Source organism: Campylobacter concisus, from assembly GCF_002913715.1.
GTDB classification, from domain to species: domain Bacteria; phylum Campylobacterota; class Campylobacteria; order Campylobacterales; family Campylobacteraceae; genus Campylobacter_A; species Campylobacter_A concisus_AG.
The window spans coordinates 57672-114681 of record NZ_PPCE01000010.1; the positions used below are offsets into that span (position 1 = coordinate 57672).

The following is a 57010-nucleotide window of genomic DNA, read 5'->3' on the forward strand; positions in this document are numbered from 1 at the left end:
AGCGTACTAAAAATTTGCAAGAGTGAGCCCATAAATTTAGGTGGCAAGCTAAATTTGAAACAAACGATCACCCTATCAAAGCACTCAAGCCTTTTTATCGGTGTTGATACAGCTATCATGCACATTGCTGCAGCAAATGACGTGCCTGTGATCGCTTTTTTTGGTCCAAGCAATGCTTTTGAGTGGGGGCCTTGGGATAACTCACTCATGGAAAATGGCTACACAGCGCAAAATGGCATTCAAAGCATGGGCAAACATACTGTTTATCAAAAAGACTGGGACTTTGTGCCTTGCGATAAAGAGGGCATAGCAAAGCATGGCATAGAAAAGACCTTGATGGATTTTAGCGACGAAATGCCAAAGATAAAAGCCAAAATAAAAGAAATTTTAGGATAGGCAGATGAATATTCTTCACACACAGACACTTTTTAACTGGGGTGGCGAGCAAAATAAGACGCTAAATGAGATGCGTTTTATGCGTGAGATGGGTCACAATGTCATACTTTTTTGTAACCCAAACTCTCAGATAGAAAGCATTGCAAAAAAAGAAGGCTTTAGTGTTATAGCACAAGAGATGAATAAGAAAAATTTTCATAAAAGCGTGCCAGCACTTTGCAAAGCGATAAGCTCAAACAAGATAGATATCGTAATCACACATGGCTCGACTGATAGCTGGGTTGGGGCAATTGCTGGGCTATTTTACAGAAGCAAAGGCGTTAAATTTTACAAGGAAAGGCATAATCTTTTTCCTATAAAAGGCTTCGTTTCAAAACTAATGCACAAAAGACTATTTAATAAAATTTTATACATCTCAGATAGTGTCAAAGAGTACCTGCTAAGCATCGGCGTTAGCAAAGATAGGCTCTTTTTTATGCCAAGCACGGTTGATGTTGAAAAGATTGATAGTATAAAAAGCACTTTTAGAGATGAGTTTCATGTCACAAAAGATGAGCTAGTCATCGGTACTTTCACCTCTCTTTACCGCAAAAAAGGAGTCTTTGACTTTGCAAATGCCGCAAAAGAAATTTTAAAGACAAAGGATGCGACTATTGTATTTTCTGGCAACATTAGCGACGGCACAAAAGAGCAGATCGCCTCTATGTTTGATGAAAAAGACAAGATCATCTTCACTGGTTTTAGAAATGATGCGGCAAATGTTATAAAAAGCTTTGATATCTACGTATTTGCCTCGCACTCTGAGGGGCTTGGTACGGTATTGCTTGAAGCAATGAGCTCAAAAGTACCTATCGTTGTCTATGACAACGCGCCGATGAACGTGCTAGTTAAAGATAAAGAGCGTGGACTTTGTGCTAAAAATTTAGATGAAATTTCGCTAAAAGAGGGCATTTTGGAGCTGATAAATGAGCCTGAAAAAGCCAAAATTTACTCACAAAACGCCTTTAAATTTGTGGATGAGAACTTTAGCCATAAGGCGCTAAAAGAAGCTATTAAAAATTTACTGGAGCAAAAATGAACTACCCAGTTTGTGTGCTAACGATGCACCACTGCAACAACAATGAAAACGACTTTGCCATAAGGCCTGAGCTATTTAAAAAAGCGCTTCTCATGGCGCTTGATGAGGGCTATAAATTTATAAATTATGCCCAGTTTAAAGATATCGTTGCTGGTAGGTCAAAAGCTCTCAAAAAGAGCATTTTGCTAACTTTTGATGATGGATATTTTGACAATTATAAATTTGCATTTCCTATCTTAAAAGAGCTAAATATCCCAGCCGTTTGCTTTTTGATAACAGATAAGATCAAGGATTTTAAAAGGCAGGATTATGATTTTTCGTTTAAAAAACACAAAGAGATTGACTACGACAAAGATGCGGAGTATTTTTTAAATTTAGACGAGATCAGGCAGATGCAAGAGAGTGGCCTTTTTGAGTTTGATAGCCATACAGCGAGCCACTTTTCTTGCAAAAGTAACGATGAAGAAAAATTAAGAGAGGAATTTTCTAGCTCGCTGGCTAAGATAAAAGAGCTATTTCCTGAAAAACAAGAATTTGGCTTTTGCTTTCCAAAAGGGCACTTTAACGAGCTTTCACTAAAAGTTGTGAGAGAGTATTATGACTTTGCTTTTAGTGTGATAGATGGCGGATTTTGCGTAGGAGATGATAAATTTAAGATAAGACGTATTGATATCTCAAACAATGCAAAGAGCGAGAGTGATTACATTTTTAGAGTCAAAAAGAAGCTTTTTATCTATTCTACACCAGTGCTAGGAAATTTATATTCAAATTTTAGAAATAGAGGCTATAAATAATGCTTGAAGCATTAAACGAGGCTTGCAAAGAAATTTTAAAAGATAAAAAACGAGCCTTAATCGCTCTTACTGGGCTTCACGGCAGTGGCAAAAGCACACTTGGCAAAGAACTAAGGCGGAAAAGGTTTTGGAGACTTTAAACCGCATCAGATCGCTGTCATAGACGATGGCGTAATGAGCGTAAACCTCTTTCTTATGCGCACGAGAGTAAAAATAAAGAGCGATCAAAAAGATGAGCTAAGACCATTTTAAATTTATCATGCCATTTGTAAAGGTTGTGATCTACGCAAGTGCCAACCCTCTTGCACGCATCAGCAAATGCGATATACTTTGTGTTTTAAATGCTGATGAAGAAGCTCGAATAGCCGGAATTTATAAGAGAAACTCCGGTGAAGATCCAGACAACACTCAAAAGCATATATACACAAATGAGCTTGATCTAGCAGGTCTTGAGTATAAATTTAAATTAGAGTTAAAATCGCCAATAAAGCGAAATATTTATAAAATCACTGGAGTAAAAAGTGAACTATCCTATCTATGTTATATCACTAAAAAGAGATGAAGAGCGTAGGCAAAATTTACAAAAACAATTTAACAGATATGATGAATTTAAAATAATAGACGCAGTTGATGCTAAAAATTTTAGCGTCAATGAGTACTACAAAGCCATGATAGATTGCCTACTAAAATCATGCGACGAAAAGTATAAATTTAAAATACCACCATTAGTAGCAACTCCGGGTGAGCTAGCCTGCACAATGTCACATATAAAAGCCTATGAGGATTTTTTACAAAGCGACGCGGAATTTACTTTAATATTAGAGGATGATGTTATTGGAAATGACGAACTAATAAATGAAGCCTTTTTGCTATGCAAAGATATAGGTAGGTATAGTATTTTGATATGCGGTGTGCAAGATGGTTTAAATAGTAGGTTTCGTGCTTTTGGTAAAAAAATAAAAGAAAATTTATATCTTATCTCACCATACTCATATAGTAGTATTTATAGGACAGCAGCCTATATCTTAACAAGAAAAAGTGCAAAATCTCTACTTGATTTTTATAAAGATGGTCTTTATGGGGCCGATAAATGGGAGGCTATTTTAAGAAATACTGAACTTAAAATGTACTTTAGCAATATCTTTTCTCATCCAGACGAGCTTAACAACTCTACTTTAGAGATGCAAAGAAAGCAAAAAGAGAAGATAAATTCTCTTTTTAAAAAATATAATAAAAATTTTTCATACAAGGTTTCAAGATTCTACGAGAAGCATATAGCCAAAAATGAGAAAATTTTTACCAAATGATTTAAACCACTAAGACCTTATAGCCGCGTAGATCGAGCCTAAAATATCATTTTGATATATAAACATAGTCTTTTTTAGCCACTTTTCATCACGTTTTGTAACAATGCGCTTTATCTCTTCAAGATTGCCATCAGCTTTATTAATGCCACGTTTTGTAGTGAAAAACGCGTTGTAACCGTGCTTTTTAGCAGTGCTTAGATACTCTTCGTTATATTTGCCACGCGGCCAGCAAAGTGCGTCGTCATCAAAGCCAAAATTTTTCTTCATAAATTCACGGCAAAGGCCAAATTCCTCGTCCAGACTAAGCTGCCCAAAGTAGCCATCAAAATGTCCATGCGTATGCGAGTGAAAATAAAAGCATTCCCTCATCTTCTCGATCTGCTCTAAATTTAATATCACATCTTGCGGCCTACTTGGAGCAAGCCTCTTGCACTCGTTGTGATCGACATTTAAAAAGCTAGCAGGCCTCATCTCGTGTGCCTTTTGTGCCGCTTCTATCCAGCCAGTAATTATAAAAATATTTGCCTTTAGCCCAAATTCCTTCACAATAGGATAGGCATAAATGTAGTTATCCATCCAACCATCATCAAATGTTATACAAACGCTCTTTTTTGGCACCTCGAGCTCGCCTTTTTTATAAGCGATAAACTCATTTATACTTAGCGTTTTATAGCCATTTTCAGCCAGAAATTTCATATGCGATCTAAACTCATCCACGCTACTAGCGATAAAGCCGCTCTTTTCAAGCACGTGGTGATACATCAAAACCGTTACGCTCATTTTACAAGTTCCATATATAAATTTTGTGTGTTTTCTATCATTTTTTCGATGCTAAATGTCTCTTTTACATACTCTCTGCCAAACTCGCCCATCTGTTTTCTTAAATTTTCATCCAAAATGAGCCTTTCAAGTACCTTTTTTAGCCCCTCTTTATCGCCATTTTGAAATAAAAATCCACTCTTTCCGTCGCTTACTGCCTCGCCAAGACCACCCACGTCGCTTCCGATTGTAGCTAGCTTACACGAAGACGCCTCAAGCAGCGCCCCACCGATCGCCTCCATGTCTGAAGGTAGCACACAGATATCAAGTGAGCCCAAAAAATCACTCACATCGGTTCTATTGCCGAGCATAAAGATATTTTTTTTATCTTTTATATACTCTTTTAGATTCTCATTTTGAGGACCGTCACCTACGATAAAGAGAGCTGACTTTTCTAAATTTAGCTCATCAAATGCATCGATTAAGAGCTTATGATTTTTAGCTGCCCTTAGCACTGCCACGATACAAACACCCACTACATCGTCACTTAGGCCAAATTCTTTTTTCATATTTATCTTAAATTCTGGTGTGTACTTTTGCGTATCAATGCCAGTGTAAATTTTTAGCACCTTCTCTTTTTTCACGCCTCTTTTGATAAGATCAGCGCAAACTGAGTCACACACGCCGACTACTTTTGTACTTAGATTATAAGGCAAAGGCGATGTTATGGGCAGCTGCAAATGCCTAGTGCGAACCACGCTAACGCCACAAATTTTGCCCACTATAGCGCCTATTGTGCCGTCTTTGCCCGAGTGAGTTGAGATGATTTTTATATTATTTTGCTTTACAAATTTGCAAATTTTTAAAATTTCAAAGATATTGAAAGACTTTTTGAGATTAAACTCAACGAATTCACACTCTATTTGCTTCTCAAAGCTTTTTGAGCCAGGATTTAGCCCATAAAAAACCTTAAATTTGCTCTTATCTAGTCCATTTATCACACGCTGTGTGCGGTGTTCCTGTCCACCAAATCCAAGAGAGCTTTCAAGCTCAAGTATATTTATCATCTTCTACTCTTTAAATTCTTTCATTTTTTTATTTGACAAAAAGCCATTTATTGTATTAAAGATTTTTAAAATTTTTGATACATTTTCGTATGATTTTACATTTTTTAGCACTTTAAGCAAAATTCTCTGTTTTAGTCTAAGTTTTGAAAAACCAACTGAGTTTATAATGCTATCAATATCTTCATAAAAAAGATCAAGTGCCTTTACATAGCTACTATTGTTTAGATTTGGTCTCGCCGAAATAGCTGGCATATAGACGCTTTTTATCTTTCTAAATTCTAGATCAGGCACCATTTCAAGAGCTAAATTTTTGTTTTTTAAAATTGAGATTATATCGTCATAAACAAATTTATGATCCATCACAGCTTTTAGCTTTTCAAAACCAGCAGTGTTGTTATCTCCGATCTTATAATAATAAAATGCCTTATTTAGCTTTACAAGAGTTTTTGAAGCGATAACATTTCTCACTACAGTGTGAAAATCTTCAGCTTGCGTGATCCCAACTGGAAATAAATTTTCTTTTAAAATTTTAGTCCTAATCGCCTTGTTTGCCGCATTATGCAAGACTTTGTTATGCCTTGAGGCTAAAAGCCTTTTTAGATACTCGTTTTTATTGATTACGCCATCCTCTTTTGTCTCAAAATCCTTAAAAAGGAGCTTTTTATGACCATAGACCTTACACATATCTGTTATCACTATGTCGGCATCAAATTTTTCTGAGATATCATAAACGCATGAAGCATAATCTTTTTCCACATAGTCATCAGCATCTACGCAGATAGTATATTTGCCACTAGCTAGCAATATACCGTCATTTCTAGCAGCGCTAACACCGGCATTGCTCTTTGTTTTTAATATTATTTTATCTTTATATTCTTCTAATATTTCTAGCGTATTATCAGTACTTCCATCATTAATAACTATAATCTCAATACCATCCATGTCTTGAGATATAAGCGAATTTAAACAATCCCTAATGTGCTCTTTTTTGTTAAAAACAGGCACTACAAAGCTTATTTTCACATCAGGCACGATACTTCCTTTTAATTTTTGTTTAATTGTATATTATTTTTAGTTCAGCAATGATAAAATGTCCACTTAAAATTTAAAGGATCTGCATGAAAAACGACATTGCCTCTAAGCTCTACAATCTCTTTTTAGTTATTGTCTTATTTACACTGCCGGTAACTGAGGGTTTAAAACAAATTTCACTCACACTTTTCGTCTTGGCTGGAATTTATATTTGCGTCAAAGAAAAAAGGCAATTTAAATTTGATCTCATAAATATCTCGCTTTTTATCTTTGTTTTGGCTACTTTTGTAAGCTGCTTGGTAAATGGAGTTTCTGCATCAAGAGCACTTGATCCGCTAAGGTGTATGCTATTTTTCTTTGTAGCCAGAAGTGTTGGCATAGAAAAAATAAATTTTAAATTTTTATTTTTTGCCTTATTTGCTGGTTTGATTGCTGCATTTATCCCTGCTTGTATAGAAAAATTCACTTCAAATGATCCTTTAGCACTTTTTGAGCTTAAATCAATAGGACACGTAAATCATAGTGCTATTTTTATGCTACTAGTTTTTTGTGTAGCATTAGTTTCGATAAATAGCAAAGAAATTTTTGAAAAGTATATAGGCATAAGTGTTGCCGGAATTTGCGTCCTTGGTATAATGATAGCTGGCTCTAGAGCTGCAATGTATCTTTTGCCAATCATTATTTTTACTTACTTGCTTTTTGAAATTTTAAATAAACAGATAAAAATAAAATTTTTACTAGGCTTGATAATTTTATTTGGTGTAATAGCTATTTCTTATATGTATATATCAACAAATATCACTCAAGATGATAGATTGTATAGTCAACTAACAAAGGGGGTTACTGGATCAGAGACTAGATATCCGATCTTTGCTAGCGCATTTTATACGTGGTTAGAACACCCTTTATTTGGGATAGGTTCTGGAGAGTTTAAGATCATTGATATAACAAAATATTTTCCAGGCAATGTTGAAGTTCATGTTAGTCACGCACACAATACCTTTTTAACATTTTTAACAGAAAAGGGCATCGTTGCCTTGCTTGCATATTTGGTATTTCAACTATTACTCTTTATAAAATTCATTAAAAATTTTAGACAAAATAGCATAGTTTTTCTTGCACTTTTAATGCTCATGGCTAATAATATAATTTCACTTGCAAATACAACATTTCACCATGAAAATGCACTTTTAATGCTACTATTTTGGGCCCTAGCTTTAAGTGCGATAGATGAAAAATCGACCTTAAAAATTAGCTAACGCTCCAACACGCCTCAACCGTTTTAAATTGTATAAAGAAACGGTTAAAGCAAATTTTTTATTTTTTCTTCATCTCCTCAAGCTCTTGTGCTAGAAATTCACCTGTATAGCTGCCAGTTTTTTTGTAGTTTTTGGCTACATCTTTTACATTACCGCACGTTATCACTTTACCACCCTTTGCACCACCTTCTGGGCCCATATCTACGATATAGTCGCAGTTTTTGATCACATCCATATTGTGCTCGATCACAAAGACTGAATTTCCAAGATCAACTAAGTGATTTAGCACCTTTACCAGCCTATCGACATCGGCAAAATGAAGCCCCGTCGTTGGCTCATCAAGGATATAAAGCGTATTTCCAGTATCGCTTCTACTAAGCTCTTTTGCTAGCTTCACACGTTGCGCCTCACCGCCACTAAGTGTGACTGCATTTTGCCCAAGTGTGATGTAGCCAAGCCCTACGTCTTGCAGCGTGGTGAGCTTTGAAGCGATCTTTGGCACAGCCTTGAAAAACTCAACCGCCTCATCAATGCTCATATTTAGCACCTCGGCAATGTTTTTGCCCTTGTATAAAATTTCTAAGGTTTGAGCATTGTATCTAGCGCCATTACAAACGTCACAAACTACGTTAATATCAGGCAAAAAGTGCATCTCAATCGTGATCTCACCCTCGCCTTGGCACTTCTCGCAGCGTCCACCTTTGACGTTGAAGCTAAAGCGCCCTATTTTATAGCCCCTAAGTTTAGCTTCTTTGGTCTGTGCAAATAAATTTCTTATCTCATCCATCACGCCAGTATATGTCGCTGGATTTGAGCGTGGGGTGCGGCCGATCGGGCTTTGATCTAGGTATATGACCTTGTCTAAATTCTCAAGTCCACTTAAATTTACCCCAGCTATCTTTTTTACCTTTTTTGCTCTATTTAGCTGTTCCTGCGCCTCTGGAAGCAAGGTCTGAAGTATTAGCGAGCTCTTGCCAGATCCTGAAACGCCAGTGATACCTACAAGGTTTCTAAGCGGAAATTTCGCGGTTAAATTTGAGATATTATTGATATTTACATTTGAAATTTCGAGCCACTTCTCAGCTTTTCTATTTTTTTGATAGTCGATCTTTTTCTTACCATTTATATATAGGGCGGTCTGAGTGTCTGAGTTTAAAAGCTCTTTTGAGCTACCAGCAAAGACCACATTACCGCCAAATTTACCAGCTCCAGGGCCGATATCTACGATAAAATCAGCCTCCTCTATCGTCTTTTTGTCATGCTCAACGACGATTACGGAGTTGCCTTTGGCTTGCAAATTTCTAAGTGTTTTTATGAGCTTTAGCGTATCGCGCTCGTGCAGACCGATACTTGGCTCATCAAGCACGTACATGACGCCACTTAGCCCACTTCCTATCTGGCTGGCGATCCTGATGCGCTGTGCCTCGCCACCGCTGATCGTCCTAGCATCTCGCCCAAGCGACAAATAGCCAAGCCCCACGTCATATAAAAAGAAAAGCCTCTCGTTGATCTCTTTTAAGATAGGCTTTGCGATCGCCTTGTCATAGTCGCCAAGATAGGCGAAATTTTTCTCATTCGAGAAAAAAGCGGTGCAGTTTTCTATGCTCATATCTAAAATTTCACCAAGTCCAAGGCCAGCGACCTTGACCGCTAGACTTTGAGGCTTTAGCCTGTGACCGTTGCAAGCATCACAAATTTTCTCACTCATGTATTCATCAAAGTCCTTATAATCCTTCAAAAGCCCATGTGAAATTTTAACCACTCCATCAAATTTTCTAAGTAGTTTATTTCGCTTCCAAAAAAACTCAACTTCTTTGACATTTCCATATAAAACGAGTCTTTTTTCATCTTCGCTAAGCTCATAATAGGGCTTTTTGATATCTATGCCGTTTTGCTCACAAAAAGCAAGCAAAAATTTATAGTAATAGCTCATGTTATAGCCATAAAGTAGCTTGATAGCACCGTTTTCTATCGACTTTTCTTCATCGATGATCTTGCTCATATCTAGGCTATATCTTATGCCAAGTCCGTCGCAGTGCTCGCAAGCACCCTTTGGTGAGTTAAAGCTAAAACTAAGTGGCTCAAGCGGCGTAAATGAAATTTTACAATCAAAACAAGCCATGTGCTCGCTGTAATGTATAAAACTCTCTTTAAGCCCTAGTTCATCAGCATTTGCAATCTCTATCTCGACCTCGCCAAAGCTCTCATTTAGCGCCTTTTCCACGTCGCTTGCAAGGCGTTCGTGATTTTGTTCATCGATAGCGATCCTATCAACGATAACCTTTATCGTGTGTTTTTTCGTTTTAGCTAGCTCGATCTCCTCATCAAGCCTCACTACCACGCCATCTATCTGCGCCCTTACAAAGCCTTTTTGACGTAAATTTTCGATCAAATCCGCCCATGTGCCCTTTTTCTCACGCACTAGCGGCGCATAGATGATCACTTTTGCGCCAAGTGGGAGCTTTGAGATTTCGTTTATGATATCGCTTGCACTCATTTTTGAGATAGGTTTGCCACATTTATGGCAGTGCTGAACGCCGACTCTTGCGTACAAAAGCCTTAGATAATCATAAATTTCTGTAATCGTACCGACCGTTGAGCGAGGGTTTTTAGAAGTCGTCTTTTGATCGATCGCAATAGCAGGCGTTAAACCCTCGATCTTATCAACATCAGGCTTGCCAACGCGATCTAAAAACTGCCTAGCATAGCTGCTGAGGCTCTCCATGTACCTTCTTTGTCCCTCGGCATAAAGCGTATCAAAGGCTAGCGTGCTCTTGCCGCTTCCGCTAAGACCGGTAAAAACTACTAATTTATTTTTTGGAATTTTAAGATTTATATTTTTTAAGTTATGTTCTCTTGCACCAGTTATTTCAATAATATCGTTCATTAAATTTATACAACCTTTTTTAAATTTTAATCTGTAAATTTAGTCTAAAAGTGATAAAAGATTTATAAAGTAGTTTTTATAAAATTTAAGATCGTAGTTAAATTTAAGGGCTTATTTATATCATTTTCAGCTTTTTTTGATATTCTACGCCAAATTTTAATCTAAGGAGAAAAAATGTCTGTAAAAATAACTGATATATGCATAAGCTGTGGTTCATGTATTGATGAATGCCCAGTTTCAGCTATCGTTGATGATAGCGACAACCCAACTGGAGCAGATACATACTATGTTTATTCAAATAAATGCGTTGAGTGCGTAGGCTACAACGATGAGCCAGCCTGTGCATCCGCCTGTCCAACTGATGGTTGTATTGTATGGGACGCTGTTGTAGCGGGACAACCTTCACGCAATCAGATCGGTGCTGATGCACGCAATGGTTCTATTCCAGTTATTCAATAAATTGATAAATTTTGGGCTCAATTTGAGCCTATTTTATTTTTAAGCTTTATTTGATATAATTGCCAACTTCAATTTAAATAACCTAGATTTGAGGAAAAATTTATGCAAAGAACACTTTCTATTATTAAGCCTGATGCTGTTAAGAAAAATGTTGTTGGAAAGATTATAGATAGATTCGAAAGTAATGGCTTAAGGATCGCAGCTGCAAAGAAAATCCAACTTAGCAAATGCGATGCAAAAGCATTTTACGCTGTTCATAAAGATAGACCATTTTTTAATGATTTGGTTGAATTTATGATTAGTGGACCAGTTGTGGTTATGGTACTTGAAGGTGAAAATGCTGTTGCTAAAAACCGTGAGCTTATGGGTGCTACCAACCCAAAAGAAGCAGCTCCTGGCACTATAAGGGCTGACTTTGCCGATAGCATTGATGCAAATGCAGTTCACGGAAGTGATAGTCTAGAAAATGCTGTGAATGAAATAAATTTCTTTTTTGCTTCAAGAGAAATTTGCTAATTTTAGGTCAAGAAAATTGATTATATCTTTTTCTAAAATAGCAAACAAAGATATAAGCTTTGAGCTAGTAGGAAATGATAATTTAGTTTTTATTGGAATTTTAAAAAGAAAAGACCCTTTTTTGGTAAAATGTCAAGGTAAAATAAAAGGGAATATAAATTATGTTTGCGATCGATGCGGTGAAGCATTTATATTGCCTATCGATCAAGATGTAGAGCTAAATTTAAGTGATGGTATCTATAAAGATAGCGAAAATGAGCTTAGCAATACGATGGAATTTTTCGATGGCAATATTAATTTAAAAGAAGTCTTTGAGAGCGAGTTAGAAGCTTTTAAAAGTGATTATTTCTATTGTGAAAAATGTAAAAATTTATAAAGGAGAGTAAAAATGGCAGTACCAAAGCGAAGAGTGAGTCATTCTCGTGCAGCAAAACGTAGAACACATTATAAAGTTACACTTCCAGTACCTGTAAAAGACAAAGATGGTTCTTGGAAAATGCCTCACCGTATAAACAAAACTACGGGTGAATATTAAAATATGATTCGCATTGCTATCGATGCTATGGGTGGTGATTTTGGTGCAGATCCTATAATATCTGGTGTTATTGATGCACTAAAAGAGACAGAATTTAAAGCTGTATTAGTTGGCGATAGCAATGTCATCAAACCACTCATTCCACAATCTTATTTAAAAAATATCGAATTTTTAGAAGCTAGCGAAGTTATCTCAATGGCAGATGGTGCAACTGATGCACTCAAGAGAAAAGATAGTACGATCTACAAAGCAATTGAACTCTTAAAAAATAAGGAAGTTGATGCTGTAGTTTCTGCTGGTCATAGTGGTGCAACTATGAGTTTAGCTACTCTAAGAATTGGTAGACTAAAAAATATTTCTCGCCCAGCAATTGCAACACTTATGCCAAATTCAAAAGAATCTGCTACTTTAGTTTTAGATGTTGGTGCAAATGTTGATTGCAGAAGTGAGCATCTGTTTCAATTTGCCATAATGGGTGAAGCCTATGCAAAAGAAATTTTAGGTAGAAAAGAGCCAAAAGTTGGTCTTTTATCAAATGGTGAAGAAGAAAGCAAAGGCAATGAAGTTAGCAAAGAAGCATTTAAATTAGTTTCTAGGCTTGATAGCTTTGTTGGCAATGCAGAAGGTAATCAAATTTTTGATGGCAGTATCGATGTAATGGTTTGTGATGGTTTTATGGGAAATATTCTTTTAAAAACTAGTGAAGGCGTTGCAGATGCTATAGGTAAAATTATCAAAAAACAAATTAAAAAATCACCTCTTGCTATAGCTGGCTCTGTACTCATGAGAAAAGTTTTTAAAACGCTCAAAAAGCAGGTTAGCTATGACGAATATGGCGGTGCACCGCTTCTTGGTGTAAATGGTTGTGTTATCATAAGTCACGGCAAAAGCAATTCAAAAGCTATAAAGAATGCAATTTTTCAAGCAATAAAATTTGCTAATTCAAATATAAATAAAGTTATCGAAGAAGAACTTTCGCACTTTGCAAGGTAAAATATGCCAAAAGCTTCACTGATTTCTATCGCTTCTTATATTCCAGAAAAAATTCTAACAAATTTTGACTTTGAGAAAATGGTTGAAACAAGTGATGAATGGATAGTAAAGCGAACAGGTATTGAACAAAGGCATATTGCAACTAACGAAACAACAAGTGACCTTGGTACAAAAGCTGGTGAATTAGCTATAAAACGCTCAGGATTTGATAAATCTCAAATCGATGCAATCATCTGTGCCACAATATCTCCGGATCATCTTTGTATGCCTTCTACTGCTTGCAAAATAGCTGCAAATTTGGGTTTAAACTATGGAGTTACAGCATTTGATATAAGTGCAGCTTGTACCGGTTTTATTTATCTTTTAGAGCTTGCAAATTCTCTCATTATTAGCGGTGCTAAAAAGAATGTCTTAATCATTGGAGCTGAAAAATTAAGCTCTATTGTTGACTATACGGACAGAAGCACTTGTATACTCTTTGGTGATGGGGCAGGCGCGGCTGTAATTAGTAGCAGTAATGAGAATGAGATCATTGATATCCATACAGCAAGTGACGGTAAGCAAGCTGAACTTTTAATAACTCCAGGATGTGGGAGTGTATTTCCAGCCAGCGAGGAAACGCTAAAAAATAGACTAAATTTCATCCATATGAGTGGAAATGAAGTTTTTAAAATAGCAGTTCAAACACTTAGCAAAAGCGTAATAGAAATTCTGCATGCAAATAAAATGCAAAGCGAAGATATTGATTTTTTTATACCTCATCAAGCAAATATAAGAATAATAGATGCAGTAAAAAATAGATTAAATTTTAAAGATGAGCAATGTGTCTTGACTGTTGCTAAATATGGCAATACAAGCTCCGCTTCAATTCCGATGGCTATAAACGATGCCTATGAAGATGGACGCATCAAAAATGGTTCAGTTTTGCTTCTTGACGCATTTGGTGGCGGCTTTACATGGGGATCAGCGATTCTAAAATTTGGTGGAAAAAATTTTAGCGACTTACAATAATTACAGCAAGTAATCTTCTAAATTTTTAGTAACGCTTTTACTAATTTCTTTCAAACACTCTCATCAATAAAATTTTTAAAATTCAAATTTTTAACACTTTTAACAAAAATCCATTTTTTGTTTTTACTAATAACCCTAATTTTACTAAACAAAAATTTTTAAAATATGTTTAAACTAAATTTAATTTTGAATAGATATAATTTCGCAATCAATAAAATTTATTATTAAGGAGAACAAATGTTAGTAACAAAAAAAGCACCTGATTTTACAGCTGCAGCGGTTTTAGGAAACAATCAAATTGTAAATGATTTTAATCTTTATAAAAATATTGGCGAGAAAGGCGCGGTCGTATTTTTCTATCCAATGGATTTTACTTTTGTTTGCCCAAGCGAAATCATCGCATTTGATAAAAGATATGACGAGTTCAAGTCACGTGGTATCGAAGTTATCGCAGTTTCATGCGACAACCAATTCTCTCACTTCGCATGGAAAGAGACTCCAGTAAACAAAGGCGGTATTGGTAAAGTTCGCTTCCCTATCGTAGCTGATATGACAAAATCAATCGCTCGCGGATTTGACGTACTTCTAGAAGATGCTGGTGTGGCACTTCGTGGCTCATTCTTACTAGACAAAGATGGCACTGTTCGCCATGCAGTTATCAATGATCTTCCACTTGGCAGAAATATCGATGAGATGATAAGAATGGTCGATACTATGCTATTTACAAATGAGCATGGTGAAGTTTGCCCAGCTGGCTGGAATAAAGGTGATGCTGGCATGAAACCAAGCACTGAAGGTGTTGCCGACTACCTTTCACACAACGAAAGCAAACTATAATCAATAGAAATTTCTAGGTATCTTTACCTAGAAATTTCTCCTCCAAATAAATTTAAATACTTTTTTAATATAACTTTTTATATCATAGCCTTGGCTTTAATCAACAACATTCCGGAGACTACATGGATTTTAAAGGCAGGCAAGAGCTTGTAATAAATTGCGAAGATAGCATACTTAAATTAAGAGATAAATTTATCGACGATGGTATCAAATTTTGTAGACAGCTAACATTTATCGTACCGCACGATCAGGTAAAAATTTGTCTTAAAAACATCTTTGATACACTGCTTATTCAAAAGCCAAATGCTACGCAGCTACAAGATGATTTAAATATTCTAATACCAAAATCAAACGCAAGAGACGAATTAATAAATTTCCTACTTTTAAATTTGACTTTAAATTTTAGTCACTCTTGCGACAATAGCACCTTCGTAGGTTATTTCGTAAATGCCGTTTCAAGAATCAAAGAAATTTTATGTGGTGCCAAAGACCAGCAAGAAACAAATGTAAAAGACATGATTGAAACCGGAACATTTTTTTATGAAGATCCGATCAATACATTCACTCGCATGAAAAAAGCCAAGGTAAGGCCAGAGCTTTTAAATTTATATGATGGACTAAATATAAAATATGAGGCTGAAATTTTAGAAATTAAAGAAGATAGTGTCGTTTTTCGCGTGGATATGATGCAAATTTTAGCTATGAAGCAAGACGGCAAAGGTTTTATTTTGCCAAATAGCTTTTTCTCAAAGCCTTTGTGTGCAGATATCATAAATTATAATATAACAGATAAAAGTGTTACTTTTTCAAATTTCTCGCTAAATACAACAATGTATGCGTACAAAAGAAAATTCCAACGTATTTTACCAAATCGTTTTACTAAAACTATTATCAAAGGCAAACAAGACAAGATCGAAGGTAGCCTTTATGATGTTTCCGAAGGCGGCATAAGTGTATTAAGTTCACAATCTGCAAATTTTAAAGATAACGAAGAATTAGAAGTCAATTTTGATCTCTTGATGTCTGAAAAAATGGTAAAAAGAGTTTCTTTAAGGCTAAAATTAGTTACTGAAATAACCTATAAAGGTTACATTAGATACTGTATGAAACTCATTGATGATGATGAAACGATAAAAGATTTTACGCAAAAGCGCATAAAAGAGACGCTTGACGAGCTTCGCTCACGTATAAATTTATACGAATAAGGCAATTAGTGAAAACCATACAAGAAAATTTAAAACTTTTTTACATCGGACTAAAAGATAAAGAGCCATTTTTTTATAAAAACAAGGACTTAACCACTCACGCAGCCATTATCGGTATGACTGGTAGCGGCAAAACAGGCCTTGGCATCACGCTTTTAGAAGAGGCCTGCATAGACAATATCCCTTCCATTATCATCGATCCAAAGGGCGATATCACAAATTTGGCCCTCACCTTTCCGCAGATGAGGCCGGAGGATTTTTTACCATACATAGATGAAGCAGAAGCAGCTAATAAAGGTCAAAGTGTAGAGGAATTTGCCGCTGCTCAAGCCGAGCTTTGGAAAAACGGCATAGAGTCGAGTTTTCAAGATCTTGAGCGAGTAAAAATTTTAAAAGAGAGCGCTAGCTTTAACATCTACACCCCAAAAAGCTCAGCTGGTATAGGCGTAGCGCTACTTAGTGACTTTGCCTGCCCAAATATTAGTGACGAAGAAATTTTTAGCAACTATATAAATTCGCTTGCAGCCTCGGTATTATCTCTTGTAGGTATAAATTACGAGGATATGAACTCAAAAGAACAGCTGCTCATCTCAACCATATTTGATACTAAATTTAAAGAGCAAAAAGATGTCAGCATAGAAGAGCTCATAAATTTCATCGCAAATCCGCCTTTTAAAAAGATAGGCGTTTTTGATGTCGATACCTTCTATCCAAGCAGTGAGCGCCTAAAGCTTGCCATGAAGATAAACGCACTCATCGCAAGTCCAAGCTTTAAGGGCTGGACGCAGGGTGTTAGACTTGAAATTTCAAAGATGCTTTTTGATGAAAACGGCAAAGCAAAGTGCAATATCTTTACGATCTCACACCTAAATGACGCTGAGAGGATGTTTTTTGTCACCCTTTTACTAAACGAGATAATCGCGTGGATGCGCGGCACAGAGGGCACTAGCTCACTTAGAGCGATCCTTTATATGGATGAAATTTTTGGATTTTTCCCACCAAATGCAAATCCACCATCAAAAACGCCTATGCTCACACTTTTAAAGCAAGCTCGTGCATTTGGTTTAGGCTGTGTCTTAAGTACGCAAAACCCAGTCGATCTTGACTACAAAGGCCTTAGCAACATCGGTACTTGGTTCATTGGCCGCCTCCAAACAGCCCAGGACAAAGCACGCGTTATAGACGGATTAAGTGGCATCGCAGGCTCAAGCTTAGATAAAGCTTCACTTGAAAATCTCATATCAAATTTAGCCAAAAGAAATTTCTTACTCAAAAATATAAATGAGGACGGCCTAAACGTCATCTCCACGCGCTGGGCACTTAGCTATCTAAAAGGCCCACTTAGCCGCGAACAAATTTCAAATTTGATGAAAAAGCAAAAAGAAAATTTATCTGATACAAGGATCGATAAAAGCGAGATGAAATTTAGTATAAAGCCCATAATCTCAAATGAGATCACGCAGCTTTATGCTAACTCAAAAAGCCTCACGCCAAATTTATTTGCAAGTGCGAAGGTGAGAATTTATGACATCAAAAAAGGTATCGATAGCGTTTATGAAGTAAGCTATCTTTATGAGCTAAATGAAAATGATAATGAGCCAAACTGGGATGAGGCTAGCGAAGGTTTGCACGTTGATGCAAGCGGAAATGAGCCAAGTGGTGCTAGCTTTGCAGCTGTGCCAAATTTCATTTTAAAAGCTAAAAATTTTGACAATATCCAAAAAGATTTTAAAGAGTATCTGTATAGAAATTTTAAATTTAATACCTTTGAGGCATTGGGAATTTATTCAAAAAACAATGAAACAAAGGAGCAGTTTTATATCAGGCTTCAAGATAGGTGCAATGAAATTTTAGAAGAACAAACTGCAAAACTCACAGCAAAATTTGAAAAAGAGCGAAAAAGCTTACAAGATAAGCTAAACAAGGCTCTAGCAAAGCTTGATAAAGAGCAAAAAGAGATGACCACAAGTGGGCTTGATGCTGCCATAAATATAGGCGCTAGCATACTTGGAGCGATATTTGGTAGCAAGCTTTTGTCTCGTCAAAATGCAGGCAAAATCGCATCAAGCGCAAGAAGCGCAAATAGAGTCTTAAAAGAGCGAAGTGACGTCAAGCTTAGCGAGCAAAGCGTAAATGACATAAATTTAGCCATTAGCGAACTTGAAGAGAAATTTGAAAAAGAAAGCGACACGCTAAAAGAAGCAAACGATATAAAAAATATCGCCATAAATGAAATACAAATTTCACCAAAGAAAAGCGATATCTATGACGAAAAAGTCGTACTTTTGTGGAGATGATTTATAAAATAATTAGTATTTTTTTACTATCATTTCTGTTAAATTTAAAAGGTAAAATATGCAAAATTTAATACTTTATGCCATTAGTTATCTACTTGGAAGCATTCCGTCTGGTCTCATTCTTGCAAAAATTTTTGGGCATGTTGATATAAAAAACGAAGGTAGCAAGAGCATCGGTGCGACAAATGTTTTAAGAGTCTTAAAACAAAAAGATCCAAAATTAGCCAAAAAACTAGCCATTTTAACGATAGTTTGTGACGTGTTAAAAGGCGTTTTACCACTCATGGTCGCCTCTTCTCTTGGTGCAAGCCAAAGCGTACTTTGGACGATGGCGGTTTTAAGCGTGGCTGGACATTGTTTTTCTATATTTTTGAGCTTTCAAGGCGGCAAAGGAGTCGCAACTGGAGCTGGAGTGATCGCATTTTTCTTACCAGTTGAGATCATAATCGCTCTTGTCGTTTGGTTTTTGGTCGGAAAATTTTTAAAAATTAGCTCTCTTGCTTCACTTTGCGCGTTGATAGCTCTGATTGCATCAAGCTTTATAATCCACCCAGAGCTAGATGAAATTTATACACATGCTCCGATACTAATCATCGCATTTTTGGTGGTTTATAAACACATACCAAATATCGTTCGTTTAATATCCGGTAAGGAGAAAAAAGTCGTATGAAAAGCGAGATGACGACGATCATTAAAGATTATAAATTTGAAACGATCATCGGAATGCTTGATTTTGAGCGAGTCACTAAGCAAGAGGTGCAAATGAATCTAGAAATTTGCTCAACTAGTTTTATTGATTATGTTTTGATTATTGACTTTGTTAAAAATTTTTATAATGAAAGACAGTTCCAAAGCGTTGAAGAGTCGCTTGAAGAAACCAGCAAAGCATTAAAAGAGAAATTTAGCTCACTCACTAGCCTTAAAATGGAAATTTTAAAAACTGAAATTTTACCAAATGCGGTTGTTGGAGCAAAAATAAACACTATTTTTTAAAAATTTATTAAACTATCTTGAAATATTGCTTAATTTATGATACAATCGCCCATAAATTTTAGTTTAAGGAAGCAAAATGCGTATTTTAATAGTTGAAGATGAAGTGACGCTAAATAAGACGATTGCTGAGGGCTTGCAGGAGTTTGGCTATCAAACTGATAGCTCTGAAAATTTTAAAGATGCTGAGTACTATATAGGCATTAGAAATTACGATCTAGTTTTGACTGATTGGATGCTTCAAGATGGCGATGGCATAGATCTTATAAACATCATCAAACATAAATCTCCACGCACTTCAGTTGTAGTTCTTTCTGCAAAAGATGACAAAGAAAGCGAAATAAAAGCACTTAGAGCTGGTGCTGATGACTATATCAAAAAGCCATTTGATTTTGACATCTTAGTAGCTAGGCTTGAAGCAAGACTACGCTTTGGCGGCACAAATATTATAAAAATAGATGAGCTCATCATCAATCCAGATGAGGAGAAGATCACATATCTTGGCCGCGACATCGAGCTAAAAGGCAAGCCATTTGAGGTACTAACTCATCTTGCAAGACACTCAGATCAGATCGTATCTAAAGAGCAACTGCTTGATGCTATCTGGGAAGAGCCGGAGCTTGTAACTCCAAACGTTATTGAAGTCGCTATCAACCAAATCCGCCAAAAAATGGATAAACCACTAAATATTTCAACAATTGAAACTGTTAGAAGACGCGGATATAGATTTTGTTTTCCCAAAAAAGCCTAAGGAATAGATTTATACTACAATTAGCATCTGGTGCTATGATGCTAATTGTAGTTATTTCGGTAATGCTTTATCACTATATAAGGGTTACCGTTTTTCAAAGTGTAGTTAATGAGCTAAACTATCAAGCTGAAGCTTATAAAAAAAATCCTCAGAATTTCAATCCTTTAAATTCAAAAACATTTACGATAGAAAATCCAAACAAAACTCTAGCAACGATAAAAACAGACGAACCACAAGATAAAGAAACATATATCGTAACGCAAAAATCAAAGGATCAAAGTAAGACTATTTTAATAACAAAACTCGATGAAAACAGTTATTTAAGCCTAGAAAAAGATACTACACTTCAAGCTCATATAGTAGAAGAAATTTTTATAGATATTATAATCGTAAATGTATCAGCGATACTTTTGGTGCTTTTTTATGCACTATTTTTATCAAGAATGCTTTTAATACCTATAAAAATTTTGAGTCACAAGCTTACAAATTTAGACGAAAAATTTCTTCATGAGATCGATATAAAAAGTCTACCAGATGAGTTTTTGCCACTTGGACAGAGCATAAATAGGCTAATCTCTCGCATCCAAACATTTGTCTTATACCAAAAAGAACTTTTTGTAGGCGTGGCACATGAGTTAAAAACACCGTTGGCTGTAATGAAAACAAAAAATGAAGTTACGCTTTTAAAGCCACGCGAGAGTGAAAAATATATTGAGGCTCTAAAATCAAATAATGAAGCTATAAACGGCATGAACGCAATGATAAGTTCTGTGCTTGAGATCGGCCGCCAAGAGGGAGCTCAGTTTGAAGAGCCAGTAAATACCGATGTCATAGGATTTTTAAAAAAACTTGCAAAAAACTATGAGATACTTGCGAAAAATGATGAAAAAAATATAAAACTAGACCTAAAACCAGAAATTTTAAATCTAAAAATACAAACTAGCTTACTAATACACATTGTGCAAAATTTTGTTCAAAATGCCATTAAATTTTCACCAAAAAATAGCACTATTACGATTAGCTCTAAGCTCATAAAAAATAAATTTATCATCGAAGTAATAGACGAGGGAATAGGTATAGATGAGAGTAAAGATTTATTTGCTCCATTTAAAAGATACGGCGACAAAGGTGGTGCTGGGCTTGGGTTATTCCTAGCTAAAGGTGCAGCGCAGGCTCTTGGTGGCGAAGTAGATATTAAAAATAGAAACGATAGAAGCGGTGCAGTCGCAAGCCTAGTTTTAAATATAAAAGGATAAAAATGGCAAAAAGAACCGCAGTAATCGACCTTGGCTCAAATTCTATGCGAATGGCGATATTTGAGAGAACGTCACGCTTAGCGTTTTTTATACTAGCTGAATATAAAACAAAAGTGCGTCTAGGCGAAGGTGGATATGGCTCAAACAATGAAATATCCGAAAGCTCAATGGAAAAAGCGCTAAAGGCCTTTAGCGAATTTTCAAATATCATAAAAAGCTACAAATGCAATAAAGTCTTATGTGTTGGTACTTCAGCGCTTAGGGATGCTCCAAACGCAAATGTTTTGATCTCTCTTTTAAGAAAAAAACTTGGCATAAATTTAAAAGTCATAGACGGCAAAGAAGAGGCTACTTTTGGTGCTATCGCAGCCAAAAATTTACTCCATAATATTGATGAATGCGTCACTATCGATATCGGTGGCGGATCAACTGAACTTGCTAGAATAAGCAAAGGCAAAATAATAGATACGCTCTCGCTTGATATTGGTACGGTTAGGTTAAAAGAGCTTTTTTTTGATAAAAAAAACTTAAATAAATTGCCAAAATTTTTAGAACAAGTTACAAAACAGATAGATGAGCGATTTAAATGCCAAAATATAATCGCTATTGGTGGCTCTCTTAGAGCGATATCATCTGCCATAATGAGCAAAAATTTATATCCACTCTCTTCACTGCATGGCTTTTGCTATAAGTTTAGCGACGAGCAAGCCTACATCGAGAGCATCGCAAACGTTAGCGTGCTTGAGCTAAATAAATTTCCTATAAAAAAAGATAGATACGACACCATTAGAGAGGGTGCACATATCTTTTTGGCCCTCGCCAAAGCTCTGAATGCCAAAAATATTATAACAAGTGGGGTTGGCGTAAGAGAGGGGGTGTTCTTGAAAGATTTTTTACGCCCTAGCCTTAAATTTCCACAAAATTTTAATCCGAGTATCAAAAGTTTGCAAGATCGTTTTATATTATCATGCAATAAATCGGTCACAAGATATGCAAAAGATATATTTATGGTATTAAAAAAGCTTCATAGTCTAAGCGATAACTATCTTGAAGTGCTTTTAGTTGCTGCAAAACTTCACAATGTAGGTCAAGAGATTGGCTTTTATGGCGATCATAAAAACTCAGCCTATATAGTCTTAAATGCCTTAAATTATGGCTTTTCGCATGAACAAAAAGCATTGATTGCAGTAGTAATTGGCACAAACGGAAAGAAAAATATATATGAATTTGAGCGATATAAAAATTTACTTCCAAAAGCCGAGTGTATAAGATGGCTAAGTTTTATACTCTCACTTGCAAAGGCACTTGATCTAACCTGTGAAAGGCTAAATTTAAACTTCGAATTTAGTGGACATACGCTAAAAATAGAAGGTGCAAAAGAATTTGCTATGGCAAAAGAAGAGATAAAAAAGATCACAAAACCTGAAATTTTTGCTATTTCGTTTGTATAAATTTTGAAACTGGCTTTAACGCTAAAAATTTAAATTGGATGAGAATTTTAGCTAAAACTACTAAAATTCTCCGCTCATTTTATCTTTATAGTTACTTAAACTATTTTTTCGCTCTTCTAAAAATGAGCTTAGCTTTTTCTTGTTCTCTTCAAAAAATATAGCAAAATCCTGCTCATTTTGTATCTTGTCTTCACCAAAGCTATCAAGCATTACATTTGAGCTACCAACTATCACCAAATAACGCCTATTTTCATAGCTTAATAGCATTAGCTTATTCGTGCGATCAAGATACTTTTCATATATTATATTGACGTTACTATTTTGATTTTTAAGTAGCCAGTTCATTGATTTTGTATCATTTTGAGACTGATTTCTAGGTGCTTTAAATCCGCTAAAATCATTACTCTTTGACGTAATATATCTTTTAAATACATATAAAAATACAAGAAGCGTAATAAGCACACTTAAGACTATAAAATACCTTGAGTCTATATTCAGCATAGGCTCTTCATCTATCTTTGGAGTGCTAGGGGCCTCTATTTTTGCACTAGCTTGAGGCATATTTTGTATTTGAGGTTTTGCATTTTTTAGAGTTACACGAATGCGGAGTCCAAAACTATCAGTCGTCTTTGAAGCATTTACGATAATAGCATCATTTGAGCGCAAATTTAAGACAAGCGAGTTTTGCTTTGGCTCTATCTCAAGCTCTTGAATAATCTTTGAGTTTATGTCTTTACTAGCACTTTGATCGTAATTTAGCGAATTTAATATCAAAGATGTTGTGTCTTTTTCGCGCTTTTGAAAGATATTTCCTTCATAAGGTGCATCAAAACTAAGCATAATATCAACCCTATCAGCACGTTCATAGATATTGTAAGTTAATAGATTTGAAGCTAAAATTTGAGTTGCAAAAAGTAAGAAAAATAGTATAAATTTCATAAAAGTTCTTTTTTGAAGTACTGAATAACTGACTTTGAATCCAAAATTTCATTTATCCTGATGGCTAAATTTTTCTCATAAACCATTACTTCGCCTTTTCCAAAAATTCTATTATTTATATATAGCTCCACACTCTCACCAGCTGGCTTTTCAAGGTCTATAACAGAGCCAGCTTCAAATTTCAAAAGCTCATTTATGCTAACCGTAGTAGTTCCTAGCTCAGCTATAAAATCAACGCTTATATCCATAAGCTCATCATAGCTCTTAAAAAGCCCTAGCTGCTCTAGCGTCTCTATCGCACTCTCGTCGTTCATTGTATGTTGTAGCCTATTTGAAATGTTCTATTTTTTATTTTATATACAAATTTCTCTTTTAGTTTGATACCAAAATTTTCAACTTCGCCTAAAAATTCAGGCGTTCCAAGCTTATAAGCATTTGGCTCTTTTTCATTTAGTAAATTTTTAGCTTTGCCAATGATCTGATTTGCTATCTCTTTACAAAGATCGTCTAGATCACCACCATCAACATCTTCGTGACCAAAAAAGGCATTCATGAAAATTTTCAAAGTATCTTTTTTAAAAAATAGGTAAAAATGATACTCGCTTTTGCCCTTATAGACTGGTATGCTAGCTCCGTAAAATCCTTTACCTAGACTCTTGCCAAACTCTAAATCCAGCCCTAAAGTATCCTTGCAAAGATAGCTTGTAGCTTCATCTATAACTTTTCTCATATCTCTTCCTTAAGACTTGAAATGCATTTTCAATTATACTTTGGCTTTACTAAATTAGCTATAAATTTATTAAGCATTTTAAAAGAGTTTATCTATCTCTTTTACTAGCTTTTCACCGCTAAATTCGGCACAAAGCTTAACTATTTGCGTACCTATTATCGCTCCGTCAGCATATTTTTTTACTTCATTAACATCATCTTTGTTTTTTATACCAAAGCCAACAGCCACTGGCAAATCGCTCTTTTTCTTAAGCTCTAGGACCAATTTTTTTATCCTATCTTCATCAGCCCTTTTTGAACCGCTAACGCCGATCGCGCCAAGAGCGTAGATAAATCCTGAGCCAAATTTTAAAATTCCATCCGCTCTACTACCAGATGTGACGCTGATAAGTGGTATCAGGCTTAAATTTAGCTCCTTGCACTTTAGAGCAAATTCCTCGCACTCCTCGCAAGGCAGATCCGGCACGATAAAGCCGCTAACTCCAGCCTCAACTGATCTTTTTAGAAATTTATCAACACCATAAGCAAAGATGATGTTGTAATAAACCAAAAAAACAAGTGGCTTTGTCACTTTTGCCTTGCAACTCTCAAGCATATCAAAGACAACGTCTGTATTTACGCCATTTTGCACCGTCTCAAAGCTAGCTTGCGCGATGAGTTTGCCATCAGCTAGCGGGTCAGAGTAAGGGATGCCGATCTCAACTAGATCTAGCGTGCTCTCATCTAAATTTTCTAAAAATTCCTTCGTTTTTTCTAAGCTTGGATATCCAGCCACGATGTAGCCGATGTTTGCCTTTTTGCCGTTAAATGCGCTTCTAACCTTATCCATAAATTTTTCCTTTTTCGTAGCCGATAACTGTGTTTATATCCTTATCGCCCCTGCCTGAGACGTTTACGACGATGACGCTTTTTTTATCAAGTTTTGGGCAAAGCTTCTCCAGATACGCCAGTGCGTGCGCGCTCTCGATGGCTGGGATGATGCCTTCCATTTTGCTTAGAAAATACAAGGCATTTATGCACTCATCGTCAGTTACAGCTTCATATTTTACCCTTTTGATGTCGTTTAGGTGGGCGTGCTCTGGGCCGATGCCTGGGTAGTCTAGGCCTGCTGAGATGCTGTGAACTGGCGAGATCATGCCGTACTCATCTTGCAAGACCGTCGTTTTCATGCCGTGGATGATGCCAGTTTTGCCTTTGCTAAGCGTAGCTGCATGATAAGGTGTCTCTATGCCAAGACCGCCAGCCTCAATACCTACTAAATTTACGCTCTCATCGTCCAAAAACGCACTAAAAATGCCAATAGCATTGCTGCCGCCGCCAACGCAGGCAATGACGTAGTCGGCCTTTTTGCCGTAATCTGCAAGCTGAGCTTTGGCCTCTGTGCCGATCACGCTTTGAAAGTCACGCACGATCTTTGGATATGGGTGTGGACCAACGGCTGAGCCAATGACGTAAAATGCGCTCTCTATCTCATTTACCCACGCTTGTATGGCCGCCGTAGTCGCCTCTTTTAGCGTTTTTAAGCCGTCTTCTACGCTCACCACTTTTGCGCCAAGAAGCTGCATACGAAAGGCATTTAGCTGCTGTCTAGCCACGTCTGTTGCGCCCATATATACGTCACACTCTAAGCCCAAAAGTGCTGCTGCAGTCGCTGTTGCCACACCGTGCTGACCAGCTCCAGTCTCAGCTAAAATTTTCTTTTTACCCATTTTTTTAGCAAGCAGTGCTTGAGCTAGGGCGTTATTTATCTTGTGCGCACCCGTGTGGTTTAGATCCTCTCTTTTTAGGTAAATTTCATGTCCGTAGTGCTCGCTTAGGCGCTTTGCAAAAAAGAGCGGACTAGGCCTGCCAACGTAGTTTTTCAAAAGATCATCAAGCTCATCTTTAAACTCTTTTGTCTTTGCGATGCTCTCATAAGCATTTTCTAGCTCATCAAGGGCAAACATCACCGTCTCAGGCACGAACTGCCCGCCAAATTTTCCAAAATACGCCTTACTATTCATCTTCTACCTCACCTATGATCTTTAAAATTCTCTCTATCTTTTGCGCATCTTTTATGCCATTTTCGTCCTCGACTTTGGAGTTGATATCGACTAAATATGGCCTAAATTTCAGCGCCTCTTTGATGTTGTGCTCGCCTATGCCCCCAGCCATGCCAAATTTAAATTTAACCTCTTTTAAAATTTTCCAATCAAAGCTAATGCCATTTCCACCGGCATTTTCGCCCTTGCAGTCAAAAAGCGCCATGTCAAAATGCTTAAAATCAACCTCTGGCAAGCTATCTTTCACGCTAAAAACCTGCCAAATCTCAAGCCCCATATCTTTTAAATTTGCCTCTAAATTTTCACTCACTACTCCATGCATCTGAGCTACGTCAAGACCAGCAAACTGACAAATTTCTATTATCTCGCACTCACTTTGCTCCGCAAAAACGCCAACTACTTTTTTGCCATTGCTGTGAGCAAATTTCACTATCTGCCTGGCTAAATTTAGCTCGACCTTTCTTTTGCTTTTGGCAAATATCAGCCCGATAAAATCAACATCCAAAGCGCAAACCGCACTCGCCTCGTCTAGCGTTTTGATACCACAAATTTTAACCAGCGCCATTAGCCCCAGCCTTTATAAACTCTTCATAAAATTTATACGCCCTGCCAGAATTTATCACCTCAAGCACCATTTTTTTTGCCTCGTCTGGGCTCTTTGCGCCATCAGCCCCGTAAAGTGCAAACATCGCATTAAAGACCACGATGTCAAATTTCGCCCCCTGCTCCTCGCCTTTTAGCGTGCGGATCAATGTTTTGGCGTTTTCTTCAGGTGTGCCGCCCTCGATATCGCTGTGAAGCGCTCTTTTAAAGCCAAACTGCTCTGGCGTGATGCTATATTCAAAAATTTCGCCATTTTTTAGCTCCACAACGCTTGTTTCACTGCAAAGCGTGATCTCATCTAGTCCGTCATCGCCGCGAACGACAAAAGCGTGCTTTCTACCAAGGATCTTAAGCGTCTGGGCGTAGAGTTTTAGCACTGGTTTGTGATAGACGCCAACTAGCTGATTTGTAAGGTTTAAATTTGGATTTAAAAGCGGTCCAAGCACGTTAAATACGGTTCTTATGCCAAGTCTTTGGCGCACTTCTCTCACCTCACCCACTAGCGGATGGAAAAATGGTGCATGGAAAAAGGCTAAATTTTTACTAGCTAAATTTTCGCGCTGTTTTGCCAGTGATTTTTCACTTTTTACACCTAAAATTTCAAGCACATCAGAGCTGCCTGACTTGCTTGAAACTGCCTTGTTGCCGTGTTTTGCGACCTTTATGCCAAGACTTGCAAGGATAAATGCCACCGTGGTTGAGATATTTATCGTCTTAAAGCCATCGCCTCCAGTGCCGCAAAGATCGATCATAGGTGTGTCATCACGGTAGGTTTGCGAGTATTTTAGGATATTTTTCGCAAGCGCAGCGAGGCTTTTTGGATAGAGGCTCTTTTCGCTAATGAGCACCAAAAGGGCTGAAAGCTGCACGATCTCGTATTCTTTACTGGCTATTATCTCACAAATTTGCTCAAAGTCGCTATCATCAAGCGGTATGCTCTCTTGAAGCTTGATAAGATATGGCTTAAGTGAGCGAATTTTTGGCTCTTTAACCTCATCTTTTGCTTTGTAATTTACAAAATTTTCAACTATCTTTTTACCGTATTGCGTAAAGTAGCTCTCAGGGTGAAACTGGATACCAAATATCGGCTTATCTTTTACGCTAAGTGCCATAACTACGCCATCATCGCTCACCGCATCAGCACTCAAGCTAGCTGGGAGCTCATCGACATAAAGCGAGTGGTAGCGCATAACCTCAAAGCGCTCTGGTAGCCCTGCAAAAAGCGGCTCTTTGTTTTTCACGTCAATAAACGAGGTCTTGCCGTGAAGTGGGTCATCTAGTCTTTTTATCTTTGCGCCAAAACTAAGCCCTATAGCTTGATGTCCAAGGCAAATTCCAAGTACCGGCACGCCAAGGTCGGCTTTTAGAATTTCTAAACAAACTCCGCTATCTTTTGGGTGCTTTGGCCCTGGGCTTAAAATGATCTTGCTTGGGTTTAGTTTTTTGATCTCGTCAAGCGTGATCTTGTCATTTCTAACACATCTAACCTCTTCATCTGTAAGCTCTTTTACATATTGCTCAACATTAAAAACAAAACTATCGTAATTATCTATGAGTAAAATCAACCTATATCCTTTAAATTTAGCAGCGGCTGAGCCTTGGCTAAATTTCTATAAATTTAGGCAAAATTATAACTAAAAGAAAGTTTAATTAGGCTTTTGTACGGCTTTCGTAGGCTTTTAAAAGTGAAAGCATGTCGACGTTTTCTAAATTTACGCCAGTTGGCACGCCCTGGGCGATCTTGCTAAATGAAATTTCACTCATGCCAAGCTTATCCTCGACATAAAGCATGAGCGCATCAGAATTTAGCCCTGGTGTAAAGGCAAAAACGACCTCTTTTGAGCCATTTTGCGTGATCGCACTTCGCAGCCTCTCTATGGCATCCTCGTCGATCTCGTCAAGCACGAAGTAAAGGCCGTTGTAGATGCCATTTTGCTCAAAAACTAAGATATCTTTTGGACTCTCAACCAGCAATATAACCTCACTGTCCCTGCTCTCGTCACTGCAAATGTCACAAATTTCATTTTCGCTTAGCCCACCACAACGCTCACAGCGCTTGATAAATCTCACCGCATCTTCGATATTTTGAGCGAGCCTTAGCCCTGCAAAGCTATCTTGCATGCAGACAAAATAGGCAAACCTTGCGGCTGATTTTTTACCAACACCAGGGAGCTTTGCAAAAGACTCAGTTAGTTCGTTAAATTTTTCTAAGCCTCTTTTCATACTCGCTTTGCCTTTGATCTAAGTAAAATTTTAAATACATGATAGCCGTCTTCGTAGTCATAAACTAGCTCAAATTTTTGCATCTGACAAATTTGCTCGATGATATAAAGTCCAAGCCCCATACCACTTCCTGCACTCACTTTGTCGCCACGCACAAAGGCTTGTTTGTAGTAATCAATCGGATGATTTAGCTTTTTGCCTAAATTTTTAACCGCTATAAATTCGCTATCGCAAATCAAAATAGCCTTTTTATCCTCTGCGTATTTTAGGGCATTGTCTATCAAATTTTTAATCGCCAAACTAAAAAGCTGAAAATCCACTCTTAAAATAACGTCATCTCTGATATCACAGCTCACTCGCTCTTCAAATTTATCAAGCATTAGCATATCTTGCACTTGCTCCAATATAAGTGAAAAATGACACTCTTGATAGTTTAGTGCGTAGCTTTTAGAAAGGAGCTGCTCGACCTTGCTAAATTCATTTATCAGCATCTCAAGGCGCTCGAAAACGTTTATGAGCCTCATCTTTTGGGTCTCATTTGCGACCATTTCAGAGACGATCCTGCCCTTGCCAATCGGAGTCTTTAGCTCATGCATGATCGCACGTAAAAATAGCTGCCTTGAGCGGATGAGCTCTCTGATCTTGCAAACGGCATTATCAAACTCAACCGCGACCTGTCCGATCTCATCTTGCTCATTTTCATTTAGCCTAGCCGTCATCGCCATTTCCATATTTCCACTGGCAAATTTTCTGATATCTTTACTAAGCCTTCTAAGTGGTGAAAGACTTCTAAGAACAGAAACATAAAGTGAAATTAGAAGGGCTGAAACTATCAAAAAAGCAACCCAAAGTGGATCATTTACGTGTCTTGCGTCGTTACTTTCAAGAAGTAGCTGAAAAGACGGGTTTTTAATAAGCAAATACAAATCACCTTTGTAATTAACCGATTGCACCACTCCAAGAGGTGTGTGCTGCGTAAAAACAACAGTTCCATTTGTAGCTATTGAAGTGGCTAAATTTTTATTTCCAACATACTCTAAGTAAAAATTTTTAAAATAATGTTCTAAATCTCTTGGGGGATTTCCGCGTTCATAGAGTGCGACAAGATAGTTCATCGCACTTATTTGTCTATCCTTTAGTTTTTCTAAAGCGCTCTCTTGCTGAATGTTTGCAAAAGTTACAAAGAGCAAGCACATCAGCGAGAAAGCTATGGCAAAGATAATAGTTATCTTCGTAGTTATGGAATATTTCATCCGATAAGCTTATATCCTATGCCTCTTACTGAAAATATATGTTTTGGGGCTTTTGAGCTATCACCGATTTTTGATCTAAGGCGTCCGATAATAACATCTAAGCTCTTTGAATCTTTATCTTTTAGGCTTTTGCAGTTATAAACTAGCTGTTCGCGTGATACTGAAAAGCTGTGTTGCTTAATGAGATAAGTTAAAATTTCATACTCAGCTGGAGTAAGCGCTAATGGCTCATTATTAAAGTAAATTTCGTGGCGTTTATCATCGATCCTAAATGCGCTATCAACGACCTCTTCTTGTACTTCATTTGTCTTTTTATATCTTCTTATAAGACTTGTGATACGAGCATACATCTCTTTTGGATCGTATGGTTTTGGCAAATAATCATCAGCACCAAGCTGAAGTCCAACAACCTTGTCACTAATATCGCTTCTAGCTGAACTTATGATGATAGGAATGTCATATTTTTGGCGAATTTCTTTACAAACCTCAAGCCCATCAATGCCCGGTAAAGTAAGATCAAGTATTAACAAATCATAGTTTTTTATCCCAGCACTAAGCCCTAAATAAGGGTCCTCAAAATTCGTAACTTTTATATTAAAACTATCAAGATATTCAGATAAAATTTGTGCAAATTCTGGATCGTCTTCTATCATTAAAACATTAACCATGAATTATCCTTTTTATTAAAAATAGTAGAGATTATACGGCAAAAATGTAAATTCTTTTTTAAATTTAAACTTTTTTGGGTAAAATCCCATATTTAAAATAAGCTTAATTAACAAGGGAAAATGTGGAATTTGACTATTACGAAATCCTTGAAATTTCAAGAAATGCAAGCGGAGATGAGATCAAAAAAGCCTTTAGAAGACTTGCTTTAAAATATCACCCAGATAGAAATTCTGGCGACAAAGAGGCTGAACTAAAATTTAAACAGATAAATGAGGCTTATCAAGTTTTAAGCGACGAGCAAAAACGCTCTATTTACGACAGATACGGCAAAGAAGGCCTTGAGGGTCGATTTGGCAGCGGTGGTGGATTTAGTGCCGATTTTGATCTTTCAGATATTTTTGACTCATTTTTTGGTGGCGGTTTTGCAAGCAGTTCTAGACAGAGAAAAAGATACTCAGAAAAATACTCAGCCGATCTTGAAATTCCTATAAATTTGGAGTTTAACGAAGCTATTTTTGGTTGTGAAAAAGAGATAAAATTTGATCAAAAAGTGCCTTGCCCAACATGCAATGCAACTGGCAGTAAAGATGGCAAGAGCAAGACATGCCAGCACTGTGGCGGAAGTGGCAGGATAACACGCGGAAATGGCTTTATGAATATCGTCCAAGAGTGCCCATATTGCCACGGAAGCGGTGAAGTAATAAGCGAACCATGCCCTGATTGCAATGCAAAAGCTTATAAAATCCAGCAACAAACTGTAAAGATTACTATCCCTGAAGGCGTTGATAGCGGCATGAGAATGAGAGTAGCTGGCAAAGGCAATATCGGTACAAACGGCATTCAAGGCGATCTTTATGTAAGCATAAACGTAAAAGAAGACAAGCATTTCATACGTCACAACGACGATGTTTATCTAGAAATTCCTGTCTTTTTCACACAAGCTATACTTGGCGAAAGTATAAAAATTCCAACTCTTCGAGGAGAAACTGAGCTAAAACTACCTGTTGGAGCAAAAGACAAGCAACAATTTATCTTTGAAAATGAAGGTATTAAAAGCGTAAATTCGCGTAAAAAAGGTAGGCTCGTAGCACAAATTTCTATTCAAACGCCTGAAAAACTAAGCGATGAGCAAAAAGAGCTTTTAAATAAGCTTCAAGCTAGCTTTGGTATAGAATCGGGCAAATCAAATACTGATGAAAGCGTCTTTGATAAGATAAAAAGCTGGTTTAAAGGCGATGAGCCAAAAGGCAAAAAGAAAAAATAAATTTAAATTTGTGACGTTAAATTTGACGTCACAAATTCTTTCAAAATAAATTTTATATATCCTAATTTTTACAAGTAAATTTCACACAAATTTTAAAATTTCATGAGTGGAGAATTTTGGCTCCAAATTTAGTAGTCTGCTAAGGCGAGTGAGATAAGATTTTAAAATTTACAGAAATAAAATAACATATATTTTTTGTTCTTTTATTAAGAGAGAATGGAGCTTAAATTACAGTCTGCTTGCAGTTGCGAGCTAGTAAAGCAAAAGAACTCCATTCTCCCTTAATAATCCCTCTGCCCTGACACGTTCAAGGTGCATGCGTTTTGCTATCGAGCAAGTGTCAGGCAAATTTTAAAATTTCATGAACGAGTAATTTCGGCTCTAAGATTTGAGCCAAGCAAAAAGCAAAGACAAATCTTAGCAGTCAATTCTTACGAGTAAGCAAAATTTTAAAATTTGCAAGAGAGTATAAATTTACTCAATTGCAAGCTCCAAATAATAATCAAGCTGATCGCGTCTGATGATACGTATAAGGTTTGTGCTACCCTCAACGCCCGTAGGGTGACCGGCTGTGACAAGATAGGTCTTGTCGTGTTCAACATATCCCTCTTCATACGCCTTTTTCATGACATTTGCTAAAAGTGAGCTAAGCTTTGTTTTTTCTAGTACTAGCGCTGGCGTAACACCCCAAGCAAGGGTAAGCATGTGTGCTGTTTGCTCATCGTGAGCAACTGCAATGATGTCGATATTTGTGCGGTTTCTAGCTAATTTTATGGCCGATTTTCCTGAGCCAGTGATTGAGATTAATGCATCTGCCTTTATGCGAACAGCAAGAGATGCGGCACTACTTGCCACCATATCAGTCTCGTCAAAAAAGTCAAACTCATCAAATTTATTATATGGATAGATGCTTTGAGTTTGGATGATCGTTTTACTCATCGCCTCTACGACCGCGACTGGGTTTTTACCGATCGCACTCTCTTCACTTAGCATAACAGCATCAGTACCGTCTAGCACAGCATTTGCCACGTCGCTGATCTCCGCCCTTGTAGCAGTTTCATGCTCTGCCATGCTTAGCATCATCTGCGTTGCAGTAATGACTGGCTTGCTTGCTGCATTTGCCTTTTTGATGATGAGCTTTTGGATAGTTGGAACCTTATAAAATGGCACTTCTATGCCGAGATCGCCACGAGCTACCATAATACCATCACTCTTTGCAATGATGTCGTCTATATTTTCAACCGCGTCAAATTTCTCGATCTTAGATAAAACAGCAGCTCTTGAGCCAAATTCTTTTAAGATATTTTTTGTCTTTATTACGTCATTTGCATCTTGTACGAAGCTAATAGCGACAAAATTTACACCATGCCTTGCGCCAAATTTCATATCTTCTTTATCTTTTGGTGTGATGATCTCGATGCCAAGAGCTGTATTTGGAAAATTTACGCCTTTGTTTGAGTTTAAAATTCCATCATTTTCAATGATAGTTTTTACTACTTCTTTACCTTCGCTAACGACCTTTGCTCTTATAGAGCCATCATAGAGATAGACATACTCGCCAACCTTTAGCATAGGCAAAATTTGAGGCTGGTTTAGGCTTACTTTATAAATTCCTTTTTCCACTTTTTCACCGATGATCTCATCAGCATGGATACTAAGTTCATCACCGGCCTTTAGATAAAATGGCTCACTAAGCTTGCCAACTCTGATCTTTGGGCCGCAGATATCTTGTAAAATTCCTATTCTTTTATTTAGCCTTTTTTCGATATTTCTTATCTTGTCAATATTTGATTTATGGTATTCGTGTGTCCCATGGCTAAAATTTAAACGAAAGACATTAACACCTGCTTTTACCATCGCTTCCATTGTCTCTTCATTATCACTTGCTGGCCCCAAAGTAGCTACGATTTTTGTCTTTTTTATCATTTTATGCCCCATAAATTTGATTTTTGCGATTATAACACATTTTAATAATGTAATTTTTTGTATAATAGGCAAAATTTCAAAGGAGAAGATATGAATAAATTTTTATTAGCGTCTCTTGGTTTAGCAGCTGTTGCTTGCGTTGCTATGGGAGATGATAAAGTTTATAAGCTAAAGCTTGCTAGCTCATGGGAGAGCACTATGCCAGTGCTTGGTGATGTGCCAAAAGAGTTAAAGGATAAAGTTGAAAAGATGAGCAATGGCAGACTTGAGCTAAGGATTGATTATCCATCAAAGCATAAATCACCTTTTGCAATGCTTGATTTTGCTAAAAGCGGTCAATACGACATTACCTACACAAGTAGCTATTATTATAAAGGCAAAGATGCTAAAACTATATTTTTTACAGCAACTCCATTTATGATGAATACTGATGAGCAAACAGCTTGGTATGAATTTGGCGGCGGTAAGGAGCTTGAGGCAAAAGTTTACGATCCATACAATATCAAAATTTTTAGAGCTGGAAATACCGGCATGCAAATGGGTGGCTGGTTTAAAAAAGAGATCAAATCACTAGATGATATCAAAGGCTTAAAGATAAGAATTCCGGGCTTTGGTGGTGAAATTTACGCTAAACTTGGCGCTAACATTAACACTATCCCAACTGGTGAGCTTTACATGGCTCTTGAGATGGGAACGATCGACTCAGTCGAATGGGTTAGCCCAGCTTATGATATGGCACTTGGCTTTCACAAAGTGGCAAAATACTACTACACAGGCTGGCAAGAGCCAAACGGTGAAACTCAATTTTTCTTTAATAAAAAATCATACGAAAAACTTCCAGATGATCTAAAAGCGATCTTTGAAGCAGCTGCAGCAGAAGTAGCAAGAGATGCAAATACAAAAGTATTTTATTCAAATGTCGAGTACTGGGATAAAATGAAGAGCGAGTATCCAGACATCCAAGTAAAATCTTTCCCACCAGAAGTAATCGCAGCTCTTAAAAAAGCCACAAATGAGCTTCTTGATGAAGAGAGTGCTAAAGATCCGTTATTTAAAGAGATCGTTGAGTCTCAAAGAGCTTTCCTTAAAAAAGCAAGAGAATGGACTAAAATTTCAGACTACGCTTATATCAAAACAAACGAATAGTAAAATTTAGCAGGGACCTTCCCTGCTTTTTATATTTACTCTAATTACTTTCAATAAAAAATTTTAATCAAAATGTTTCTATAAGCTATAAATTTTTATAAAAATAAATACTGGTGGCTATTATAGATAGAAAATTTCTCTCATTGAGCACTCGATCTTTGACTCATCGAGTGTATTGTTAAAAAATAAATTTAGTGCTAAAATCGCTTGATATAAAAGCATATCGGCCCCATCTTTTACACTAAGGCTGCTTTTCTTGGCCATTTCTAAAAATGGTGTTTGCTTACCATAAATCACATCAAATGCAAATTTAGCATCCTTAAAAATACTTTTTAAAATTTCTTTAGGTGCTGGTAAAAAATCATCCTTTAAACCAGCAGAGGTTGAGTTAATGACTAGATCAAATTTTTGCTCTTCATAGTTATCCCAACTAAAGCATTTGTACTCATCTTTAAATTTCTCAAGCCTATCTTTGCTTCTATTTAGTATGCAAACATCAACGCCTTGTTCTTTTAATGCATAAGTTATGGCATTTGCAGTACCGCCAGCTCCAAGAACAATAGCTTTTTTTACACCTTTAAAATTTTTTATTGCTTTTAAAAATCCAGGCGCATCTGTATTGTATGCATAAATTTTGTCATTTTTAAGCACAAGAGTATTTGCAGAGCCTATTTTGCGAGCTATATCCGAAGCTTCATCGGCTAAATTTAAAGCCCACTCTTTATGTGGAAGTGTTACGTTTGCACCGTTTAATTTTAAGGATTTAAATTTATTGATTAATTCACTGCCATCTTTTAGCAAGACTCTTGTGTAAAGTGCTTTTAAGCCAAGGTCTGCAATGGCTTTGTTGTGCAGCCTCGGAGATACCGAGTGAGCTATTGGATCTCCAAAGACTGCGAATGTTTTCATTTTGCTCTAAAGATAAAAGCGTCTTTATTGATATCTTTTCTAATATCACCTACTGCTTTTTGAAGCGTTTTTTCATCAAATGGACCAACTAAAATTTTAGTCAGCTCGCCAACTTTTATAGTCTTGTAGTTATATCCCTTAGCAGCGATCTTCTTCATATATTCAGCATTTGGATTAAATTTACTAGTCACAAATACTTGAACATAAGAGCCTTTTGTAGCAGGTTCACTTTTAGCTACCTCAGCTTTTTTGTCCGTTTTTTCTATTTTAGTTTCAGCCTTTTTTTCAATCTTTTTATCTACTTTATTTTCAGTCTTAGCTGATTTTGCCTCACTCTTTTTATCAGTAGCTGCTACTTTTTCGACTTTTTTAACTGAAGTATCTACCTTTGTCTCAGCTTTTTTTGCTGGTATTTCAGCAGGCTTTTCAATAGGCTTAACTATCTCTTTTGACTCTTCAGTTTTAGAAACAGGCTTATTGTTTTCTTTATCTTTTAGCTTTTTGATCATATCTTCAAATTCATCTTGTTGCTTATTTTCAGGCACGATCGGTACTTGCTCAAAAAGCTGTGTATCGCCTTTTTTATTGTCTGAATTTGTATCAGCTATCGGAGCTTGTCTATCTACTGGCTGCTCAGCTGGTACTGGAGGAAGCACTAGTCTTGAATCAGCTTCATTTTGCGCTTGTGAAGGATCGCTTGAATTTACTAGCTTCATAGCCACTACAATGATCAAAAAAAGTATAATAAGAGCTGCAATAAATATCAGAAGCTTTTTTAGCTTCAATCCTCTTGCGTCATCGTCTCTTTCTAAAAGAATATCTTTTAACTCATCATTTTCCACTTTTTATCCTTAATTACATATATTTTGACCAACTTGCCCCGCGCTCTTTTTGATAGAGTTTATAAGGTAAAGTTAGTATGTTAAATTCTTTTGGCATATCGATATTTGGAAACATCCTCCACTCTTTAGGTAGCTTCTGTGAAAGCTTTGCGTTGAGCACGTTTGCCAGCTGACAAGCCTCATTTAGCGTAGTGTGACCTTTATGCACATAAAGATGTAGATGTCCTGGCGTCTTACTCTCGTAGGCTGTAAAATTTATAAATCCTTCTTCTCTTAAAAGAAGCTGTGCTTTATGCCAAAATCTATCTGGGGTTCTGCCGTTATAGTCAAAGACTATATTTTCAACTTTATCATTCGCATTTATTAAAGAGTGTGCAATAACAGCCTTGCCCTCTTCATGCTCTTTCATGACACTATAAGTTAGCGGCTCGTTGATTTTTTCAAATTTATCAAAGAAAATTTTGCCTCTGTATTCTATTTTATTAACGATCGTATCACGCTTGATATAGTAGTGAGTTGTAATAATCTTTATAAGTGCCGTATCAATACTTTGCATCAAAATGTCGCTTTATCATAGATTATAAATTTATGGGCAAGTTCAACTAGCTCAGCTTTTGTCTTCTCTTGCAAAGATGTATTGTTTATATCGCTTAGCACGTCAGCTATTTTGTTTGCTATTAGCTCAAACTCAGCCTCTTTCATGCCACGAGCCGTAAGCGCAGGACTACCAACACGTATACCACTTGTGATAAATGGGCTTCTTATCTCGCCTGGAACCGTATTTTTATTTACCGTTATTCCAGCATTTCCAAGAGCGATATCAGCGTCTTTACCGCTAAATTCGCGGTTTAAAAAGCTCATTAAAATTAGGTGATTATCAGTGCCACCACTCACTAGGTCAAAGCCTCTTTTTATTAATACTTCACCTAATTTTTTAGCATTTGCTTTTACTTGTTTAGCATAAATTTTCCACTCAGGGCTAAGGTTGTGCTTAAAACCAACTGCCTTTGCTGCGATGACATGAACTAGTGGTCCGCCCTGGATGCCTGGAAAAATAGAGGCATTTATCTTCTTAGCATACTCTTCATTGTTTGTCATAATGATACCGCCTCTTGGGCCTCTTAATGTTTTATGCGTAGTTGAGCTTACGACATCACAGTATGGGAAAGGACTTTGATGCTCGCCAGCAACAACAAGACCAGCAATGTGAGCAACATCTGCAAAGAGTATCGCCCCAACAGCATCGGCTATCTCACGGAATTTTTTAAACTCAATCTCTCTTGTGTATGCGCTTGCGCCACAAACGATCATTTTTGGTTTTACTATCTTTGCGATATCCATGACTCTATCGTAGTTTATGCGGCCATCAAGCTCGACGCCATAGAAAAAGCTCTCATACATCTTACCAGAGCTGCTGACCTTTGCACCGTGTGTCAAATGTCCACCATGGCTTAGATCCATGCCTAAAATTTTATCACCTGGATTAAGCAAAGCACCGTAAACGCCTTGGTTTGCCTGGGAACCTGAGTTTGGTTGAACGTTTGCAAATTCACATCCAAAAAGCTCTTTACATCTATCGATCGCTATTTGCTCGATCTCATCTACAAATTCGCAGCCACCATAATATCTCTTGCCAGGATAGCCTTCAGCGTATTTGTTTGTTAGGATTGAGCCCATTACTTCCATAACTTCTGGATATGTAAAATTTTCACTAGCGATCATCTCAAGGTGATCACATTGACGTTTTAACTCTAAATTTACTAGATCGTAAATATCCTTATCGTAGCTTTGCAAACTCATTTTTCATTCTCCTTTATCTCATTTTTAAGTGGCCTCATCGCTGGGAAGAGCACAACATCGCGAATTGATTTTTTATCCGTTAAAAGCATAACAAGCCTATCGATACCTATACCCTCACCTGCAACTGGCGGCATGCCGTATCCTAGGGCTTTTACATAGTCCTCATCCATCTCGTGTGCCTCGTCATCGCCTGCGTTTTTAGCATCGATTTGCGCTTTAAAGCGGTTGTATTGATCGATTGGATCGTTTAGCTCATTAAAGCCATTTGCTAGCTCACGACCAGCGATAAATAACTCAAATCTCTCAGCCACATCAGGGTTTGCGTCACTTCTTCTTGAAAGTGGGCTGATCGAAATCGGATAATCAATAACAAATGTTGGGTGTATAAGCTTACTCTCTACGTAGTTATCAAATAACTCAGCCTGTAAGTGACCAAGATCAAGCTTCTTATTTGCTTCAAGGCCATCAGCTCTTAGTTTTGCTAAAATTTTATCTTTATCATTTATGATATTATCATCTAGTCCGCCGATCTCAACGAGAGCTTTTTTGTAGCTTATTCGCTTAAATGGCTTACTAAAATCAATCTCCATGCCGTCAAAATTTACAACTTTTTCCATATCCAGCTTGTCTAAAATGACATTAAAAAGATCCTCTGTGATACCCATTAAATCGTGGTAGTTGTGGTATGCCCAGTAAAACTCTATACTTGTAAACTCAGGGTTGTGAGTAAGATCCATTCCTTCGTTTCTAAAATTTCTATTCATCTCATAAACAGCCTCAAAGCCACCTACTATAAGGCGTTTGAGGTATAATTCAGGTGCAATCCTTAGATATCTCTCTACTCCAAGGGCATTGTGAAAAGTGATAAATGGCTTGGCGTTTGCACCGCCTGCTATTGGGTGTAGCATCGGTGTTTCAACTTCTAAAAAGCCCTTTTCTTCAAAAAATCTTCTAATCGTACTTATAATCACTGAGCGTCTTTTAAAATCAGCTCTAACTTCAGGGTTCATTATCATGTCAAGATATCTTTGGCGATATCTTGTCTCAACATCAACTAAGCCATGATACTTCTCAGGAAGTGGACTTATCGACTTTGAAGCAAGGCTAAGCTCACTTACATGCATAGAAAATTCGCCAGTTCTTGTTATAAATGCATAACCTCTAACATAGACGATATCACCTATCTCTACGTATTTTTTAACGATTTTAAACCACTCTGGATCAAGCGTTTTATTACTAAAGTAAATTTGTAAATTTCCATCTTCATCTTCGATATTTGCAAAAACCGCTTTTCCAGCATCACGAATGAGTTTTATTCTGCCTGCAAGACCTACTAACTGACCTTCGGCCTTTTTTTCTTCTGTATCATTAATGTAGTTAAATTTTAGTCTAAATTTAGAGATATTCATATCTCTTCTAAGAAAATGCGGATATGGATTAATACCTAAATTTCTTAGCTCGTCTATGCTTTGTAGTCGTTGAATCTCATGTTGGTTGTCAAATATCACCTTACTTTCCCTTTATATTATTTTTTGAGCATTTTTCACAAATTCCATAAAGCTGCATCATATGGCCAGTTAGTTTAAAGCCATGATCTTTTGCGATACTGATTTGTCTTTTTTCTATCATTGGATCTTCAAATTCTATGATAAGGCCGCACTTTCTGCATATCATATGGTCGTGATGTGGCTTTGTGGCAAGCTCAAATTTTTTGCCTTGTGAACCAAAGCTGATTGATGTCACCATTTCTGATTCTTCAAGTAGATTTAGTGTTCTATAAACAGTTGCGATACCAATATTTAGCTCAGGGTGTGTCTCTTTTATAAAAAGATAAAGTCTTTCTGGAGTAAAGTGTTCGCCATTGTTATATAGCGTTTTTAGTAAAATTTCACGCTGTTTCGTGTATTTTAAACCATTGTCACGAAGCACTCTTTTGAATTTCTCAAGCAACGCATCATATTCTAAATTTTCTATCATCTTATTCCCCTTTTGTGATATTAGAGTCGGTATTTACACTAGCATTTGCATCCATTGAGATAAATGCGTCAGTTTTATTTGTATCCATTGGTCTTGCCACTATCTCATCTAACTCACTTTTGATATTTTTTACATCAAGATTTGTTATCCATTTGCCAGTTTCTATCAAAACCGGATAAACTTTACTGTTCGCAAAATAAGGAGCAATTATATTATTTAGCGAAGTGCCAGATATTACAGCAACTACTGCCGAAAATGTTAAGAAAATTTTTCCACTTCCCATAACAAATCCACCAAGTCTATCCAAAAAACCAAGTCCGCTTACTGAAACTATTTTTGATAAAAATTTACCAACTAGCAAGCAAACTAGCCAAAAAACTAGCCAAAGAGAGATAAATGCGACAAACTGTAAAAATGAAGGATTTTCAAATTTATATATATTTTTAGTTATAAACTCACCAGATAGATCTGAAAACCTGCTAGCTATAATTAAGCCACCGATAAGTCCGATAAGTCCGAATGCTTCTTTTATAAGTCCATTTAATATACCTTTTATGCCAAGCATCAAGACAAGAGCAATAATAATGATATCAAACCACGTTACTAAATCCATTATACAGTTCCTATTAAATTTTGAAGTTCTTGCTGGCTAGTTGAATAAGCTAGCGCATTTTCTTTTGTAATCTTACCCTCTTTTAGCACTTTCATCAAAGCCTGAGTTTGCGTACTCATGCCAGTTTGTTGTTGATTTAGCTGCATTTGTGAATAAATTTGATGTATTTTATTTTCACGTATCAAGTTTGAGATAGCCATATTGTTTATTAAAATTTCATGCACAGCGCACCTTCCACCGCCTATCTTTGGGATCAGACTTTGTGAAACGACAGCAGTTAATGACACGCTAAGCATATTTCTTACTTGTAATTGCTCACTTCCATCGAAACTATCAACGATCCTATTTATAGTTTGAATGGCTGAATTTGTGTGAAGCGTACCAAAGACTAAGTGTCCGGTCTCAGCCGCCGTAATAGCTGTTGAAATTGTTTCTCTATCTCTCATCTCGCCCACAAGTATGATATCTGGATCTTCACGAACCGCAGATTTTAAGGCCCTTGAATAAGAAGTTGCGTCAGTGCCGATATTTCTATGAGAAAATAGAGCTTTTTTATTGTTATGCACAAACTCGACTGGATCCTCAATTGTAATAATATGCTTTCTATAATTTAAATTTATCTCATTAAGCATGGCTGCAAGAGTTGTTGATTTACCACTTCCTGTCGGTCCAGTAACCAAAATAAGACCTTTTTCACGCTTAATAATGTGTTTAAAAATTTGTGGGGCATTTAACTCATCAAGAGATGGGATATTGATTGGGATTATACGAAAAGCAGCAGCTAAATCGCCATTCATGGTATAGTAATAGTTACCACGAAAGCGACCAATATCTCGAAGCTCGATCGCAAAGTCAAGCTCTTTATTATTCTCAAGCTCACTTTTTTGTTCATCAGTAATCAAAGCAAAACATAAATTCTCTATATCCTTGCCACTTAATACGCCAAAGTCAATGGGCTTTAAAGCGCCATCTACTCTTATTTGTGGCTCAGATCTTGAAACAAGGTGAAGATCGCTTGCCTTATCACTCACAACAGTTTTTAAAAGTGTTTTTATATCGCCAGCAAGATTACTAAGGTTATTATCTTCTGGTATTTTTACACTTAAATTCTTTGCCTGAAGCTGTTCGATTAGATCCATATTTTTACCATTATTCTATTATTTTTGGTACAGCAAAAAAATGCCCTTCACGTGAAGGAGCGTATTTCAAGATCGTATCAATCACATCACTTGGTCTTGGCTCATCTTCTCTTAAAGGCGTGCCACCTTTTATAGAGCTAACTACAGCTTCATCACTGCTTAGATCAAGTTCATTTAAAATATCAACAAAAGATACAATCTCACTTAGTTGTTTTTTTACTTCTTCTCTTTTTTCATCACTGATTTGTAAGGCAGAAAGTTTTTCTAATTTATTTAAAAGAGTGTCATCTATTTGCATTATATAAGTAACCTTATTAATTAATTTTGAGCCATTATATCACATTCAAGCTTTAATTTTGGGATAGTTTTAATTTAATTATGTTAAAATCTGCGAATTAAAATTTTTTAAAAATAAAGGAAAAGCGTTGGCTATAAAAGAAGATCTAACACAGATAAAACAAGAGATTGGTGCTCAAGAACAGTTTTTAGAAAGCATGATCAAAGGTGAGCGTTTCTTTAGAAAGTATAAAAAATTTATGATAATTGCCATTATTGTTGCTGTCGTTGCAATTATTGGATTCTATTCGAACAAAATAATAAATGATAATAGAATTGAAGATGCAAATTTGGCTTACTCAAAGCTCATTTTAAATCCAAACGATGCAAATGCCTTAAACATTTTAAAAGAAAAAGAACCAAATTTATATGCGCTTTTTTCACTTCAGCAAAAGCTTGATAAAAATGAGACAAATGGTATTAGCGAGCTTGCAAATTTAAAAGTAAATCCTATAGTAAAAGATATCATTCTTTCACAAAATGGTAATGCAAACAATCAAATTTTAAGCGAATATAGCACACTTTTAAAAGGTTTTGAGCTTTTAAAACAAAACAAAATCAAAGAAGCAAATGATGAGTTTAATAAAATTTCACTCGACTCTCAACTTCAAACTTTAGTTAAAAATTTAAAACACTATCAGGGAATAAAATAATGAAAAAAATTACTCTTTTCTTGGCTTTTGCCTTGGCTTTAGTTTTAAGCGGATGTGGCACAAAAAGACAATATTTCGAGCCAGCTCAAACCTCTGGCAAAATTTCTTTGTCAAAAGATATGCCATCTTATATCAAATCAGCAAATGCAAATGGCGCCACTCTTGACAACGGCAATATCATCACCAAAAACGGTCTAAATACAAACATCAAGTTGCCTGAAAATTTTAATTTCTTAAATGAAAACAACGGCTTTATCATATCAGCTAGTATAAATGGCGATCTAAATGTGACAGATCCTAGTGGACACAGCGTTTATAGCAATAAATTTCCAACAGCAATCGTTGCTGCTTCTCTTGATCAAAACCTATTAGCAGCTATCAGCACGGCAAACCACATCTATCTAATAGACATAAATACCGCAACAACAATAATGGAATATAGCTCGTCTAATATAGCAGCGGTTGATTCAAGGGTCGTAGCACCATTTTTTATGAGCTCACTGATTGTATATCCGGCATTAGATGGCAAAATTTACATAGTACAAAAAGAGACTGGTAGAATTTTACGTGACGTGGTCGTAAGCTCTGAAAATTTCTTTAATAACATCATATTTTTAGGCGTTGAGGGCGATAATCTAATTGCAGCAACAGCTAAAAAACTTATCGTCATTAACCCAAGTCAAACAGTTTATTATGACGGTGAGATCAAGGATGTACTGGTTAATAACGATGAAATTTATATCTTTAAAAAAGATGGTACGATCGTAAGAACAAATCTTATGTTAAAAGAGCAAAATAAAGTAAATTTCAAATTTGCCATCTTCTCAGCAGCTACTATTATCAATAATAAGCTTTACGTAATCGAAAAAACAGGCTACGTTATAAAAACAAATTTAGACCTCAGTGGAGCTGAAATTTATGAATTTAGCGATGAGATAAAAGATAAAAGCTTTATGGGCAATGGTGCCTTTTATTATGATAATGAGCTTGTTAATTTAGGACAATGAACCAAAAAATTTGGGAGCTTTTTGAAGCCAAAAAAATCCTTTTAAAAGATATCAAAGCACTTAATACAAGTGAATTTAGCACAAAAAAGACGCTTGATATCTTTTGGGGAGTGGACAATAAGAGCTTTTATAATCTCGTTTTTTTAAGAACAGCAAAAAGTAGATTGCTACGCAAAGAGGCTTTGGAGCTTGAAGAAATTTCTAAAAAAATAGAGATGAAATTCCAAACAAACCTAAGAAAAAAAACTATATTTTATAGCTCTGGCATTTGTTCTAAAGCCTTAAAAGAGCTACAAGACAATAATTGGCGATGTTATGATTTTGTGTAATATAGGCAATACAAACGCTACATTTTTAGAAGGTGGCAAAATCTCACGTATGAAAATTTCTGAGTTTAAAAGCTATAAACCAGAAAAAAAAGTATATTTTATATCCGTAAATGATGAAATTTTAAATCTTTTAAAAGATAATAAAATGTTTGTAAATTTAGAACCATTTTTTACTATTGATACGATATATCAGGGTCTAGGCGTAGATAGAATCGCTGCATGTTACTCTATAAATAATGGCGTAATTGTTGATGCTGGAAGTGCGATAACAGTTGATATTATGGCAAATTCTATTCACCTTGGAGGATATATCTTACCAGGCATTTCAAGTATGCTAAATGCCTACAAAAACATCTCACCACGACTTGATATCACTATAAATTCACAAATTGACATAGATGCACTACCACAAAAAACAGCCGATGCTGTGAGTTATGGCATTATTAAACCAATAATAACTCTACTAGATAAGCTAGCCGGTGACAAAAAAGTCTATTTTACTGGTGGAGATGGCGACTTTTTGTCAAAATTTTTTAAAAATGCTATTTGCGACAAGATGCTAGTTTTTCGTGCCATGCAAAAGCTAATAACTGAAAAGAAAGATATGATAATATGATAACAGTAGCACTACCAAAGGGAAGAATAGCCGAGGCAACACTAGAAATTTTTAGAAAAATTTTTGGCTCAAGTTTTTTATTTGAAGATAGAAAACTAATCCTTGAAGAAGGAAATTTTAGATTTTTAATGGTTCGCAACCAAGATATCCCAACTTATGTCACTGAAGGTGCAGCTGATATCGGTGTGGTGGGGCTTGACGTACTTGAAGAGCACAAGCCAAATGTTGTAAGGCTACTGGATTTAAAAATCGGCCAATGCAAAGTTTGCATTGGCATAAAAAACGACTCCGAGCTAGACCTAAACCAGCCAGAGCTAAAAATAGCCACAAAAATGCCAAATATAACAAGAAATTATTTTACAAAACAAGCCGTAGCTGTAAAGATCATCAAGCTTTATGGCTCGATCGAACTTGCACCACTAGTTGGCTTAAGCGATGCAATAGTTGATGTAGTCGAGACTGGCTCAACCATGAAGCAAAATGGACTAAAGATCGCTGGTGATATTATGCAAAGCTCAGCTTATCTAATAGCAAATAAAAATAGCTTTATCATTAAAAAAGATGAGATTTTAGAGCTTTATAAAAAAATCAAAGAGGAGATTTAAAGTCCTGCTGCCTCATCATAAAGTACAAAAATTTCTCTAGTTATATAAAGTCCGACTATTTCACTTATAAATTTCTTTAGAATAACGTATCGGTAATTATTTGCATACTTTTTATATTAATTTATCTTAATAGATTAGCACTGACATACAAATAACGATCTAAACGTAACAAAAATAGTAGTCTCCAACGAGCCAAGAGCCTAATATAAGCTAAAGCCTCATCACGAGTATCTAAGCTTTGATTGTATTTGCCATCAAAATCAAGACGATAATCCTAGCAAATTTAAAGAGATCGGTGATAATGACTGCACTAGCTGTCATACAAATGTGATAGGTAGCAATAAAATATCAGCACGAGCTCAAAAAATATGCACGCCCACTATAAAAAACTTCTTGGCAGTGATAAAGAGTTAAAATGTGTAAGCTACCACTATGATGCAGGATATAGCGCTGGCTTTAGAAATTACCTTGAATACTGGAAGCCAATATATAAAAATTTATGAAAATAAGATGCTTGAGCAAGAGATTGATACTAAGAAAAAATTTTGAAAGATGATTATAACCCTACAAAAGAAGAAGAGGAATTTTTAAAACAAAAGGCTGATAAGAATAATACAAAACATGTTGGTGGGTAGTCTAAACTTTCTATTAATCAGGCAAGCAAAAAGATAAAATAATAAATTTTAGTTTTTAAATTTTAAGAAATTTGCACAAGCTCTTTGTTCTCAAGCTTGTATGAATTGTCGCATTTAGCGGCTAGGTCGTTGTCGTGAGTAACTAGAACAAGGGCAGCGTTATTTTCATTTATATAGTCAAATAAAACTTGCATCACTTCATTTGCCGTCTGCTTATCAAGGTTGCCCGTTGGCTCGTCTGCAAAGATGATCTTTGGCTTTTTGGTAAGCACTCTAGCGATACTAACGCGTTGCTGCTGACCGCCGCTTAGCTCACCAACTTTTTGATTTATCACATTTAAAATTTTAAGCGATGCAAGATCATTTTTTTCTATATTTTCACCAGATAAGATACTAGCAAGCTCGATATTTTCGTAAGCACTAAAGCCTTTAAAAAGGTAGTGTGACTGGAAAATAATGCCAAAATGAAGCCTTCTAATGGCCAAAAGCTCGTTTTGAGAAAGCTCATAGATCGATCTATCTTGATAGATGACCTCACCAAAATTTGGTTTTAAAAGTGTTGAAAGTATGTGTAAAAGCGTTGATTTGCCACAACCGCTAACGCCGGTTATCGCGATGCTTTGTTTTTGATTGAGAGTTAAATTTATATTATTAAAGAGCGTATAATCATACGCAAAGCCTAGATTAGACGCTCTTAAAATTTCCATTAGCCTATTTGAGCAGCAACTTCTGCAGCAAAGTCATCTACTTTTTTCTCTAAGCCTTCACCAAGCTCGAAACGAACGTATTTTACGATCTCAATCTTACCGCCAAGCTCTTTGCTCTTCTCTTCGATAACTTGTTCGATAGTCTTTTTATCGTCCATTACATAAAACTGACCTAAAAGTGTAAGACGTTGGTCAAGCACTGTGTTGTCAGCATAAAATCTCTCGATCTTGCCAGGGATAATCTTGTCCCAAATTTTCTCAGGTTTGCCCTCAGCTTTTAGCTCTTCTTCGATCTCTTTTGTAGCTTTTGCAAGCTCTGCGTCGCCTATTTGGCAGCGACTAGCATACTCAGGAATGTGATGAAGTGGCTTGCCTAGGCGTTTTAGCTCTTCATTTTCTTTTTCAAGTTCAGCACGAAGTGCGATAAATTCTTTCTCAACAAACTCTTTATCAAGGTCTTTGTAGCTTATAACGCTTGGCTTCATAGCGGCTGCATGCATACATAAATTTCTTATAAAATCAGCTGCTTTGTTTGCAACTTCAGCGCTTTCGCAAGCTGCACCAATAAGTACACCAACACGACCATTTGAGTGAACATAGCCATTTACCACGCCCTTATCATCAGCGCTAATAGTCTCAAAGCGGCGAACTACAAGGTTTTCTCCGATGGTTGCAATCTGAGTTTTGAAGTAATCTTCAAATTTAACACCATTTAAAGTGCTCGCATTTAGCTCTTCAACTGTTTTTATGCCGCTTGATTGGATGTGAGCTGTTGCATCTTTTGCAAGTGCTTGAAACTGTGGGTTTCTAGCAACGAAGTCAGTTTCAGAGTTGATCTCACTGATAGTTGCTTTTTTGCATTTTGAGCAAACTTCAACACTTACCAAGCCTTCGCTTGCAAGGCGGTCAGCCTTTTTAGCAGCTTGGCCTAGGCCTTTTTCACGAAGGATGTCAATAGCTTTTTCCATGTCGCCATTTGCTTCGCTAAGCGCCTTTTTGCAGTCCATCATACCAGCTCCAGTTGATTCACGGAGCTCTTTTACCATTTGTGCAGTTATTTCCATTACTCTTCGTCCTCGCCAAAGTCTTCTTCACTCATAGCCTCAGCTACAACTGCGTCTTTCTCATCTTGGCTTACTTCTTCGCCAGCAGCTTGCTCGCCACCATCTTGCTCAAGAAGTGATTTACCTTCGTTGATAGCTTCAGCCATCTCTTGGCAGAAAAGCTGAACAGAGCGAATCGCATCGTCGTTTCCTGGGATCGGATAATCAACAACATCAGGATCGCAGTTTGTATCAATAGGTGCTACAACTGGAATTTTTAAACGATTTGCTTCCTGAACAGCGATCTTTTCTTTGACAGTATCAACAACAAATATCATATCAGGTAGGCTTTTCATATTGCGTATACCGCCAAGAGTTGCTATAAGCTTCTCTTTTTTGCGGCGAAGCATCAAAGCCTCTTTTTTAGTTAGTAAATTTATCGAACCATCTTCTTCCATAGTTTCAATGACTTCAAGTTTGCGGATAGACTGGCGGATAGTACCAAAGTTTGTCATCATACCACCTAACCAGCGGTGATTTACATAAGGCATTCCACATTTTTCAGCATACTCTTTTATAGCGTCGATAGCTTGTTTTTTAGTACCAACAAATAGCACTGACTTGCCTTCAGCAGCTGCGTCACGAACGATGTTGTAAGTGTAGCGGAAGTAGCGGATAGTCTTTTGTAGATCTATAATATAGATACCTTTTCTCTCGCCAAAGATAAATTTTTTCATCTTTGGATTCCAGCGGCGTGTTTGGTGACCAAAATGTACGCCACACTCTAATAAATCTCTCATAGTTACCATGAGTTTCTCCTTGTTTTAGGCATTTTGCCTTGAATTTAGTTTTATCCTCCACGACCATTAATGCTTTCGCACAACCAAATTTAGGATTGTCGTGTGTGAAATAAAGGGGGATTATACTTAAAATAATATGAATTTAAACTAAAGTTTATTTACTTAATTGTGAGTCTTCTTCGATTTTTATTAACTTAGCAAAAATTTCTGCCAATGCATGCCTTTGTTCGGATGAAATTTCAAGCTTCTTGACATTTAAAAGAATGCTTACAAACTCCTCGTTTTGTAGTGTTTCTACGCCAAATTTTCTTGCGTTTGTAGTGATTTTTAGCACAAGAGGATTTTTTGATTTAAAGTTTTCGTAAGACATTCTTTCTCTACTTTCAAAATTACAAAGCGATTATAAAAAATTTATAATAAATTCGAAATCAAATTTATATCAAACTTTTATTCTTTTATCTCAAAACTAAGCGTCGTTTTTAACGTCTCTTTATCACACTTCGCAGCATCTGGATAAGGTCTTTCATAAATCACTTCAAATACCCAAAATCCTGGTCTTAGAGCTAACACTTCAGTGATGCCTTGTTCATCAGTCATACCGTAAAATGCGTGCTTATGGTCTAAAAATCCAGCAAAAGTACCAGTTAGTTTGGCTCGCTCTAGCGGCTTTCCATCAGCAAAAACCTGTAATTTAAAAGGCTTATCTACTCTAAATTCCGCTGGGTTTTGTAGCGGTACGATCTCGATTTTAACTCCAACAGGTTTAGTTACGAAGTCGTTTGTTTCACCTAAATTTAAGACTCTTTTAGATGTTATCGTCATCAGCCGGCAAATCTGTATATCGCTTAGATCCTTTAGATCAAGCTTAGTTTTGTCTATTAGCCACTTGCCATCACTACGTTTTTTAAGCGAATACATAGGATTTTGCTGTGCTAGTAAGATATATGTGCCTTTGTCTAATCTTTTACCCTCGTAGCGGTAGTTCTCGCCACTTTGTATAAGCTTCTTTTTGTTACCATCTTTACTTATTATAGTAATTGGCGCAAAAAGATGGACGCGTTCGGCCATAATAGGCTCTAGCTTTGGAAAATCGTCGCTATAACCCATGTTTGCGATAAATTTTCCTAGCTTTTCATCATTAGCTCCATCTACCCAAAACATGTGTGCTTGCACCATACAAAAGGCTCCCGTTAACATAATGGCGGTCAAAATTTTACCTATTTTCATGATTTTCCTTGTTGTTCTTTTTGAGATTTGATGTCAAATTGTAGCTAAAAATTATTATATTTAGCCATTTTTTAGATCAAATTAAATATCAAAACGTTCAATACAATTTAGCTGGCAAATTTTAACAGTCAAGCAATGAAGCTAAAAATTTACTTTTATTTTTTAGTATTTATCGATGTGGCTCTATTCATCACAAACCCACAAAAACGCCCGGTCCTACTCTGTTTGCGGTATGAGAATAATTCATCCGTCTCAAAAGTACAACGAGGATCTAGCGATATTTGCTCTACCCCGAGCTTAGCAAATTCGTCTAATAAAGCTGCGTTTATATCAAATTTTCCATCTTTTTTGTATCGGTTAAATTCACCAAGATCTAGCTTGCCTACTTCGTAGTTTTGCACTTTGATATTTGCGCCTATAAATACGCGTAAATTATTCGCACGACAACCAAATTCACTCGTCATTAGCCCCACTGCATTTGTGCAAATTTTACTAGTAACACCTGCGCGTCCCGCATGCACAGCTGCGACTACGCCAAGATGTTCATCTATTATCAAAACAGGTGCGCAGTCTGCGACTAAGACGCAAAGTGCTACGCCTTTTAGTGATGTTATCACACCATCGCATGGAGGTAGATCGTCGTTAAAATCTTGCAAAATTTCCACTTTATTTGAGTGGATTTGGCTCATAAATTTTAAATTAACAGGCATAATGCCAAGTGCTGTTGCTAAAATTTTACGATTTTGTGCGACCATTAGCGGATCATCGCCAACATGATCTGCTAAATTTAAGCTCTCATAAGCACCCTCACTCACACCGCCAAATCTATTTGTAAAGCCAGCTAATACGCCATTTTTATCAAAGACTATCTCTAAATTTTCACGCATTTTATCCACCTAATAAAGGCTAGAAATTCGCTCAACATCATCCCAGCTAAGGCCACTATCTTGTTTGCAAAAAAGCTGCCTAGCTACGTAGCGAGCCAAAAGATCGCTTTCGATATTTACGCGCCTGCCGACCTTGAAAGTGCCAAAAAGACTATCTCTAAAAGTGATTGGTATGATTGTGAGCCTTATACCCTTTGGCAAAATTTCATTTATGGTTAGACTCACGCCCTCAACACCCACCGAGCCTTTATTTGACATCAAACTCATAGCATCGCGCGGCAAGTCGATATAAAAATCAACCCCATTCTCATTCTTTTTGATATTTGAAATTTTACCGATAAAATCGATATGCCCTTGCATCAAATGTCCATCTACTCGGTCTCCTAGCTTCATCGCTGGCTCGATATGCACTCTTTCTTTTAAATTTTCAACCGCGATATTTGCCCTACTCTCTGCGCTTAGCTCCACACTAAAGCCATCTTCATGTAGTTTTATCACACTCAAGCAAGCACCATTTACGGCAATGCTATCGCCTAAATTTGGACGAAAATTTGCCTTTAGCCTTAAAATATTTTGTGAATAACTAACAACCTGTGCGATCTCACGAATCAAGCCATTAAACATATTTTGCCTTTAAAATTTTTAAGGATTTTACTAAATTTTGCCTAAATTTGGGCATTACCATCTTTGATTATTTTATATATTTAAGTAGATAGTGGCATAAATGGCAGTGAAATTTTGGCAATCACACCAAAAATGCTAATAAAAATTTATTGGGTAACTCTAGTATAAAATTTCTCTATAAATTTCAATTTTTATCTTTTATAAATTTAGCAGTCTTAGCTTGTCTGCAAAACTAGCCACGTCTTGCTAAAATCGCGTGCTACCAGATCATCCCTCTTTATCCACAGATAAATTCTGCCCTCTCCGTCCCAGTCCATATCGCCCTCATCATCACTATCTATCTGTAAAAGTAGTTGCCACTGGGCAACATTTTTCTCAAATTCTGCTATTCTTGGGTGGTGATAAGCACTACTATCACCGCAACTAAGCCCATTTGTAACTAGCTCACACTCTAGCTCCATACCATCTTGGACATTATCGGAGTGCCCAAGGAGCTTATTTTCTTTAGACTGCCAGCTTGGCTCAATAACCTCGTGATAGGCCTCCCACTCAGCCTCACTAATTTTGCTAAATGGCACAATCGAGCTTTGTAAATTTGGCAAATTTATCTCATTTTCAAAGCTAAGCAAGCGTGCGTTAAATGCAGAATTTTCTCCCTCTAAACTCTCCGCTCTCCTGCAAGAAAGTGGCCCATCATTTACATCAGAAAAGATCACTGCAAAGCCATTTTTATCGACAGGATCATAGCCCCAAACACGCAAATTTCTATCATAAAAGAGATAGAGCATTCCGCTTTTTGGCAGTAGTGAGTCAATGTCAAATTTGCTAGCTTCAGCAAAATTTATCTGTGCCACAAAACTCAAAGCACCATTTTCATTTGAAGGCCATGATAAACTATCTGGCAGATCTGGCAAGCCACCAAATTTAGACGCTCCAACGGCGATATCATCGTCATTTTTAGCTTGCGTATCTATCCTTATGGCATTTCTTGCTAGTGGCGATAAAAGTTTAAAAAGTTCATCCAGGCCACGTTCTTTACAACCTTTAGAAATTTTTGCAATATCCATATTTTCCTCTTTAACAAGCATCAACGTATATATGATACTTCTTACAATGCAAACAACGAAACAAATATCCAGCAATATCGCCAGCTTTAACAAGATGTTCGCGTAGCATTTTATCGTCATATTTGGCTCTTTTTGCGTAGTCCTCAAAAACCTCGTCTGCTATGCCCATTTCTTCGAGCTCTTTTGTGCCAACGTCGCCTAAAAATTCGCAATAATCATCACAACAAACTATCCAATGCTCACCCTGCCAGCTCTCGTAGCCAGGGGTTCTTCTAAAAAGTTCGTCATTCTTTTTAGTATCACTTGTAGTTAGTTTGTCAGCATCTTGTACAAATGTAGCGTCAAATTTCTTGGCAGCCTTACCGCTAGAAATACAAGTAGGACAAAGATACGAAATATCTTGCTCGCAATAAATGCTACCGTTATAATAGACTTCAGTATCTTTGCCACAACACTCACACACTATGTTCATATCATCTTTAAATGCACCGGTTCTTAAAGGATTAGGATGGTAGATAAATTTTGGCAGCGTGGTGGCTTTGTCTTTTTGAGCCAAAATTTGACCTCTACTTTTTGGGCGAGGCAGTGCCCATTTATCATTTTCGTCAATGAATTGCACTAGATAGCCAAGTGCCTTTAGCTGTTTTTTATCACTTTTGTCATGTATCTTTAAAAGTAGGTCGTAAGCACTCTTTCTCATAGATAAAAGCTGATAAACATCAACCAAAACATACTTTGCGCAAATGTCATCACAATTTTCCAACTCTTCTTTAAACTGATAGAGTGCCTCAATACTAGAAGTATTGCCATTATTTTTATAATATTCTTTTGAAAGAGTGATATATTTTTCTTAAAATTTATTCATTAATATTCTTTATGTGGATTTGATATTAACAATTTTAGTGTTTAAATCTTAAAGATATAAAAGCTAGTGTAAAAATTATGGCTGTTAAAGCGATAAAATTTATATTGATTTTTAAATTGTTTTAGTATTTTGGTAGATGATGCCACAAACAAATTTGATAAGTATTCTTATAAAATTATTGTGACTATAAATTTATTCTTCAAATGCTCCGATAGAGAGAATTTTTTCTATTCTTTTTGCTACAAGATCATTTATATCAAGCTTTTCAAGCTCAGCTAGCTCTGAGATAAAATAATTTGCAAGTGCTTTTGCAGCACCTTCTTTGTCTCTATGAGCTCCATTTATCGGCTCGTTTATCACGTCATCTATAAGTGATAAATTTTTTAAGTCATCAGCCGTTATCTTCATAGATTTTGTAGCTTGCTCTTGCTTAGCTGGGTCATTCCAAAGTATCGCTGCACAGCCTTCTGGTGATATAACTGAAAACACAGAATTTTTCATCATGGCAAGTCTATCAGCCACACCAATAGCTAAAGCACCGCCACTTCCACCTTCGCCGATAACAACAGCAATTATTGGAGTTTTTAAATTTGCAAACTCGAATAAATTTCTAGCTATAGCTTCACTTTGTCCTCGCTCTTCAGCTCCAACACCTGGATATGCGCCTGGAGTGTCTATGAGAAATAAAATGGGTAGATTAAATTTTTCAGCCATTTTTGCAACTCTAAGAGCCTTTCGATAACCCTCAGGGTGAGGCATACCAAAATTTCTTTTTAGTTTATTTTTAGTGCCACGGCCCTTTTGCTCACCTATAACGACAGCCTTTTTGCCTCCAATATAACCGATGTAGCAGACTATTGCTGGGTCGTCGCGAAATGCCCTGTCGCCATGGATCTCATAGCCATCAACTAAAAATGAATTTATATAATCAATAGCGTATGGCCTATCTGGGTGACGAGCAAGTTGTAAACGTTGATATTCGTTTAAATTTTTATATACTTTTGATATCTCTTTAGATAGGTTCTTATTTAAAATTTCAACAGCATGTTCATCGCCTCTGATCTTAGCATTTGCTATATCTTCATCAATCTGCTTTATGCTCTTTTCAAAATCTAAATAATTTGACATCTTAATCCAACTTTTTAAATATCACGACGCCGTTTGTTCCGCCAAAGCCAAATGAGTTGCTCATAACAGCTTTTATATCAGCTTTTCTAGCTTTATTTGGAACGTAGTCTAGATCGCACTCTGGATCTGGCGTTTCGTAGTTTATTGTTGGAGGGATGATGCCATCTCTCATTGCCATTATAGATATGACAGCTTCGATCGCACCAGCACCACCTAAGCAGTGTCCAGTTTGACCTTTGGTTGAGCTAACTGGTGGGCACTTATCACCAAAAACAGCCTTTAGCGCAGCTGTCTCATTTTTATCATTTACTGGCGTTGAAGTACCATGCGCATTGACATAGTCTATTTTTACGCCTTTTGCCATATCAAGTGCTTGTTTCATCGCACTTAATGGACCTTCAAGTGTTGGTGATGTGATGTGATGTGCATCTCCGCTCTCACCAAATCCAACTACTTCAGCGTAAATTTTAGCGCCTCTTGCAACAGCTGACTCATACTCTTCAAGCACAAGTGCGCCAGCGCCCTCGCCCATTACAAAGCCATCGCGGTTTGCATCAAATGGCCTTGATGCCTTACTTGGTTCATCGTTTCTAGTTGAGAGTGCTTTCATTGCTGCAAAACCGCCTATGCCAACGCCACAGATAGTTGATTCAGCACCGATAACTAGCATATTTGTTGCTTGACCGATCATTATGCATTTTGCAGCTTGTGATATCGCATGAGTGCTTGCCGCACAAGCTGTTACGCTTGATAAATTTGGACCTTTTAGTCCGTGATTTATTGAAACTATGCCACCTAGCATATTTACAAGTGCCGATGGAATAAAAAATGGCGAAATTCTCTTTACACCTTTTTCAAAATATGTGATTGAGTTTTTCTCAATATTTGGCAAACCACCTATGCCAGCTGCTGAACTAACGCCAAATTTGTGAGCGTCAAACTCCTTAAAATTCGCATCAGCCATAGCTTCGTTAGATGCTTTTATGCCAAGCTGTATGAAACGATCTACTTTTTTCACCTCTTTGCCGTCTAAAATGCTATTTGGATCAAAATCAGTTATCTCGGCAGCAATTTTAACAGGGAATTCGCTTACATCAAAGCTCGTGATCTCTTTCACACCTGTTTTACCCTCGCAAATTGCCTTAAAAGAGCTCTCTTTATCAAGACCAAGTGCGTTTATCATGCCTATACCAGTTACAACGACTCGTTTCAATACATCTCCTTAAATCAAACTGTGCAAATTTAAATTATTTGCCTAGTTTTTCTATATAATTTACAACGTCTTGAATGCTTATTAATTTCTCTGCTTCGCTATCAGGAATTTCTACTTCAAATTTCTCTTCTAAAGCCATAACTAGCTCTACAACATCAAGTGAATCAGCGCCTAAATCCTCAATGATTTTAGACTCTAATTTTACTGCTTGTGGATCTACACTTAGTTGCTCTACAACTACGTCTCTTACGTCTTCAAATACTGCCATTTTAAGGTCTCCTTATAAAAAATGTCTGTTATATTATAATATTTAC

The 57010-nt window shown here is 36.7% G+C and carries 65 protein-coding genes (1 of these 65 running past the window's edge); 29 read left to right on the top strand and 36 right to left on the bottom strand.

Translation table 11 applies throughout. The features are described 5' to 3' along the window. The 6 genes from rfaQ to CYO92_RS08665 all read left to right on the top strand — a co-directional run. Window positions 1-396, top strand: partial view of a putative lipopolysaccharide heptosyltransferase III gene (rfaQ, locus tag CYO92_RS08645; protein WP_103588491.1) — the 3' portion only. It extends 666 nt beyond the left edge of the window; only the last 396 of its 1062 coding nucleotides appear in the window; the start codon falls outside the window, past its left edge; its stop codon occupies window positions 394-396. 4 nt (window positions 397-400) lie between these two features. Continuing rightward, window positions 401-1474, top strand: a complete 1074-nt coding sequence (locus CYO92_RS08650; RefSeq protein WP_103588492.1) for a glycosyltransferase family 4 protein — start codon at window positions 401-403, stop codon at window positions 1472-1474. Then, the gene (locus tag CYO92_RS08655) at window positions 1471-2268 is read left to right on the top strand and encodes a polysaccharide deacetylase family protein (protein WP_103588493.1); all 798 of its coding nucleotides are present in this window, start codon (window positions 1471-1473) and stop codon (window positions 2266-2268) included. Before CYO92_RS08650 ends, CYO92_RS08655 begins: the two co-directional genes overlap by 4 nt. Continuing rightward, entirely contained in the window at window positions 2268-2408 is a 141-nt protein-coding gene (locus CYO92_RS09375) for a hypothetical protein (RefSeq protein ID WP_180997858.1), read from the top strand. The genes CYO92_RS08655 and CYO92_RS09375 overlap by 1 nt, the downstream gene beginning before the upstream one ends. Window positions 2409-2527: 119 nt before the next feature. Then, complete coding sequence (locus tag CYO92_RS08660; protein ID WP_103588494.1) at window positions 2528-2830, top strand: hypothetical protein; 303 nt, start codon at window positions 2528-2530, stop codon at window positions 2828-2830. After that, a complete protein-coding gene (locus tag CYO92_RS08665) occupies window positions 2790-3575 on the top strand; it encodes a glycosyltransferase family 25 protein (RefSeq protein WP_103588495.1) in 786 nt (261 codons plus the stop codon). The genes CYO92_RS08660 and CYO92_RS08665 overlap by 41 nt, the downstream gene beginning before the upstream one ends. 9 nt (window positions 3576-3584) lie before the next feature. Here CYO92_RS08665 and CYO92_RS08670 read toward each other — a convergent pair whose 3' ends face one another. The 3 genes from CYO92_RS08670 to CYO92_RS08680 are packed head-to-tail and all read right to left on the bottom strand — an operon-like array spanning window position 3585 to window position 6433. Then, window positions 3585-4355, bottom strand: a complete 771-nt coding sequence (locus tag CYO92_RS08670) for a polysaccharide deacetylase family protein (protein ID WP_103588496.1) — start codon at window positions 4353-4355, stop codon at window positions 3585-3587. Then, window positions 4352-5401, bottom strand: a complete 1050-nt coding sequence (locus CYO92_RS08675; protein ID WP_103588497.1) for a glycosyltransferase family 4 protein — start codon at window positions 5399-5401, stop codon at window positions 4352-4354. The genes CYO92_RS08670 and CYO92_RS08675 overlap by 4 nt, the downstream gene beginning before the upstream one ends. 3 nt (window positions 5402-5404) lie before the next feature. Next, the gene (locus tag CYO92_RS08680) at window positions 5405-6433 is read right to left on the bottom strand and encodes a glycosyltransferase family 2 protein (protein WP_180997859.1); all 1029 of its coding nucleotides are present in this window, start codon (window positions 6431-6433) and stop codon (window positions 5405-5407) included. An 86-nt stretch (window positions 6434-6519) separates the two neighbouring features. Between CYO92_RS08680 and CYO92_RS08685 the strand changes: the two genes are divergently transcribed. Further along, complete coding sequence (locus CYO92_RS08685) at window positions 6520-7692, top strand: O-antigen ligase family protein (protein WP_103588499.1); 1173 nt, start codon at window positions 6520-6522, stop codon at window positions 7690-7692. A 58-nt stretch (window positions 7693-7750) separates the two neighbouring features. On the opposite strand, the gene uvrA is transcribed toward CYO92_RS08685, so the two are convergent. Further along, complete coding sequence (gene uvrA / locus CYO92_RS08690; protein ID WP_103588500.1) at window positions 7751-10579, bottom strand: excinuclease ABC subunit UvrA; 2829 nt, start codon at window positions 10577-10579, stop codon at window positions 7751-7753. Window positions 10580-10753: 174 nt separating this feature from the next. On the opposite strand from uvrA, the gene CYO92_RS08695 reads away from it, so the two are divergent. The 14 genes from CYO92_RS08695 (at window position 10754) to CYO92_RS08760 (ending at window position 22880) form a co-directional block, all read left to right on the top strand. Further along, entirely contained in the window at window positions 10754-11038 is a 285-nt protein-coding gene (locus tag CYO92_RS08695; protein WP_103588501.1) for an NADH-quinone oxidoreductase subunit I, read from the top strand. Between the two features lie 102 nt (window positions 11039-11140). Further along, entirely contained in the window at window positions 11141-11554 is a 414-nt protein-coding gene (gene ndk, locus CYO92_RS08700) for a nucleoside-diphosphate kinase (protein WP_021091826.1), read from the top strand. A 16-nt stretch (window positions 11555-11570) separates the two neighbouring features. Beyond that, entirely contained in the window at window positions 11571-11930 is a 360-nt protein-coding gene (locus CYO92_RS08705; RefSeq protein ID WP_103588539.1) for a hypothetical protein, read from the top strand. A gap of 12 nt (window positions 11931-11942) precedes the next feature. After that, window positions 11943-12089, top strand: coding sequence for a 50S ribosomal protein L32 (gene rpmF / locus CYO92_RS08710; protein WP_002942540.1), 147 nt, complete (start codon window positions 11943-11945; stop codon window positions 12087-12089). A gap of 3 nt (window positions 12090-12092) precedes the next feature. Beyond that, complete coding sequence (gene plsX, locus CYO92_RS08715; RefSeq protein WP_072594492.1) at window positions 12093-13082, top strand: phosphate acyltransferase PlsX; 990 nt, start codon at window positions 12093-12095, stop codon at window positions 13080-13082. 3 nt (window positions 13083-13085) lie between these two features. Continuing rightward, window positions 13086-14093 carry a beta-ketoacyl-ACP synthase III gene (locus tag CYO92_RS08720; RefSeq protein WP_103588502.1) on the top strand — a complete coding sequence of 336 codons (1008 nt, stop codon included), beginning with the start codon at window positions 13086-13088 and terminating at the stop codon, window positions 14091-14093. A 237-nt stretch (window positions 14094-14330) separates the two neighbouring features. Next, window positions 14331-14930, top strand: a complete 600-nt coding sequence (locus tag CYO92_RS08725) for a peroxiredoxin (RefSeq protein ID WP_103570590.1) — start codon at window positions 14331-14333, stop codon at window positions 14928-14930. Between the two features lie 122 nt (window positions 14931-15052). After that, window positions 15053-16135, top strand: coding sequence for a pilus assembly protein PilZ (locus tag CYO92_RS08730; protein ID WP_103588503.1), 1083 nt, complete (start codon window positions 15053-15055; stop codon window positions 16133-16135). 8 nt (window positions 16136-16143) lie between these two features. Next, window positions 16144-18432, top strand: coding sequence for a helicase HerA domain-containing protein (locus tag CYO92_RS08735; RefSeq protein WP_103588504.1), 2289 nt, complete (start codon window positions 16144-16146; stop codon window positions 18430-18432). Window positions 18433-18490: 58 nt separating this feature from the next. After that, window positions 18491-19102, top strand: a complete 612-nt coding sequence (gene plsY / locus CYO92_RS08740; RefSeq protein WP_103588505.1) for a glycerol-3-phosphate 1-O-acyltransferase PlsY — start codon at window positions 18491-18493, stop codon at window positions 19100-19102. Then, window positions 19099-19425: a dihydroneopterin aldolase gene (locus tag CYO92_RS08745; protein WP_103588506.1), complete on the top strand. Its 327-nt coding sequence runs from the start codon at window positions 19099-19101 to the stop codon at window positions 19423-19425. Before plsY ends, CYO92_RS08745 begins: the two co-directional genes overlap by 4 nt. Window positions 19426-19501: 76 nt before the next feature. Next, a complete protein-coding gene (gene hsrA / locus CYO92_RS08750; protein ID WP_021091657.1) occupies window positions 19502-20173 on the top strand; it encodes a homeostatic response regulator transcription factor HsrA in 672 nt (223 codons plus the stop codon). 38 nt (window positions 20174-20211) lie between these two features. After that, window positions 20212-21429: a sensor histidine kinase gene (locus CYO92_RS08755; protein WP_180997810.1), complete on the top strand. Its 1218-nt coding sequence runs from the start codon at window positions 20212-20214 to the stop codon at window positions 21427-21429. Window positions 21430-21431: 2 nt separating this feature from the next. Continuing rightward, entirely contained in the window at window positions 21432-22880 is a 1449-nt protein-coding gene (locus CYO92_RS08760) for a Ppx/GppA phosphatase family protein (RefSeq protein WP_103588507.1), read from the top strand. A 60-nt stretch (window positions 22881-22940) separates the two neighbouring features. On the opposite strand, the gene CYO92_RS08765 is transcribed toward CYO92_RS08760, so the two are convergent. The 10 genes from CYO92_RS08765 to CYO92_RS08810 all read right to left on the bottom strand — a co-directional run bounded on the left by CYO92_RS08765 (window position 22941) and on the right by CYO92_RS08810 (window position 31337). Continuing rightward, window positions 22941-23819 carry an excinuclease ABC subunit A gene (locus CYO92_RS08765; RefSeq protein ID WP_103588508.1) on the bottom strand — a complete coding sequence of 293 codons (879 nt, stop codon included), beginning with the start codon at window positions 23817-23819 and terminating at the stop codon, window positions 22941-22943. Further along, window positions 23816-24133, bottom strand: a complete 318-nt coding sequence (fliN, locus tag CYO92_RS08770; RefSeq protein ID WP_021091807.1) for a flagellar motor switch protein FliN — start codon at window positions 24131-24133, stop codon at window positions 23816-23818. Before fliN ends, CYO92_RS08765 begins: the two co-directional genes overlap by 4 nt. Next, window positions 24130-24549: a chemotaxis protein CheX gene (locus tag CYO92_RS08775; RefSeq protein ID WP_103588509.1), complete on the bottom strand. Its 420-nt coding sequence runs from the start codon at window positions 24547-24549 to the stop codon at window positions 24130-24132. The genes fliN and CYO92_RS08775 overlap by 4 nt, the downstream gene beginning before the upstream one ends. 78 nt (window positions 24550-24627) lie before the next feature. Next, entirely contained in the window at window positions 24628-25377 is a 750-nt protein-coding gene (trpA, locus tag CYO92_RS08780; protein ID WP_103588510.1) for a tryptophan synthase subunit alpha, read from the bottom strand. Then, window positions 25370-26551 (bottom strand): tryptophan synthase subunit beta, encoded by a 1182-nt coding sequence (trpB, locus tag CYO92_RS08785; protein ID WP_085658073.1) that lies wholly within the window; start codon window positions 26549-26551, stop codon window positions 25370-25372. The genes trpA and trpB overlap by 8 nt, the downstream gene beginning before the upstream one ends. After that, on the bottom strand, window positions 26544-27155 hold the full coding sequence (locus CYO92_RS08790) for a phosphoribosylanthranilate isomerase (RefSeq protein WP_103588511.1): 612 nt from the start codon (window positions 27153-27155) through the stop codon (window positions 26544-26546). The genes trpB and CYO92_RS08790 overlap by 8 nt, the downstream gene beginning before the upstream one ends. Continuing rightward, complete coding sequence (trpD, locus tag CYO92_RS08795; RefSeq protein ID WP_103588512.1) at window positions 27142-28758, bottom strand: anthranilate phosphoribosyltransferase; 1617 nt, start codon at window positions 28756-28758, stop codon at window positions 27142-27144. The genes CYO92_RS08790 and trpD overlap by 14 nt, the downstream gene beginning before the upstream one ends. An 85-nt stretch (window positions 28759-28843) precedes the next feature. Beyond that, on the bottom strand, window positions 28844-29416 hold the full coding sequence (gene recR, locus CYO92_RS08800) for a recombination mediator RecR (protein WP_021084943.1): 573 nt from the start codon (window positions 29414-29416) through the stop codon (window positions 28844-28846). Continuing rightward, a complete protein-coding gene (locus CYO92_RS08805; RefSeq protein WP_103588513.1) occupies window positions 29413-30669 on the bottom strand; it encodes an ArsS family sensor histidine kinase in 1257 nt (418 codons plus the stop codon). Before CYO92_RS08805 ends, recR begins: the two co-directional genes overlap by 4 nt. After that, window positions 30666-31337: a response regulator transcription factor gene (locus tag CYO92_RS08810; protein WP_021091583.1), complete on the bottom strand. Its 672-nt coding sequence runs from the start codon at window positions 31335-31337 to the stop codon at window positions 30666-30668. Before CYO92_RS08810 ends, CYO92_RS08805 begins: the two co-directional genes overlap by 4 nt. Window positions 31338-31459: 122 nt before the next feature. Here CYO92_RS08810 and dnaJ point away from each other — a divergent pair, with 122 nt between their 5' ends. Beyond that, window positions 31460-32602 carry a molecular chaperone DnaJ gene (gene dnaJ / locus CYO92_RS08815; protein ID WP_103588514.1) on the top strand — a complete coding sequence of 381 codons (1143 nt, stop codon included), beginning with the start codon at window positions 31460-31462 and terminating at the stop codon, window positions 32600-32602. A gap of 474 nt (window positions 32603-33076) precedes the next feature. Here the strand turns inward: dnaJ and pyk are convergent, their stop codons facing one another. Then, entirely contained in the window at window positions 33077-34528 is a 1452-nt protein-coding gene (pyk, locus tag CYO92_RS08820) for a pyruvate kinase (RefSeq protein WP_103588515.1), read from the bottom strand. A 90-nt stretch (window positions 34529-34618) separates the two neighbouring features. On the opposite strand from pyk, the gene CYO92_RS08825 reads away from it, so the two are divergent. After that, on the top strand, window positions 34619-35674 hold the full coding sequence (locus CYO92_RS08825) for a TRAP transporter substrate-binding protein (protein WP_021091622.1): 1056 nt from the start codon (window positions 34619-34621) through the stop codon (window positions 35672-35674). Window positions 35675-35794: 120 nt separating this feature from the next. On the opposite strand, the gene CYO92_RS08830 is transcribed toward CYO92_RS08825, so the two are convergent. The 9 genes from CYO92_RS08830 to gatC are packed head-to-tail and all read right to left on the bottom strand — an operon-like array spanning window position 35795 to window position 43252. Continuing rightward, window positions 35795-36583, bottom strand: coding sequence for a shikimate dehydrogenase (locus CYO92_RS08830; RefSeq protein WP_103588516.1), 789 nt, complete (start codon window positions 36581-36583; stop codon window positions 35795-35797). After that, window positions 36580-37425: an SPOR domain-containing protein gene (locus CYO92_RS08835; protein ID WP_103588517.1), complete on the bottom strand. Its 846-nt coding sequence runs from the start codon at window positions 37423-37425 to the stop codon at window positions 36580-36582. Before CYO92_RS08835 ends, CYO92_RS08830 begins: the two co-directional genes overlap by 4 nt. A gap of 13 nt (window positions 37426-37438) precedes the next feature. Then, complete coding sequence (locus CYO92_RS08840) at window positions 37439-37981, bottom strand: DUF1882 domain-containing protein (RefSeq protein WP_103588541.1); 543 nt, start codon at window positions 37979-37981, stop codon at window positions 37439-37441. Then, window positions 37981-39225, bottom strand: coding sequence for a serine hydroxymethyltransferase (locus CYO92_RS08845; RefSeq protein ID WP_103588518.1), 1245 nt, complete (start codon window positions 39223-39225; stop codon window positions 37981-37983). Before CYO92_RS08845 ends, CYO92_RS08840 begins: the two co-directional genes overlap by 1 nt. Then, entirely contained in the window at window positions 39222-40730 is a 1509-nt protein-coding gene (gene lysS, locus CYO92_RS08850; protein ID WP_223315384.1) for a lysine--tRNA ligase, read from the bottom strand. Before lysS ends, CYO92_RS08845 begins: the two co-directional genes overlap by 4 nt. Window positions 40731-40734: 4 nt before the next feature. Then, window positions 40735-41202 carry a Fur family transcriptional regulator gene (locus CYO92_RS08855; RefSeq protein WP_021091630.1) on the bottom strand — a complete coding sequence of 156 codons (468 nt, stop codon included), beginning with the start codon at window positions 41200-41202 and terminating at the stop codon, window positions 40735-40737. A 1-nt stretch (window position 41203) separates the two neighbouring features. Further along, window positions 41204-41815, bottom strand: coding sequence for a CvpA family protein (locus tag CYO92_RS08860; RefSeq protein ID WP_084041229.1), 612 nt, complete (start codon window positions 41813-41815; stop codon window positions 41204-41206). Beyond that, window positions 41815-42954, bottom strand: coding sequence for a type IV pilus twitching motility protein PilT (locus tag CYO92_RS08865; RefSeq protein ID WP_103588520.1), 1140 nt, complete (start codon window positions 42952-42954; stop codon window positions 41815-41817). The genes CYO92_RS08860 and CYO92_RS08865 overlap by 1 nt, the downstream gene beginning before the upstream one ends. Window positions 42955-42964: 10 nt before the next feature. Beyond that, complete coding sequence (gene gatC / locus CYO92_RS08870) at window positions 42965-43252, bottom strand: Asp-tRNA(Asn)/Glu-tRNA(Gln) amidotransferase subunit GatC (RefSeq protein WP_072594515.1); 288 nt, start codon at window positions 43250-43252, stop codon at window positions 42965-42967. Between the two features lie 127 nt (window positions 43253-43379). Between gatC and CYO92_RS08875 the strand changes: the two genes are divergently transcribed. The 6 genes from CYO92_RS08875 (at window position 43380) to CYO92_RS09585 (ending at window position 47003) form a co-directional block, all read left to right on the top strand. Further along, entirely contained in the window at window positions 43380-43943 is a 564-nt protein-coding gene (locus tag CYO92_RS08875; protein ID WP_103588521.1) for a hypothetical protein, read from the top strand. After that, window positions 43943-44950, top strand: a complete 1008-nt coding sequence (locus tag CYO92_RS08880; RefSeq protein WP_103588522.1) for an L-seryl-tRNA selenium transferase — start codon at window positions 43943-43945, stop codon at window positions 44948-44950. Before CYO92_RS08875 ends, CYO92_RS08880 begins: the two co-directional genes overlap by 1 nt. Further along, window positions 44947-45279: a hypothetical protein gene (locus tag CYO92_RS08885; RefSeq protein WP_103588523.1), complete on the top strand. Its 333-nt coding sequence runs from the start codon at window positions 44947-44949 to the stop codon at window positions 45277-45279. Before CYO92_RS08880 ends, CYO92_RS08885 begins: the two co-directional genes overlap by 4 nt. Then, entirely contained in the window at window positions 45266-45895 is a 630-nt protein-coding gene (locus tag CYO92_RS08890; RefSeq protein WP_103588524.1) for a type III pantothenate kinase, read from the top strand. The genes CYO92_RS08885 and CYO92_RS08890 overlap by 14 nt, the downstream gene beginning before the upstream one ends. Then, window positions 45892-46500: an ATP phosphoribosyltransferase gene (gene hisG / locus CYO92_RS08895; RefSeq protein WP_084109560.1), complete on the top strand. Its 609-nt coding sequence runs from the start codon at window positions 45892-45894 to the stop codon at window positions 46498-46500. Before CYO92_RS08890 ends, hisG begins: the two co-directional genes overlap by 4 nt. A 368-nt stretch (window positions 46501-46868) precedes the next feature. Continuing rightward, complete coding sequence (locus CYO92_RS09585; RefSeq protein ID WP_258030513.1) at window positions 46869-47003, top strand: hypothetical protein; 135 nt, start codon at window positions 46869-46871, stop codon at window positions 47001-47003. A 194-nt stretch (window positions 47004-47197) separates the two neighbouring features. Here the strand turns inward: CYO92_RS09585 and CYO92_RS08905 are convergent, their stop codons facing one another. The 12 genes from CYO92_RS08905 to acpP form a co-directional block, all read right to left on the bottom strand. Then, window positions 47198-47842, bottom strand: coding sequence for an ABC transporter ATP-binding protein (locus CYO92_RS08905; RefSeq protein WP_103588525.1), 645 nt, complete (start codon window positions 47840-47842; stop codon window positions 47198-47200). Beyond that, window positions 47842-48906, bottom strand: coding sequence for a translation elongation factor Ts (gene tsf / locus CYO92_RS08910; protein ID WP_103588526.1), 1065 nt, complete (start codon window positions 48904-48906; stop codon window positions 47842-47844). Before tsf ends, CYO92_RS08905 begins: the two co-directional genes overlap by 1 nt. Beyond that, a complete protein-coding gene (gene rpsB, locus CYO92_RS08915) occupies window positions 48906-49694 on the bottom strand; it encodes a 30S ribosomal protein S2 (protein ID WP_002941277.1) in 789 nt (262 codons plus the stop codon). Before rpsB ends, tsf begins: the two co-directional genes overlap by 1 nt. 145 nt (window positions 49695-49839) lie before the next feature. Further along, a complete protein-coding gene (locus tag CYO92_RS08920) occupies window positions 49840-50055 on the bottom strand; it encodes an acetyltransferase (RefSeq protein ID WP_103588527.1) in 216 nt (71 codons plus the stop codon). Between the two features lie 77 nt (window positions 50056-50132). Further along, on the bottom strand, window positions 50133-50912 hold the full coding sequence (locus CYO92_RS08925) for a DUF4198 domain-containing protein (RefSeq protein WP_103588528.1): 780 nt from the start codon (window positions 50910-50912) through the stop codon (window positions 50133-50135). 155 nt (window positions 50913-51067) lie between these two features. Further along, window positions 51068-51799: a polyphenol oxidase family protein gene (locus CYO92_RS08930; RefSeq protein ID WP_103588529.1), complete on the bottom strand. Its 732-nt coding sequence runs from the start codon at window positions 51797-51799 to the stop codon at window positions 51068-51070. A gap of 9 nt (window positions 51800-51808) precedes the next feature. Then, the gene (locus CYO92_RS08935; protein WP_103588530.1) at window positions 51809-52423 is read right to left on the bottom strand and encodes a riboflavin synthase; all 615 of its coding nucleotides are present in this window, start codon (window positions 52421-52423) and stop codon (window positions 51809-51811) included. Between the two features lie 215 nt (window positions 52424-52638). Next, the gene (locus tag CYO92_RS08940) at window positions 52639-53511 is read right to left on the bottom strand and encodes a YwqG family protein (RefSeq protein WP_180997994.1); all 873 of its coding nucleotides are present in this window, start codon (window positions 53509-53511) and stop codon (window positions 52639-52641) included. Continuing rightward, window positions 53501-54253, bottom strand: coding sequence for a CbrC family protein (locus CYO92_RS08945; protein WP_223315376.1), 753 nt, complete (start codon window positions 54251-54253; stop codon window positions 53501-53503). The genes CYO92_RS08940 and CYO92_RS08945 overlap by 11 nt, the downstream gene beginning before the upstream one ends. A 294-nt stretch (window positions 54254-54547) precedes the next feature. Beyond that, window positions 54548-55483, bottom strand: coding sequence for an acetyl-CoA carboxylase carboxyl transferase subunit alpha (accA, locus tag CYO92_RS08950; protein WP_103588258.1), 936 nt, complete (start codon window positions 55481-55483; stop codon window positions 54548-54550). Between the two features lies 1 nt (window position 55484). Then, window positions 55485-56696: a beta-ketoacyl-ACP synthase II gene (locus tag CYO92_RS08955; protein WP_009294785.1), complete on the bottom strand. Its 1212-nt coding sequence runs from the start codon at window positions 56694-56696 to the stop codon at window positions 55485-55487. A 34-nt stretch (window positions 56697-56730) separates the two neighbouring features. Next, the gene (acpP, locus tag CYO92_RS08960; protein WP_021091725.1) at window positions 56731-56964 is read right to left on the bottom strand and encodes an acyl carrier protein; all 234 of its coding nucleotides are present in this window, start codon (window positions 56962-56964) and stop codon (window positions 56731-56733) included. Window positions 56965-57010 lie beyond the last annotated feature (46 nt).

What these genes read in the sequence shown, in the direction of transcription:
- CYO92_RS08650 (WP_103588492.1), top strand. Translation starts at nt 401, where the DNA reads ATGAATATTCTTCACACACAGACACTTTTTAACTGGGGTGGCGAGCAA.
- CYO92_RS08655 (WP_103588493.1), top strand. Translation starts at nt 1,471, where the DNA reads ATGAACTACCCAGTTTGTGTGCTAACGATGCACCACTGCAACAACAAT.
- CYO92_RS09375 (WP_180997858.1), top strand. Translation starts at nt 2,268, where the DNA reads ATGCTTGAAGCATTAAACGAGGCTTGCAAAGAAATTTTAAAAGATAAA.
- CYO92_RS08660 (WP_103588494.1), top strand. Translation starts at nt 2,528, where the DNA reads ATGCCATTTGTAAAGGTTGTGATCTACGCAAGTGCCAACCCTCTTGCA.
- CYO92_RS08670 (WP_103588496.1), bottom strand. Translation starts at nt 4,355, where the DNA reads ATGAGCGTAACGGTTTTGATGTATCACCACGTGCTTGAAAAGAGCGGC.
- CYO92_RS08675 (WP_103588497.1), bottom strand. Translation starts at nt 5,401, where the DNA reads ATGATAAATATACTTGAGCTTGAAAGCTCTCTTGGATTTGGTGGACAG.
- CYO92_RS08685 (WP_103588499.1), top strand. Translation starts at nt 6,520, where the DNA reads ATGAAAAACGACATTGCCTCTAAGCTCTACAATCTCTTTTTAGTTATT.
- uvrA (WP_103588500.1), bottom strand. Translation starts at nt 10,579, where the DNA reads ATGAACGATATTATTGAAATAACTGGTGCAAGAGAACATAACTTAAAA.
- CYO92_RS08695 (WP_103588501.1), top strand. Translation starts at nt 10,754, where the DNA reads ATGTCTGTAAAAATAACTGATATATGCATAAGCTGTGGTTCATGTATT.
- ndk (WP_021091826.1), top strand. Translation starts at nt 11,141, where the DNA reads ATGCAAAGAACACTTTCTATTATTAAGCCTGATGCTGTTAAGAAAAAT.
- rpmF (WP_002942540.1), top strand. Translation starts at nt 11,943, where the DNA reads ATGGCAGTACCAAAGCGAAGAGTGAGTCATTCTCGTGCAGCAAAACGT.
- plsX (WP_072594492.1), top strand. Translation starts at nt 12,093, where the DNA reads ATGATTCGCATTGCTATCGATGCTATGGGTGGTGATTTTGGTGCAGAT.
- CYO92_RS08720 (WP_103588502.1), top strand. Translation starts at nt 13,086, where the DNA reads ATGCCAAAAGCTTCACTGATTTCTATCGCTTCTTATATTCCAGAAAAA.
- CYO92_RS08725 (WP_103570590.1), top strand. Translation starts at nt 14,331, where the DNA reads ATGTTAGTAACAAAAAAAGCACCTGATTTTACAGCTGCAGCGGTTTTA.
- CYO92_RS08730 (WP_103588503.1), top strand. Translation starts at nt 15,053, where the DNA reads ATGGATTTTAAAGGCAGGCAAGAGCTTGTAATAAATTGCGAAGATAGC.
- plsY (WP_103588505.1), top strand. Translation starts at nt 18,491, where the DNA reads ATGCAAAATTTAATACTTTATGCCATTAGTTATCTACTTGGAAGCATT.
- CYO92_RS08745 (WP_103588506.1), top strand. Translation starts at nt 19,099, where the DNA reads ATGAAAAGCGAGATGACGACGATCATTAAAGATTATAAATTTGAAACG.
- hsrA (WP_021091657.1), top strand. Translation starts at nt 19,502, where the DNA reads ATGCGTATTTTAATAGTTGAAGATGAAGTGACGCTAAATAAGACGATT.
- CYO92_RS08755 (WP_180997810.1), top strand. Translation starts at nt 20,212, where the DNA reads ATGCTAATTGTAGTTATTTCGGTAATGCTTTATCACTATATAAGGGTT.
- CYO92_RS08760 (WP_103588507.1), top strand. Translation starts at nt 21,432, where the DNA reads ATGGCAAAAAGAACCGCAGTAATCGACCTTGGCTCAAATTCTATGCGA.
- CYO92_RS08765 (WP_103588508.1), bottom strand. Translation starts at nt 23,819, where the DNA reads ATGAAATTTATACTATTTTTCTTACTTTTTGCAACTCAAATTTTAGCT.
- fliN (WP_021091807.1), bottom strand. Translation starts at nt 24,133, where the DNA reads ATGAACGACGAGAGTGCGATAGAGACGCTAGAGCAGCTAGGGCTTTTT.
- CYO92_RS08775 (WP_103588509.1), bottom strand. Translation starts at nt 24,549, where the DNA reads ATGAGAAAAGTTATAGATGAAGCTACAAGCTATCTTTGCAAGGATACT.
- trpA (WP_103588510.1), bottom strand. Translation starts at nt 25,377, where the DNA reads ATGGATAAGGTTAGAAGCGCATTTAACGGCAAAAAGGCAAACATCGGC.
- trpB (WP_085658073.1), bottom strand. Translation starts at nt 26,551, where the DNA reads ATGAATAGTAAGGCGTATTTTGGAAAATTTGGCGGGCAGTTCGTGCCT.
- CYO92_RS08790 (WP_103588511.1), bottom strand. Translation starts at nt 27,155, where the DNA reads ATGGCGCTGGTTAAAATTTGTGGTATCAAAACGCTAGACGAGGCGAGT.
- recR (WP_021084943.1), bottom strand. Translation starts at nt 29,416, where the DNA reads ATGAAAAGAGGCTTAGAAAAATTTAACGAACTAACTGAGTCTTTTGCA.
- CYO92_RS08805 (WP_103588513.1), bottom strand. Translation starts at nt 30,669, where the DNA reads ATGAAATATTCCATAACTACGAAGATAACTATTATCTTTGCCATAGCT.
- CYO92_RS08810 (WP_021091583.1), bottom strand. Translation starts at nt 31,337, where the DNA reads ATGGTTAATGTTTTAATGATAGAAGACGATCCAGAATTTGCACAAATT.
- pyk (WP_103588515.1), bottom strand. Translation starts at nt 34,528, where the DNA reads ATGATAAAAAAGACAAAAATCGTAGCTACTTTGGGGCCAGCAAGTGAT.
- CYO92_RS08825 (WP_021091622.1), top strand. Translation starts at nt 34,619, where the DNA reads ATGAATAAATTTTTATTAGCGTCTCTTGGTTTAGCAGCTGTTGCTTGC.
- CYO92_RS08830 (WP_103588516.1), bottom strand. Translation starts at nt 36,583, where the DNA reads ATGAAAACATTCGCAGTCTTTGGAGATCCAATAGCTCACTCGGTATCT.
- CYO92_RS08840 (WP_103588541.1), bottom strand. Translation starts at nt 37,981, where the DNA reads ATGCAAAGTATTGATACGGCACTTATAAAGATTATTACAACTCACTAC.
- CYO92_RS08845 (WP_103588518.1), bottom strand. Translation starts at nt 39,225, where the DNA reads ATGAGTTTGCAAAGCTACGATAAGGATATTTACGATCTAGTAAATTTA.
- CYO92_RS08855 (WP_021091630.1), bottom strand. Translation starts at nt 41,202, where the DNA reads ATGATAGAAAATTTAGAATATGATGCGTTGCTTGAGAAATTCAAAAGA.
- CYO92_RS08860 (WP_084041229.1), bottom strand. Translation starts at nt 41,815, where the DNA reads ATGGATTTAGTAACGTGGTTTGATATCATTATTATTGCTCTTGTCTTG.
- CYO92_RS08865 (WP_103588520.1), bottom strand. Translation starts at nt 42,954, where the DNA reads ATGGATCTAATCGAACAGCTTCAGGCAAAGAATTTAAGTGTAAAAATA.
- gatC (WP_072594515.1), bottom strand. Translation starts at nt 43,252, where the DNA reads ATGCAAATAGATGACACTCTTTTAAATAAATTAGAAAAACTTTCTGCC.
- CYO92_RS08880 (WP_103588522.1), top strand. Translation starts at nt 43,943, where the DNA reads ATGAAAAAAATTACTCTTTTCTTGGCTTTTGCCTTGGCTTTAGTTTTA.
- CYO92_RS08885 (WP_103588523.1), top strand. Translation starts at nt 44,947, where the DNA reads ATGAACCAAAAAATTTGGGAGCTTTTTGAAGCCAAAAAAATCCTTTTA.
- CYO92_RS08890 (WP_103588524.1), top strand. Translation starts at nt 45,266, where the DNA reads ATGATTTTGTGTAATATAGGCAATACAAACGCTACATTTTTAGAAGGT.
- hisG (WP_084109560.1), top strand. Translation starts at nt 45,892, where the DNA reads ATGATAACAGTAGCACTACCAAAGGGAAGAATAGCCGAGGCAACACTA.
- CYO92_RS09585 (WP_258030513.1), top strand. Translation starts at nt 46,869, where the DNA reads ATGCACGCCCACTATAAAAAACTTCTTGGCAGTGATAAAGAGTTAAAA.
- CYO92_RS08905 (WP_103588525.1), bottom strand. Translation starts at nt 47,842, where the DNA reads ATGGAAATTTTAAGAGCGTCTAATCTAGGCTTTGCGTATGATTATACG.
- tsf (WP_103588526.1), bottom strand. Translation starts at nt 48,906, where the DNA reads ATGGAAATAACTGCACAAATGGTAAAAGAGCTCCGTGAATCAACTGGA.
- rpsB (WP_002941277.1), bottom strand. Translation starts at nt 49,694, where the DNA reads ATGGTAACTATGAGAGATTTATTAGAGTGTGGCGTACATTTTGGTCAC.
- CYO92_RS08920 (WP_103588527.1), bottom strand. Translation starts at nt 50,055, where the DNA reads ATGTCTTACGAAAACTTTAAATCAAAAAATCCTCTTGTGCTAAAAATC.
- CYO92_RS08925 (WP_103588528.1), bottom strand. Translation starts at nt 50,912, where the DNA reads ATGAAAATAGGTAAAATTTTGACCGCCATTATGTTAACGGGAGCCTTT.
- CYO92_RS08930 (WP_103588529.1), bottom strand. Translation starts at nt 51,799, where the DNA reads ATGCGTGAAAATTTAGAGATAGTCTTTGATAAAAATGGCGTATTAGCT.
- CYO92_RS08935 (WP_103588530.1), bottom strand. Translation starts at nt 52,423, where the DNA reads ATGTTTAATGGCTTGATTCGTGAGATCGCACAGGTTGTTAGTTATTCA.
- CYO92_RS08940 (WP_180997994.1), bottom strand. Translation starts at nt 53,511, where the DNA reads ATGCTTGTTAAAGAGGAAAATATGGATATTGCAAAAATTTCTAAAGGT.
- accA (WP_103588258.1), bottom strand. Translation starts at nt 55,483, where the DNA reads ATGTCAAATTATTTAGATTTTGAAAAGAGCATAAAGCAGATTGATGAA.
- acpP (WP_021091725.1), bottom strand. Translation starts at nt 56,964, where the DNA reads ATGGCAGTATTTGAAGACGTAAGAGACGTAGTTGTAGAGCAACTAAGT.